Annotated in this window: 58 protein-coding genes and 1 tRNA gene (1 of these 59 only partly in view); 28 read left to right on the forward strand and 31 right to left on the reverse strand. The window is 42.0% G+C overall.

The window, feature by feature from the left end:
- Positions 1-508 carry the 5' portion of a zinc ABC transporter substrate-binding protein ZnuA gene (znuA, locus tag PROVRUST_RS02590; RefSeq protein ID WP_039854103.1) on the reverse strand. It extends 452 nt beyond the left edge of the window, so only the first 508 of its 960 coding nucleotides appear in the window; its start codon is at positions 506-508; its stop codon lies beyond the left edge, outside the window.
- Between the two features lie 74 nt (positions 509-582).
- Here znuA and znuC point away from each other — a divergent pair, with 74 nt between their 5' ends.
- The 3 genes from znuC (at position 583) to PROVRUST_RS02605 (ending at position 2,763) form a co-directional block, all read left to right on the forward strand.
- Entirely contained in the window at positions 583-1,350 is a 768-nt protein-coding gene (gene znuC / locus PROVRUST_RS02595; protein WP_006813132.1) for a zinc ABC transporter ATP-binding protein ZnuC, read from the forward strand.
- Positions 1,343-2,128, forward strand: coding sequence for a zinc ABC transporter permease subunit ZnuB (znuB, locus tag PROVRUST_RS02600; RefSeq protein WP_006813133.1), 786 nt, complete (start codon positions 1,343-1,345; stop codon positions 2,126-2,128). The genes znuC and znuB overlap by 8 nt, the downstream gene beginning before the upstream one ends.
- Positions 2,129-2,301: 173 nt before the next feature.
- Positions 2,302-2,763 (forward strand): hypothetical protein, encoded by a 462-nt coding sequence (locus PROVRUST_RS02605; RefSeq protein WP_006813134.1) that lies wholly within the window; start codon positions 2,302-2,304, stop codon positions 2,761-2,763.
- Between the two features lie 39 nt (positions 2,764-2,802).
- On the opposite strand, the gene ruvB is transcribed toward PROVRUST_RS02605, so the two are convergent.
- The 6 genes from ruvB to aspS form a co-directional block, all read right to left on the reverse strand.
- The gene (gene ruvB / locus PROVRUST_RS02610) at positions 2,803-3,813 is read right to left on the reverse strand and encodes a Holliday junction branch migration DNA helicase RuvB (RefSeq protein WP_006813135.1); all 1,011 of its coding nucleotides are present in this window, start codon (positions 3,811-3,813) and stop codon (positions 2,803-2,805) included.
- A 16-nt stretch (positions 3,814-3,829) separates the two neighbouring features.
- Entirely contained in the window at positions 3,830-4,447 is a 618-nt protein-coding gene (gene ruvA, locus PROVRUST_RS02615) for a Holliday junction branch migration protein RuvA (protein WP_006813136.1), read from the reverse strand.
- A 100-nt stretch (positions 4,448-4,547) separates the two neighbouring features.
- Positions 4,548-5,069: a crossover junction endodeoxyribonuclease RuvC gene (gene ruvC, locus PROVRUST_RS02620; RefSeq protein WP_036948281.1), complete on the reverse strand. Its 522-nt coding sequence runs from the start codon at positions 5,067-5,069 to the stop codon at positions 4,548-4,550.
- 236 nt (positions 5,070-5,305) lie between these two features.
- Entirely contained in the window at positions 5,306-6,049 is a 744-nt protein-coding gene (locus PROVRUST_RS02625) for a YebC/PmpR family DNA-binding transcriptional regulator (RefSeq protein ID WP_006813138.1), read from the reverse strand.
- Between the two features lie 29 nt (positions 6,050-6,078).
- Complete coding sequence (gene nudB, locus PROVRUST_RS02630) at positions 6,079-6,510, reverse strand: dihydroneopterin triphosphate diphosphatase (RefSeq protein WP_006813139.1); 432 nt, start codon at positions 6,508-6,510, stop codon at positions 6,079-6,081.
- Positions 6,510-8,279 carry an aspartate--tRNA ligase gene (gene aspS, locus PROVRUST_RS02635; RefSeq protein WP_006813140.1) on the reverse strand — a complete coding sequence of 590 codons (1,770 nt, stop codon included), beginning with the start codon at positions 8,277-8,279 and terminating at the stop codon, positions 6,510-6,512. The genes nudB and aspS overlap by 1 nt, the downstream gene beginning before the upstream one ends.
- A gap of 306 nt (positions 8,280-8,585) precedes the next feature.
- On the opposite strand from aspS, the gene PROVRUST_RS02640 reads away from it, so the two are divergent.
- The 5 genes from PROVRUST_RS02640 (at position 8,586) to cmoB (ending at position 11,736) form a co-directional block, all read left to right on the forward strand.
- Positions 8,586-8,921 (forward strand): DUF4377 domain-containing protein, encoded by a 336-nt coding sequence (locus PROVRUST_RS02640; protein ID WP_006813141.1) that lies wholly within the window; start codon positions 8,586-8,588, stop codon positions 8,919-8,921.
- Between the two features lie 55 nt (positions 8,922-8,976).
- Positions 8,977-9,372, forward strand: a complete 396-nt coding sequence (locus PROVRUST_RS02645) for an NUDIX hydrolase (protein WP_006813142.1) — start codon at positions 8,977-8,979, stop codon at positions 9,370-9,372.
- 150 nt (positions 9,373-9,522) lie between these two features.
- A complete protein-coding gene (locus tag PROVRUST_RS02650; protein WP_006813143.1) occupies positions 9,523-9,921 on the forward strand; it encodes an MAPEG family protein in 399 nt (132 codons plus the stop codon).
- 91 nt (positions 9,922-10,012) lie between these two features.
- Positions 10,013-10,768 (forward strand): carboxy-S-adenosyl-L-methionine synthase CmoA, encoded by a 756-nt coding sequence (gene cmoA, locus PROVRUST_RS02655; RefSeq protein ID WP_006813144.1) that lies wholly within the window; start codon positions 10,013-10,015, stop codon positions 10,766-10,768.
- Positions 10,765-11,736 carry a tRNA 5-methoxyuridine(34)/uridine 5-oxyacetic acid(34) synthase CmoB gene (gene cmoB, locus PROVRUST_RS02660; protein WP_006813145.1) on the forward strand — a complete coding sequence of 324 codons (972 nt, stop codon included), beginning with the start codon at positions 10,765-10,767 and terminating at the stop codon, positions 11,734-11,736. Before cmoA ends, cmoB begins: the two co-directional genes overlap by 4 nt.
- A gap of 89 nt (positions 11,737-11,825) precedes the next feature.
- Here the strand turns inward: cmoB and PROVRUST_RS02665 are convergent, their stop codons facing one another.
- The 3 genes from PROVRUST_RS02665 to PROVRUST_RS02675 form a co-directional block, all read right to left on the reverse strand.
- On the reverse strand, positions 11,826-12,143 hold the full coding sequence (locus tag PROVRUST_RS02665; protein WP_039854107.1) for a hypothetical protein: 318 nt from the start codon (positions 12,141-12,143) through the stop codon (positions 11,826-11,828).
- A gap of 194 nt (positions 12,144-12,337) precedes the next feature.
- The gene (gene cutC / locus PROVRUST_RS02670) at positions 12,338-13,099 is read right to left on the reverse strand and encodes a copper homeostasis protein CutC (RefSeq protein ID WP_006813147.1); all 762 of its coding nucleotides are present in this window, start codon (positions 13,097-13,099) and stop codon (positions 12,338-12,340) included.
- A gap of 182 nt (positions 13,100-13,281) precedes the next feature.
- The gene (locus PROVRUST_RS02675) at positions 13,282-13,836 is read right to left on the reverse strand and encodes a VOC family protein (protein ID WP_006813148.1); all 555 of its coding nucleotides are present in this window, start codon (positions 13,834-13,836) and stop codon (positions 13,282-13,284) included.
- Positions 13,837-14,035: 199 nt separating this feature from the next.
- On the opposite strand from PROVRUST_RS02675, the gene argS reads away from it, so the two are divergent.
- From argS to amtB, 3 genes are all read left to right on the forward strand, one after another.
- The gene (gene argS, locus PROVRUST_RS02680) at positions 14,036-15,766 is read left to right on the forward strand and encodes an arginine--tRNA ligase (protein ID WP_006813149.1); all 1,731 of its coding nucleotides are present in this window, start codon (positions 14,036-14,038) and stop codon (positions 15,764-15,766) included.
- A gap of 246 nt (positions 15,767-16,012) precedes the next feature.
- Positions 16,013-16,351: a P-II family nitrogen regulator gene (glnK, locus tag PROVRUST_RS02685; RefSeq protein WP_006813151.1), complete on the forward strand. Its 339-nt coding sequence runs from the start codon at positions 16,013-16,015 to the stop codon at positions 16,349-16,351.
- A 13-nt stretch (positions 16,352-16,364) separates the two neighbouring features.
- Positions 16,365-17,657, forward strand: coding sequence for an ammonium transporter AmtB (gene amtB, locus PROVRUST_RS02690; RefSeq protein WP_006813152.1), 1,293 nt, complete (start codon positions 16,365-16,367; stop codon positions 17,655-17,657).
- Between the two features lie 46 nt (positions 17,658-17,703).
- Here amtB and murJ read toward each other — a convergent pair whose 3' ends face one another.
- The 4 genes from murJ to PROVRUST_RS02710 all read right to left on the reverse strand — a co-directional run bounded on the left by murJ (position 17,704) and on the right by PROVRUST_RS02710 (position 23,432).
- Complete coding sequence (gene murJ / locus PROVRUST_RS02695) at positions 17,704-19,242, reverse strand: murein biosynthesis integral membrane protein MurJ (protein ID WP_039854108.1); 1,539 nt, start codon at positions 19,240-19,242, stop codon at positions 17,704-17,706.
- An 80-nt stretch (positions 19,243-19,322) separates the two neighbouring features.
- The gene (gene rimJ / locus PROVRUST_RS02700; protein ID WP_006813154.1) at positions 19,323-19,910 is read right to left on the reverse strand and encodes a ribosomal protein S5-alanine N-acetyltransferase; all 588 of its coding nucleotides are present in this window, start codon (positions 19,908-19,910) and stop codon (positions 19,323-19,325) included.
- Positions 19,911-20,437: 527 nt separating this feature from the next.
- Positions 20,438-21,214, reverse strand: coding sequence for a hypothetical protein (locus tag PROVRUST_RS02705; RefSeq protein ID WP_006813155.1), 777 nt, complete (start codon positions 21,212-21,214; stop codon positions 20,438-20,440).
- Entirely contained in the window at positions 21,195-23,432 is a 2,238-nt protein-coding gene (locus tag PROVRUST_RS02710) for a lipase family protein (RefSeq protein ID WP_006813156.1), read from the reverse strand. Before PROVRUST_RS02710 ends, PROVRUST_RS02705 begins: the two co-directional genes overlap by 20 nt.
- A gap of 455 nt (positions 23,433-23,887) precedes the next feature.
- Between PROVRUST_RS02710 and mdtH the strand changes: the two genes are divergently transcribed.
- The 5 genes from mdtH (at position 23,888) to PROVRUST_RS02735 (ending at position 27,505) form a co-directional block, all read left to right on the forward strand.
- Complete coding sequence (mdtH, locus tag PROVRUST_RS02715; protein WP_006813157.1) at positions 23,888-25,093, forward strand: multidrug efflux MFS transporter MdtH; 1,206 nt, start codon at positions 23,888-23,890, stop codon at positions 25,091-25,093.
- Between the two features lie 39 nt (positions 25,094-25,132).
- Complete coding sequence (locus PROVRUST_RS02720; RefSeq protein ID WP_006813158.1) at positions 25,133-25,693, forward strand: lipoprotein; 561 nt, start codon at positions 25,133-25,135, stop codon at positions 25,691-25,693.
- A 252-nt stretch (positions 25,694-25,945) separates the two neighbouring features.
- Positions 25,946-26,191 (forward strand): hypothetical protein, encoded by a 246-nt coding sequence (locus PROVRUST_RS02725; RefSeq protein WP_006813159.1) that lies wholly within the window; start codon positions 25,946-25,948, stop codon positions 26,189-26,191.
- Positions 26,176-26,490, forward strand: a complete 315-nt coding sequence (locus PROVRUST_RS02730) for a HipA N-terminal domain-containing protein (RefSeq protein WP_006813160.1) — start codon at positions 26,176-26,178, stop codon at positions 26,488-26,490. Before PROVRUST_RS02725 ends, PROVRUST_RS02730 begins: the two co-directional genes overlap by 16 nt.
- On the forward strand, positions 26,483-27,505 hold the full coding sequence (locus PROVRUST_RS02735; protein ID WP_006813161.1) for a type II toxin-antitoxin system HipA family toxin: 1,023 nt from the start codon (positions 26,483-26,485) through the stop codon (positions 27,503-27,505). The genes PROVRUST_RS02730 and PROVRUST_RS02735 overlap by 8 nt, the downstream gene beginning before the upstream one ends.
- A gap of 75 nt (positions 27,506-27,580) precedes the next feature.
- Here PROVRUST_RS02735 and PROVRUST_RS02740 read toward each other — a convergent pair whose 3' ends face one another.
- Positions 27,581-28,135 (reverse strand): TorD/DmsD family molecular chaperone, encoded by a 555-nt coding sequence (locus PROVRUST_RS02740; protein WP_006813162.1) that lies wholly within the window; start codon positions 28,133-28,135, stop codon positions 27,581-27,583.
- A 444-nt stretch (positions 28,136-28,579) separates the two neighbouring features.
- Positions 28,580-29,521 carry a glyoxylate/hydroxypyruvate reductase GhrA gene (gene ghrA, locus PROVRUST_RS02745; RefSeq protein ID WP_006813163.1) on the reverse strand — a complete coding sequence of 314 codons (942 nt, stop codon included), beginning with the start codon at positions 29,519-29,521 and terminating at the stop codon, positions 28,580-28,582.
- A 344-nt stretch (positions 29,522-29,865) separates the two neighbouring features.
- On the opposite strand from ghrA, the gene PROVRUST_RS02750 reads away from it, so the two are divergent.
- Positions 29,866-29,955, forward strand: a tRNA-Ser gene (locus tag PROVRUST_RS02750).
- 12 nt (positions 29,956-29,967) lie between these two features.
- Here the strand turns inward: PROVRUST_RS02750 and PROVRUST_RS02755 are convergent.
- The 5 genes from PROVRUST_RS02755 to PROVRUST_RS02775 form a co-directional block, all read right to left on the reverse strand.
- A complete protein-coding gene (locus PROVRUST_RS02755) occupies positions 29,968-31,479 on the reverse strand; it encodes an alanine/glycine:cation symporter family protein (protein WP_006813164.1) in 1,512 nt (503 codons plus the stop codon).
- An 85-nt stretch (positions 31,480-31,564) separates the two neighbouring features.
- Positions 31,565-33,049, reverse strand: coding sequence for an aldehyde dehydrogenase (locus PROVRUST_RS02760; RefSeq protein ID WP_006813165.1), 1,485 nt, complete (start codon positions 33,047-33,049; stop codon positions 31,565-31,567).
- Positions 33,050-33,063: 14 nt separating this feature from the next.
- Positions 33,064-33,930 carry a 4-hydroxy-tetrahydrodipicolinate synthase gene (dapA, locus tag PROVRUST_RS02765; RefSeq protein WP_006813166.1) on the reverse strand — a complete coding sequence of 289 codons (867 nt, stop codon included), beginning with the start codon at positions 33,928-33,930 and terminating at the stop codon, positions 33,064-33,066.
- A 16-nt stretch (positions 33,931-33,946) separates the two neighbouring features.
- The gene (locus tag PROVRUST_RS02770; protein ID WP_006813167.1) at positions 33,947-35,194 is read right to left on the reverse strand and encodes an NAD(P)/FAD-dependent oxidoreductase; all 1,248 of its coding nucleotides are present in this window, start codon (positions 35,192-35,194) and stop codon (positions 33,947-33,949) included.
- A 9-nt stretch (positions 35,195-35,203) separates the two neighbouring features.
- Positions 35,204-36,154, reverse strand: coding sequence for a 4-hydroxyproline epimerase (locus PROVRUST_RS02775; protein ID WP_006813168.1), 951 nt, complete (start codon positions 36,152-36,154; stop codon positions 35,204-35,206).
- Positions 36,155-36,306: 152 nt separating this feature from the next.
- Between PROVRUST_RS02775 and PROVRUST_RS02780 the strand changes: the two genes are divergently transcribed.
- The 6 genes from PROVRUST_RS02780 to dauA all read left to right on the forward strand — a co-directional run bounded on the left by PROVRUST_RS02780 (position 36,307) and on the right by dauA (position 43,617).
- Entirely contained in the window at positions 36,307-37,131 is an 825-nt protein-coding gene (locus PROVRUST_RS02780) for a helix-turn-helix domain-containing protein (RefSeq protein WP_006813169.1), read from the forward strand.
- 239 nt (positions 37,132-37,370) lie between these two features.
- The gene (locus tag PROVRUST_RS02785; protein WP_006813170.1) at positions 37,371-37,994 is read left to right on the forward strand and encodes a CDP-alcohol phosphatidyltransferase family protein; all 624 of its coding nucleotides are present in this window, start codon (positions 37,371-37,373) and stop codon (positions 37,992-37,994) included.
- Between the two features lie 9 nt (positions 37,995-38,003).
- Positions 38,004-39,770 carry a bifunctional alpha/beta hydrolase/class I SAM-dependent methyltransferase gene (locus PROVRUST_RS02790; protein ID WP_039854112.1) on the forward strand — a complete coding sequence of 589 codons (1,767 nt, stop codon included), beginning with the start codon at positions 38,004-38,006 and terminating at the stop codon, positions 39,768-39,770.
- A gap of 115 nt (positions 39,771-39,885) precedes the next feature.
- Positions 39,886-41,223 (forward strand): phosphatase PAP2/dual specificity phosphatase family protein, encoded by a 1,338-nt coding sequence (locus tag PROVRUST_RS02795; RefSeq protein WP_006813173.1) that lies wholly within the window; start codon positions 39,886-39,888, stop codon positions 41,221-41,223.
- Positions 41,223-41,624, forward strand: a complete 402-nt coding sequence (locus PROVRUST_RS02800) for a hypothetical protein (RefSeq protein WP_006813174.1) — start codon at positions 41,223-41,225, stop codon at positions 41,622-41,624. Before PROVRUST_RS02795 ends, PROVRUST_RS02800 begins: the two co-directional genes overlap by 1 nt.
- Positions 41,625-41,901: 277 nt before the next feature.
- Positions 41,902-43,617, forward strand: coding sequence for a C4-dicarboxylic acid transporter DauA (dauA, locus tag PROVRUST_RS02805; protein WP_006813175.1), 1,716 nt, complete (start codon positions 41,902-41,904; stop codon positions 43,615-43,617).
- A gap of 61 nt (positions 43,618-43,678) precedes the next feature.
- Here dauA and PROVRUST_RS02810 read toward each other — a convergent pair whose 3' ends face one another.
- The 7 genes from PROVRUST_RS02810 to hemA are packed head-to-tail and all read right to left on the reverse strand — an operon-like array spanning position 43,679 to position 50,337.
- On the reverse strand, positions 43,679-44,431 hold the full coding sequence (locus tag PROVRUST_RS02810) for a tetratricopeptide repeat protein (RefSeq protein ID WP_006813176.1): 753 nt from the start codon (positions 44,429-44,431) through the stop codon (positions 43,679-43,681).
- Between the two features lie 47 nt (positions 44,432-44,478).
- Positions 44,479-45,381, reverse strand: a complete 903-nt coding sequence (gene mnmL, locus PROVRUST_RS02815; protein ID WP_006813177.1) for a tRNA modification radical SAM protein MnmL/YtqA — start codon at positions 45,379-45,381, stop codon at positions 44,479-44,481.
- Positions 45,382-45,393: 12 nt separating this feature from the next.
- Positions 45,394-46,248: a 3-deoxy-8-phosphooctulonate synthase gene (gene kdsA, locus PROVRUST_RS02820; protein ID WP_006813178.1), complete on the reverse strand. Its 855-nt coding sequence runs from the start codon at positions 46,246-46,248 to the stop codon at positions 45,394-45,396.
- A 45-nt stretch (positions 46,249-46,293) separates the two neighbouring features.
- Positions 46,294-47,103 carry an invasion regulator SirB1 gene (gene sirB1, locus PROVRUST_RS02825; protein ID WP_006813179.1) on the reverse strand — a complete coding sequence of 270 codons (810 nt, stop codon included), beginning with the start codon at positions 47,101-47,103 and terminating at the stop codon, positions 46,294-46,296.
- Positions 47,104-47,127: 24 nt separating this feature from the next.
- Positions 47,128-47,961, reverse strand: a complete 834-nt coding sequence (prmC, locus tag PROVRUST_RS02830; protein WP_006813180.1) for a peptide chain release factor N(5)-glutamine methyltransferase — start codon at positions 47,959-47,961, stop codon at positions 47,128-47,130.
- Positions 47,961-49,043, reverse strand: a complete 1,083-nt coding sequence (gene prfA, locus PROVRUST_RS02835) for a peptide chain release factor 1 (protein ID WP_006813181.1) — start codon at positions 49,041-49,043, stop codon at positions 47,961-47,963. Before prfA ends, prmC begins: the two co-directional genes overlap by 1 nt.
- A gap of 31 nt (positions 49,044-49,074) precedes the next feature.
- Positions 49,075-50,337, reverse strand: coding sequence for a glutamyl-tRNA reductase (hemA, locus tag PROVRUST_RS02840; protein ID WP_006813182.1), 1,263 nt, complete (start codon positions 50,335-50,337; stop codon positions 49,075-49,077).
- A 494-nt stretch (positions 50,338-50,831) separates the two neighbouring features.
- On the opposite strand from hemA, the gene lolB reads away from it, so the two are divergent.
- The 3 genes from lolB to prs all read left to right on the forward strand — a co-directional run bounded on the left by lolB (position 50,832) and on the right by prs (position 53,391).
- A complete protein-coding gene (gene lolB, locus PROVRUST_RS02845) occupies positions 50,832-51,503 on the forward strand; it encodes a lipoprotein insertase outer membrane protein LolB (RefSeq protein ID WP_006813183.1) in 672 nt (223 codons plus the stop codon).
- Entirely contained in the window at positions 51,500-52,375 is an 876-nt protein-coding gene (gene ispE / locus PROVRUST_RS02850) for a 4-(cytidine 5'-diphospho)-2-C-methyl-D-erythritol kinase (protein WP_006813184.1), read from the forward strand. Before lolB ends, ispE begins: the two co-directional genes overlap by 4 nt.
- A 68-nt stretch (positions 52,376-52,443) precedes the next feature.
- Entirely contained in the window at positions 52,444-53,391 is a 948-nt protein-coding gene (gene prs / locus PROVRUST_RS02855; protein ID WP_039854115.1) for a ribose-phosphate diphosphokinase, read from the forward strand.
- A 215-nt stretch (positions 53,392-53,606) separates the two neighbouring features.
- On the opposite strand, the gene PROVRUST_RS02860 is transcribed toward prs, so the two are convergent.
- On the reverse strand, positions 53,607-53,879 hold the full coding sequence (locus PROVRUST_RS02860) for a DUF2583 family protein (protein ID WP_039854118.1): 273 nt from the start codon (positions 53,877-53,879) through the stop codon (positions 53,607-53,609).
- A gap of 297 nt (positions 53,880-54,176) precedes the next feature.
- On the opposite strand from PROVRUST_RS02860, the gene pth reads away from it, so the two are divergent.
- Positions 54,177-54,767, forward strand: coding sequence for an aminoacyl-tRNA hydrolase (gene pth / locus PROVRUST_RS02865; RefSeq protein WP_006813187.1), 591 nt, complete (start codon positions 54,177-54,179; stop codon positions 54,765-54,767).
- 104 nt (positions 54,768-54,871) lie between these two features.
- A complete protein-coding gene (gene ychF, locus PROVRUST_RS02870; protein WP_006813188.1) occupies positions 54,872-55,963 on the forward strand; it encodes a redox-regulated ATPase YchF in 1,092 nt (363 codons plus the stop codon).
- A 91-nt stretch (positions 55,964-56,054) separates the two neighbouring features.
- Here the strand turns inward: ychF and PROVRUST_RS02875 are convergent, their stop codons facing one another.
- Together PROVRUST_RS02875 and PROVRUST_RS02880 are read right to left on the reverse strand one after the other, a co-directional pair.
- Positions 56,055-57,050 (reverse strand): XdhC family protein, encoded by a 996-nt coding sequence (locus tag PROVRUST_RS02875; RefSeq protein WP_006813189.1) that lies wholly within the window; start codon positions 57,048-57,050, stop codon positions 56,055-56,057.
- Positions 57,051-57,059: 9 nt separating this feature from the next.
- Complete coding sequence (locus PROVRUST_RS02880; RefSeq protein ID WP_006813190.1) at positions 57,060-57,623, reverse strand: nucleotidyltransferase family protein; 564 nt, start codon at positions 57,621-57,623, stop codon at positions 57,060-57,062.
- Positions 57,624-57,671: the final 48 nt, after the last annotated feature.

Raw genomic sequence — 57,671 nt, forward strand, 5'->3', positions numbered from 1 at the left:
AAATATCTAATGCTGCCAAATTTGCAATTTCTGGTGATAACCAAATGTGCATATTATACTCACCATGGTGATGATGACCGTGATCCTCATCATGGTTAGCTTCGCTAGCATGTTCGTGGCTTTCTTCCTCCTCGTGAGCTTCTGACATTAATAATGAATGAATATTTTTCTGTTCAGCCAATGCCAGACGTTTATTCTGTGGTAACGTACTGATTGGCTTTTCTAAAAACATTTCTAGTTCCGGTCCTACCCAGACAAACAAATCTGCCTGTTTAATTTTTTTTAAATCTGATGGTTTCAGTGCATAATCATGTGGTGAAGCACCATCAGGTAATAAGACTTGCGTTCCAGTCACACCATCCGCAATGCCTGCTGCGATAAATGCTAAAGGACGGATAGATGCCACTACATCAGCATTTGCCATCGGTAATAAAGTTGTTGTTAATACAGTGGCTACAGCAGCTTTGCAGAGGAATTTACGGGCAATAAATTTCGTTTTGTGTATCATGAACATTTTTCCGTGATCTTAATTTCAAAATGTTATAATATAACATAACTTGATTTCTGCAAGATATTTCCTATATGCAACCATTATTATCTTTAAATAAAATATCTGTCTCTTTTGGCGATAAAGTCGTTTTAAACGATGTCTCCTTTACTCTCAATAAAGGCGAAATCTTAACGCTTTTAGGTCCCAATGGCGCTGGAAAATCCACAATTGTGCGCGTCGTTTTGGGGCTATTAGCACCTACGTCAGGCGTCGTAGATAGAGCGTCATCTTTGTCTATCGGTTATGTACCGCAAAAACTCCACTTGGATACCACTCTACCTTTAACCGTAAAACGGTTTATGATGCTTAAACAAGGTGTCCGCTCAGAACATTTATTACCTGCACTTGAACGCGTTAAAGCCACTCATTTAATTGGTCAGCCAATGCAAAAATTATCCGGAGGCGAAACTCAACGCGTTCTTCTTGCTCGTGCCCTTCTCAATAAACCTGACTTACTTGTTCTCGATGAACCCGCTCAAGGGGTGGATATCAACGGGCAAGTTGCTCTGTATGATTTAATCAACCAACTTAGAACCGAACTTGGTTGCGCGGTTCTTATGGTTTCCCACGACCTTCACCTAGTCATGGCAAAAACTGATCAAGTCTTGTGCATTAATGGGCATATTTGCTGCTCTGGAGCACCCGATGTCGTCTCCAATCACCCAGAATTTGTCGCTATGTTCGGCTATCGTGGAGCCCAACAGCTTGGGGTATACCGCCACCAGCACAATCATCAACATGATTTAGAAGGTAACGTGATTTTATCCCATCAACATAGCAAGGATTGCCGCCATGATTGAGTTATTGTTACCTGGATGGATTGCAGGTATGTTACTCGCCATCGCTGCGGGCCCACTTGGCTCATTTGTTGTTTGGCGTCGAATGTCCTATTTTGGTGACACTCTCGCTCATGCCTCTCTATTAGGCGTTGCATTCGGTTTGTTACTGAACATTAATCCATTCTATGCCGTTATCGCCGTCACATTACTGTTAGCATTGATTTTAGTGTGGTTAGAAAAACGTCCACAACTGGCGGTCGATACCCTACTCGGCATTATGGCTCACAGCTCACTCTCATTAGGCCTAGTTGTTGTTAGCTTAATGGCGAATGTCCGTGTTGACCTTATGGCATATTTATTTGGTGACTTACTATCAGTAACTTACGAAGATATTATAACGATTTTGATTGGCGTTGTTGTCGTTTGTGGGTTGCTTTTTTATCGTTGGCGGGCACTTTTATCAATGACGGTCAGTGCTGAACTGGCTTTTGTAGACGGAATAAACCTACAACGCTCTCGCCTATTATTAATGATGGTGACCGCATTAACGATCGGTATTGCCATGAAATTTGTTGGCGCCTTGATTATTACGTCTCTATTAATCATTCCCGCCGCGACTGCAAGACGTTTTGCTAGAACACCGGAACAAATGGCGTTAATTGCAGTATTGATTGGAATGGTATCAGTAACCGGTGGCTTAACCTTATCTGCATTTTACGATACACCAGCCGGTCCCTCTGTTGTATTAACATCAGCAATCTTATTCGTATTAAGTCTTTGCGTGAAAACTAAAAATTAATATTTACAGACGCCTACAACACCCAGCCCTAATTGTTTTAAATTAGGGCTTTTTTGTCCATGTTACATTAATGAAAAATCATATTGCCATCACTATTTTCGTACTATTCTGTCGCATTTCCCGCCATACATCGCCATACTTATAGCCTAATATGGATTGATTGGATTATTGATATGTATAAGAAAATTGCCGTTTGTTTAGCACTAGGATTATTTACTGCATCTGCTAGTGCAGTTGAATATACTTGCCAGCTAGAAAATAACAAAACGGTCAGCGTCGTCGTTGAGACAGGAAAAGTGCCTGTTTATCGCTATGGGACTTTAGGTAAAACTGAAATAACACTTCCAATCAATGCGAAAGGGCAAGAATCTATTTATGTAGGGCAAGGAACATTCAGCGCTGGTGGCTCGATATATATCCGTTTCCAAAATGGACCATTTAGCTATTTGCTTTATGATGGGGAAGGTAGGGGCTGGTATTTTCAGGGGATTGCTGTTTATAAAAACGGTAAGCTGGTTAATAAGAAATCGTGCAAACCTGACTCTAATTTAAATCTGTATAGCCTGCTAGACTACGGTATTCCAACTGATCCTGATGAAGATGGACCTTATACTTTCGATCCAAATTCAAATTAATATTTAATTAATCCCCCTTCCCAATAAGGGGGAATAAACTTAAATCTCTTTGGGTTTTAAACCAAAATGGGAATATGCATGAGCTGTTGCCATACGCCCCCTAGGTGTCCGTTGAATAAACCCTTGTTGGATCAAATAAGGCTCAAGAACATCTTCAATGGTTTCTCGCTCCTCACCAATCGCTGCGGCAAGGTTATCTACCCCCACAGGCCCACCCATAAATTTATCAATGATTGCTACCAATAATTTGCGGTCAAGATAATCAAAACCTGCGGCATCCACATTGAGCATATCCAGCGCTTTATTTGCCATGGCTTCATCAATGGTTCCATCACCCTTAACTTGAGCAAAATCGCGTACACGGCGCAGTAATCGGTTAGTGATCCTCGGCGTGCCTCGAGAGCGCATCGCAACTTGTAATGCCCCCTCTTCCGTAATTTCCAGCCCCATATATTGGGCGCTACGTTTCACAATATGCTGCAAATCGTCAACTTGATAAAACTCTAAGCGTTGGACAATACCAAATCGGTCACGTAATGGAGATGTTAAGGAACCCGCTCGGGTAGTTGCACCGATCAACGTAAATGGCGGCAAGTCAATCTTGATGGAACGAGCTGCGGGGCCCTCACCAATCATGATATCCAATTGATAATCTTCCATCGCAGGATATAAAATCTCTTCTACGACCGGAGAGAGACGATGAATTTCATCAATAAATAGCACATCATGAGGCTCTAGGTTAGTCAGCATCGCAGCTAGATCCCCTGCTTTTTCCAAAACAGGCCCCGATGTTGTACGAAGATTTACCCCAAGTTCATTAGCAACAATGCCTGCTAGGGTTGTTTTCCCTAATCCTGGAGGGCCAAAAATTAACAGGTGGTCAAGCGCATCGCCACGCATTTTGGCAGCCTGAATGAATATTTCCATCTGATCTTTGACTTGCGGCTGCCCAATATACTCAGCAAGTAGTTTCGGGCGGATCGCGCGATCGATAGCTTCTTCTTCAGAATGCAGCACTTCTGCGGTAATTAGGCGATCGGCTTCAATCATCGTAATAGTCTCTTAATCAAAGTGCCGCACGTAAGGCGTCACGGATCAGGGTTTCGGAATCACTATCTGGTTTGGCAACTTTACTCACCATTCGGCTAGCCTCTTGCGGTTTATAACCCAGAGCAATTAATGCTGCTGCGGCTTCCGCTTCAATATCAGCTTGGCTTGGACCTTTGCTCTTCACGCTTGGCAAATCAATGTCACTTATAGGGTTGAACAAGTCACCATTTAATCCTTTGAAACGATCTTTCATTTCAACAACTAAACGTTCAGCCGTTTTCTTACCAATACCCGGTAATTTAACTAATGAGGAAATAGCTTCCTGCTCAATCGCCGATACAAATTGCTGAGCAGACATACCGGATAAAATGGCTAATGCCAGTTTGGGGCCAACGCCATTGACCTTAATTAATTCTTTAAATAGTGCGCGCTCTTGTTTGTCATTAAAGCCATACAGAAGCTGGGCATCTTCTCTCACGACAAAATGCGTAAAAACAATCGCTTCTTGACCAATGTCGGGTAATTCATAGAAACAGGTCATTGGCATATGAACTTCATAACCAACACCTTGAAGTTCTAATAAAACAATGGGAGGTTGCTTTTCTAATACGATGCCACGTAGACGACCAATCACGTTGATACCCTCAAATTAAATGACTGAACCGAGATGAATAAATCTCGTTTTTTCATAACGCTGTTTATACCACAAAAAAAGCTGGATGCATATCCAGTCTTCATCTTAATCTTCCGCGGGTCAATACGAGGCGAGGATCCCCAACCTTCAATAAGTTTTGATTAAAATGGCAATGAGTGATGGCAATCGCTAATGCGTCTGCCGCATCAGCTTGTGGACTCGCTGATAATTTTAGAATCGATTTAACCATGTGCTGAACTTGGCTTTTCTCCGCAGCTCCCGTTCCCACTACTGTCTGCTTTACTTGACGTGCAGCATATTCAAACACCGGGATATTTTGATTGGCCGCAGCAACAATGGCAACCCCACGAGCTTGCCCCAGTTTCAATGCAGAATCCGCATTTTTTGCCATAAAAACTTGTTCAATGGATAAAACATCGGGTTGATACTGGGTGATAATTTCCGAGACTCCCGCATAGATACGTTGCAGACGGCTTGGTAAATCATCAACTTGAGTACGAATACACCCACTTCCCAAATACAGTAGCTGCCTACCTTGCTGGCGAATAACACCGTACCCTGTGATCCGTGAACCAGGGTCAATACCCAGAATGATCGCCATATAAAACCTATAATTGTTCTTCATTAATATTCATATCATCTTATCCCCATCTAATTTTCACCACAATCCAATCTTGAGAGATAGCAGAGGCTAACCACACTGCGAGAGGAAAAATGAACAAATAGAGACCATTGCTACCAATAACTATAGCAAATAAAAGAGAAAATGAGGATTGAGAGGCGTTAGAGAAAACAGGCTGGGGTCAGCCTGCTTTCTCTACGCAGACATCGTCTTAATTACAGTTGCTCAGCAACTTCATCAGAGATATCACCGTTATGATAAACTTCTTGGACGTCGTCTGAATCTTCTAACATGTCGATCAGGCGCATTAATTTTGGTGCCGTTTCAACATCAAGTTCTGCCGTAATCGATGGGATCATAGAAACTTCAGCGGCTTCGCTAGTGAAACCAGCAGCATCTAATGCATCTTTAACAGCACCGAACGTTTCAAAAGTGGTGTAAACATCAATTGCACCATCATCATACGTTTCAACGTCGTCAGCACCAGCTTCAAGTGCTGCTTCCATCAGCGCATCTTCATCAACACCCGGTGCGTAAGTGATAACACCACGCTTGGTGAACAGATAAGAAACGGAACCATCAGTCCCCAAGTTACCACCTGTTTTGGTGAAGGCATGACGCACTTCAGATACAGTACGGTTACGGTTGTCACTTAAACATTCAACCATCACGGCGGTGCCGCCTGGACCGTAACCCTCATAAATGATGGTTTCCATATTATCGTTGTCATCATTACCCACACCACGCGCGATAGCACGGTTTAAAGTGTCGCGAGTCATGTTGTTAGATAATGCTTTATCGATAGCAGCACGCAAACGAGGGTTAGTTGCAGGGTCTCCGCCGCCTAAACGCGCAGCAGTAACCAGCTCACGAATAATTTTAGTGAAAATTTTACCGCGTTTAGCATCTTGTGCCGCTTTACGGTGTTTGGTGTTGGCCCATTTACTATGACCTGCCATGAAATATCTCCAAAAACGTCAATAAATAATTAAACAGCAAATTCTAGAATAGCCTGGCTGTTGCTCCACGACTTCGTCAAATCAGCCGCTTGCTGCGGCGATAACCAACGAAATTCAGTGTGTTCAGTCAGCAATGGCGTTTGTTCATCAGTGAGCACCAATTTAAACCAGTGCTCTGTACAATGAGTCACATCGGGTGCATAACGATGCCTGAAATGCGGGAAAATTTCAAAAATGATACTTTTCGTCAAATCATGTAACTGATTCGGTTGCGGGTCAAAACCCGTCTCTTCTTTAATTTCGCGAAGCGCTGTATCAAAAGTATTTTCATTAACTTCCTGACTTCCGGTAACTGATTGCCAAAAGTCAGGGTCGTCTTTACGCCGCATCATAAGCACCCGCCCACTATTTTCAGCCACAATAATGACTAACACAGATTCTGGGCGCTTATAATTTTTCATTACTCTTCTTCTTTCGCCACAACAGCGATAGCCAGTTCAGTTAATGAATCAGGATTTGCATGACTTGGTGCATTGGTCATTAAACATGCCGCAGCGGTTGTTTTAGGGAATGCAATAACATCACGGATGTTATCTGTTCCTGTTAACAACATAACTAAGCGGTCAAGACCGAATGCTAAACCAGCATGTGGCGGTGTACCATATTTCAGAGCATCTAACAGGAAGCCGAACTTCTCACGTTGTTCTTCTTCAGTAATACCTAAAATCCCAAAGACAGTTTGCTGCATTTCACCACGGTGAATACGTACAGATCCCCCACCGACTTCATAACCATTGATTACCATATCATAGGCATTTGCCACTGCATCTTCTGGATTTTTTGCCAGATCTTCAGGTGATAAATCTTTTGGTGAAGTGAATGGGTGGTGCATTGCGGTTAAGCCGCCTTCACCGTTTTCTTCAAACATTGGGAAATCGATAACCCACAGAGGCTGCCAGCTATTCAAGTTGGTCAGTTCGAAATCACGACCAACTTTCAAGCGGAGTGCACCCATTGAGTCAGTCACCACATTTTTCGCACCGGCACCAAACAGAATGATATCGCCATCAACGGCACCTGTACGCTCCAGCAATTGCTCAATAACGTCTAAGCTAAGGAACTTAGCAACTGGGCTTTGAATACCTTCTAAACCTTTCGCACGCTCGTTAACTTTCATCCACGCTAAGCCTTTCGCGCCGTAGATGCCAACAAAGCTACCGTATTCATCAATTTGTTTACGGGTCATTGCAGCACCGCCCGGCACTTTCAGGGCAGCAACACGACCTTTAGGATCATTAGCTGGACCAGAGAACACGGCGAACTCGACATTTTTCACGATATCCGCAACATCAACCAGTTCCATTGGGTTACGCAGGTCAGGTTTATCTGAACCGTAACGGCGCATTGCTTCAGCAAAGGTCATGATTGGGAAGTTGCCTAGATCTACACCTTTCACTTCAAGCCACAAATTGCGGATCATGCGCTCCATCACTTCGCGAACTTGTTCCGCGCTCATGAATGAAGTTTCCACATCGATCTGGGTGAATTCAGGTTGGCGGTCAGCACGTAAATCTTCATCTCGGAAGCATTTTACGATTTGATAATAACGGTCAACACCCGACATCATCAGCAACTGTTTGAACAGCTGTGGTGATTGTGGCAGCGCATAAAATTTACCTTTATGCACACGGCTTGGTACTAAGTAGTCACGAGCACCTTCTGGTGTCGCTTTAGTCAGCATTGGCGTTTCAACATCCAGGAAACCTTCGTTGTCCATAAAGTTACGAACAAAACTGGTGATTTTCGCACGAGTACGCAGCCGTTCAGACATGTCAGGACGACGTAAATCTAAATAGCGATATTTTAAACGACGCTCTTCCGTATTGGTTTGGTTGCTATCTAACGGCAGAGGTTCGGATTTGTTAAAGACAAACAGATCTTCAGCAAAGACTTCAATTTCACCCGTCGCCATATCTTTATTTTTCTGGCTATCTGGGCGAGCGCGTACAGTACCTGTGATTTGGATACAGAACTCATTACGCAGTTCTGAAGCTTTTTCAAATATGTCTTTACGCTCTGGATCGAAGAAAACCTGAACGATACCTTCACGGTCACGCATATCGATAAAAATCAAACCACCCAAGTCACGACGGCGGTTTACCCATCCACAAAGAGTGACCTTCTGGCCTTCATGAGCAATGTTTAACTGCCCACAATAATTAGTACGCATACAATATCCTTTTTACTCAGCTTGTTGTGCTTTTGCTTGCTGCGGGAATTTGGCATTTTGCTGAACATTTAGCTGAAAATTCAGAATGTCAAAAAAGGCAGGCATTATACAGGAAATTCTGCTAGACAAACAGTTGGCTATGTAGCTTAACCGCGAAAATGATCCAATAAAATAGGCCACATCAATTTTTATTATCAAATTTTAATGATTATTAAATTATTATCCTCTTTCGGAGTTATTACCCTGTCCTCTTTGCTATAATTATTCCGATTCAGACATTTATCGCCTGAAACCAAAGGAAATTATATGAAAAAACTGCTACTCGCGTCATCGGTCATCTTTCTGCTTGCAGGATGCCAAACTGGAGCCTCAACCAACACAATGAAGCCTACTACCAACAATAAAACATTTTATGTGGACTCATCTCTTGCTGATTGTGTCGGCGTTGCACCAATGAAATGCATGAAAGTGAAAGAAAAACCTGCTGATGATTGGCAATATTTTTATGGTTCTATTCAAGGTTTCACTTATGAACCAGGCTATAATTACGTCCTAGAAGTTCAACAGTTTGATGTACCAAACCCTCCCGCAGATGCCCCTAGCGTTCGCTATGAATTGGTCAAAATCATCGAGAAAAAATAGTCTATAAGCAGGTGTTCAGCACCTGCTCTTTTACGACCATCGCAAGGTATTGATTATGAGCGCTAAAATTATTGATAAATTAGGATTGATTACGCTATCTGGCGGTAAAGTTGCTATGGTGCGGTCTCACAATAAAACCCTGTTTTATATTCCGGGCGGTAAACGTGAGCAAAATGAAACCGACCAACAGGCACTTTGTCGTGAAATTGATGAAGAATTGACGCTGGCATTACTCCCTGAAACATTACGTTTTTATGGCGAATTCACTGGGCTAGCCGATGGTAAGCAAGATGGCACTCAAGTGCGTATTCGTTGCTATTTTGCCGACTATCAAGGTGCTCCTCAGCCCGCGGCTGAATTGGCTTGGTTAGGAACTCAAGATTTTTCACGCTGTTCATCAACAGCGGTAACCATTTTAACGCAGTTAAAGAACGATGGTTTGATTGAATAATTCGCTGATAAACAATAAGCAAATACATATTTTCATTTGTAGATTTACCTATTAGGTTTTAGAATTTAAGAAATGTCATTTATATCCATTACGATAACCGACATGTTCAGTCATTTTCACTTTTTGAAATGTTTGAGGATGGTGTAAAAAATGGTCAGCTCCTTATACGCTGTACTAGGTGCCTTACTGCTATTAAGATTATCTTTAAATGTAGTAAAGCTACGGACACAGTACCGTGTGGCTTATGGTGATGGTGGTTTTTACGAATTGCAGACAGCCATCCGGGTACATGGCAATGCCATTGAATACATCCCAATCTCACTTATTTTATTGCTACTGATGGAGATGAATGGCGCGCAAGTCTGGATGATCCATGTGTGTGGCATTATTCTGATTGCTGGTCGTTTACTGCACTCTTATGGCCTTAAAAACCACGATGTTAGCTATCGTCGAATGGGCATGATTGGAACTTATCTTTCAATGGCATTAATGATTATTGCCAATGCTTACTATCTTCCTTGGGTCCAAATGATCTCTTTTACCCTTTAATTTTCCCCTCAGTGCGGATTGGTTTTCAGGTCATGATGATTTCTGCTACAATCCGCCACTACTTTTGTTTTACTTATTTAATACAAATCATATGTCAAGTCAGGATCCAAACCATAAAGATAGCCTTTTCTCTGCACCAATTGCCAATTTAGGTGATTGGAGTTTTGATGAAAAAGTGGCTGAAGTCTTCCCCGATATGATCCAGCGTTCTGTACCGGGTTACTCCAATATCATCACCATGATTGGGATGCTTGCGGATCGTTTTGTCACACCCAATAGTCACGTTTATGATCTCGGGTGTTCCCTCGGTGCCGCAACCTTATCGGTACGCCGCAATATTTCTGTAGATAACTGTAAGATTATCTCTGTCGATAACTCCCCCGCTATGGTCGAGCGCTGCCGCCGCCATATTGATGCTTACAAAGCACAAACTCCCGTGGATGTAATCGAAGGTGATATTCGCGATATTCATATTGAAAATGCGTCAATGGTTATCCTTAACTTCACATTACAGTTTTTGAATCCTGATGATCGCGAGCAGTTGCTGGCTAAAATTTATCAAGGTTTATTACCGGGTGGGATTTTAGTTCTCTCGGAGAAATTTAATTTTGAAGACCAACAAATTGGCGAGTTACTGTTCAATATGCACCATGATTTTAAACGGGCAAATGGCTACAGCGAATTAGAAATTAGCCAAAAACGCAGTATGTTGGAAAATGTGATGCTGACAGACTCTGTCGAAGCCCACAAAGCCCGTCTGAAGCGCGCTGGTTTTGCCCATTGTGAAGTTTGGTTCCAATGTTTTAATTTTGGTTCGTTATTAGCGTTAAAAGAGAGTCAATCATGATAGATTTCGGTCGTTTCTATCAACAAATTGCTATCGGTCCTTTAAGTCACTGGCTAGAAACCTTGCCTTCACAACTCGCTGAATGGAAAAAACAAGGCCTGCACGGTGGGTTCTCTTCATGGGAAAAAATGCTCGATAACCTTCCAGCAATGACCCCGACCCATTTAGATTTAAAAAACAGTGTTACCGCAACCCGTGATCCTGAGCTAACCTCCGGCGAAACTCGCTGCCTAAATAATATTTTGGGTCAGCTAAAACCATGGCGTAAAGGCCCATTTTCCCTGTATGGCGTGAATATCGATACTGAATGGCGATCAGATTGGAAATGGGATCGTGTTCTGCCACATATTTCGCCACTTAAAGGCCGCTATGTATTAGATGTGGGCTGTGGAAGTGGTTACCATATGTGGCGCATGCTCGGTGAACAGGCTGAATTTGTGGTGGGGATTGACCCGACAGAACTGTTTTTATGCCAATTTGAAGCCGTAAGAAAACTGTTAGGCGATAATCAACGCGCCCATTTGTTACCTTTAGGAATTGAGCAATTACCTGCATTAAAAGCCTTTGATACGGTCTTTTCGATGGGAGTTCTGTACCATCGCCGTTCGCCACTCGACCATTTATATCAATTAAAAGATCAGTTAGTGAGTGAAGGCGAATTAGTGTTAGAGAGCTTGGTCGTTGAAGGTGATGAATTTCAATGTTTGATCCCCGGTGACCGCTATGCCCAGATGCGCAATGTTTACTTTATTCCATCCGCTAAAATGCTAAAAGTTTGGCTAGAGAAATGTGGTTTTGTGGATGTACGTATCGTTGACCAAGCGGTGACCTCATTAGAAGAACAACGCCGTACTGACTGGATGCAAACAGAGTCTTTAGCTGAGTTTTTAGATCCTAATGACAAAACAAAAACCATTGAAGGTTATCCTGCACCATTAAGAGCAATATTAATTGCGAAAAAACCTTAAGATTTATATCGTGACAGTTTTTGTAAACCGTGATGCCATAAAGCGGCCAAGTAATGATAGTCAATGCTTAGCCGCTTTGATAAATAAACTTAGAAATTAACTTCTATATCAATCCTGTCGACACAAGTTTGAGTTTGGCTATGATTAGCCGCGGTATGCCATTCACCATCTCTCAATGTAACTTCTGATAATCCATCAATTTGAATACAGCGCCAATTACTTGATGACCCTGGAATTATAACTCCTGAACTGCTATACCCACCGAACTGGTAAAAAAGAGCTTGTTCTCGACCATTTTTACTACCTAAAACGTGCGGGCACATTTCCCTTAGATGGCCTTTATACATAGCAATAATTTGCTTTTTATTTTTAATTGCCTCTGCTATTAAATCATAGTTACTAGACATCATTACCTCATTATATGGTTAATCAAACTATGACTATGAAGTCTGACCATTTAAATACAACTATATCGCCTTGTAATCGTGACCTAACTCTCATATAGAACACCCACCTTCATATGAAGCAAGTAAAAACCTACTATTAAATAGAATATTTTAATCCATCGTAAATTCATCCAATTTTATTCTGAATTTACCCTTTAAGCTGATATTTTTTCTGTAATTGAAATAAAGCCTTTCATCGCTTCAACCGTCAACCCATCCACACAATAATGCGTAAACTCATCACTTTCACTATTTGATGCCATTGTGACACCTACTTTGCGGTAGTTCATACTCGATGGTACGGTTTTTCCTGCCGAGCTATGTACTTCGGTTAAACCAATCTCCATAAACTTGGTCAAATTCGCTAAGCGAACCCCTGCTCCAGCCATAATAATGGGACCATTAATTTCACGGCTTTTTTCATGCAACTCTTTCAATAGTGGTAAACCCAATTCAGCGCTTTGCTGCTGACCTGACGTTAAAATACGTGCAACGCCCAAGTTTTTCAGTTGCTCTAATGCGAGTAACGGATTAATGCACATATCAAATGCACGATGGAACGTGATTTCCATGCCCTCAGCAATTTCCATGAGGATCTGCATCCTTCCGATATCAATACGCCCTTCAGGGTCTAGCAATCCGATCACCGCACCGGGAAACCCCATCTGCTTGATCATCAGCAAATCTTCGCGAATTGCATCGAACTCGCTCATGTTATAGCAAAAATCCCCGCCACGAGGACGGATGATCGGGTGAACTGGAATATGCAATTTTTCTCTAGCCAGTTTTAAATATCCATAACTCGGCGTGAGCCCGCCATCTGCGGCTCCAGAGCAAAGTTCAATACGGTCAGCACCATATTCTTGAGCCACTTGTGCGCACTCTATTCCAAAACAGCAAATTTCCAGTTTTGCCATGAAGACCTCCAAAATGTGGTAAGGATCACTTCCTTAAAAATACCCAATAATGTCACTACAAAAAATAACTCTACGATTAACGATTCAGCTAATATGCCACTTTTTGTTAAATGTTATCTGCGCAACATCACACCGTAGGTGAGTTAACGAAAAGTAATTATCAATAACGTTAATTCCATCACTTATTTTTCGCTTTCAACGATGTTTCTAAGGGAAAATGGGTGATATTTGATAGTAATTAGGTTATTTGTCACTGCTAATGTAGGATTAGGTAGTCTTTCTTGCTGACCTTTAGGCTGGCTGACTTTACAATAATAGCCTTCTGGCAAAGGTTCCGGCAGTAGAGATCGCGCTGTTTTTTCTAACACTTCCGGCTCAACCTCAATCACCATTTCGATATGCTCCCAACTCTCTTGGGGATAGATTTTATCCTTTGGAAATGGTAACTCGATAATAAAAACATCCTGCCCCACCACTTGAATTGGCTTTTTCAAATCATATAAACGGATTGGGCGCCCATTGATAAGATTATCCGAAAGTAACTCTGCGCATTGCAAGAGCCCTTCATGCCAACGTTCTGCGGTTGCAATGTGGTGACAACGTACGGAAATATGATCGATGCAATAATCGGCTAAAGAGAGATTTAACGCTTGAGCCATACTGGTTAGCTTGCGTTCAAAATGTGGAAGGTCCTGCTGAAGATCTTGCAACTGGGGAATTTTATCGAAATCTAACATTAAAAATTACTCTGCCAAAATCATTTGTCTCATTAAGAACAAGTGAAATGATAATAATAAAAGAAAACAAACTCCCCCGACTGTAGCACGACTCCCCCAAAATATGGTATAAAACCAGCCGATTTTTCTCTTCCACCTTTTAGTTCAGCGCATGTGATGGCACAATGTGGTAACTATGTTCGTTATTTAAGGTAATCCGGTGAATATTCAGGCTATTCTTTCAGATAAAGTGAGTGCTGCAATGCTAGCAGCGGGAGCTCCAGAAGGCTGTGATGCCCTTGTGCGTCAATCAGCTAAAGCGCAATTCGGTGACTATCAGGCCAATGGTGTGATGGGCGCAGCGAAAAAAATGGGTATGCCTCCCCGACAACTGGCCGAGCAAATTGTTAGCCATTTAGATCTTGAAGGTATTGCAACGAAAGTTGAAATCGCCGGTCCCGGTTTCATCAATATTTTTATCGACCCGACTTGGGTTGCTACTTATGCAGAACAAGCGTTGACCAGTGATCGTCTAGGTATCGCGCCAGTTAAGCCAGAAACTATCGTCATTGATTACTCTGCACCGAACGTTGCAAAACAGATGCATGTCGGCCACCTACGCTCGACCATTATTGGTGATGCTGCCGCACGTACCCAAGAGTTTTTAGGCCATAAAGTTATCCGTGCTAACCACGTTGGTGACTGGGGTACGCAGTTCGGTATGCTGATTGCTTACCTAGAGAAAGTCCAGAATGAAGATGCTAGCGATATGGCACTGGCTGATCTCGAAGCGTTCTACCGTGAAGCAAAAAAACATTATGATGAAGATGAAGATTTCGCCGTCCGCGCTCGCGGCTATGTAGTGAAATTACAATCTGGTGATGAATACTGCCGTAAAATGTGGCGTAAATTGGTCGACATCACCATGCAACAAAACCAAGAAACTTATCACCGCTTAAATGTCACATTAACTGAAGATGATGTGATGGGTGAAAGCCTGTATAACAGCATGCTACCGGGAATTGTTGCTGATCTTAAAGCGAAAGGTTTAGCCGTTGAAAGTGAAGGTGCTACCGTTGTTTTCCTTGATGAATTTAAAAACAAGGAAGGCGAACCGATGGGAGTTATCGTCCAGAAAAAAGATGGCGGTTACCTTTATACCACAACGGATATTGCCTGCGCTAAATACCGTTATGAAACGCTGCATGCGGATCGTTCCCTGTATTATATCGACTCCCGCCAGCATCAACATTTAATGCAAGCTTGGACCATCGTCCGTAAAGCCGGTTACATCCCAGAATCAATGGCGCTTGAGCACCATATGTTTGGCATGATGTTAGGTAAAGATGGCAAACCATTCAAAACGCGTTCTGGTGGTACTGTTCGTCTGTCTGATTTGTTGGATGAAGCAGTTGAACGAGCGCAAACACTGATCCGCGAAAAGAATCCTGACATGCCAGAAGATGAATTATTGAATCTGGCGAATGTCGTTGGGATTGGTGCAGTGAAGTATGCGGATCTGTCTAAAAACCGGACGACAGACTATATTTTCGATTGGGATAATATGCTCGCCTTTGAAGGTAACACTGCACCGTATATGCAATATGCCTATACCCGCGTTGCCTCCATCTTCAAAAAAGCGAATATTACTGAAGCAGATTTAACCCTGCCAATCGTTCTTGAAGCACCACACGAAATCGTGCTAGCAACCCGTTTAATGCAGTTTGAAGAAACTATTCTAACCGTAGCCCGTGATGGTACCCCACATGTAATGTGTGCTTACCTATATGACTTAGCTGGTCTATTCTCTAGCTTCTATGAACATTGCCCTATTCTGTCCGCAGATAATGATGCTCAGCGCCAAAGCCGCCTGAAACTAGCATTACTGACACAGAAAACTTTAAAAGTAGGTTTGGATACGTTAGGTATCGAAACAGTCGAAAGAATGTAATTTTTTGCTCTTCCCATCCTACTTATTAGCCCACTTTTTTAGTGGGCTTTTTACATCTGAACCCCATCCTCATGCTGCACTGTTTTGCACCATCAAGAAAAACCACGCTGTTTATTGCACTAATTTGGTGAGATACATCACATAATTGACCACTTATCGCCGCTATTTCGTGCCATAACAAGACATTAACATTTGGCACGCCTTTTGCTTTGATCTCTTTGCCTTTACAAAAAGACAGGGGGATTTATGAAGTACATTATCGCAATCATTAAGCCATTTAAGTTAGAAGATGTTCGAGAATCACTCTCTGAGCTCGGTATTCAGGGAATGACTATCTGTGAAGTCAAAGGCTATGGTAGGCAAAAAGGTCATGCTGAACTTTATCGAGGTGCAGAGTATGAAGTGAATTTTCTGCCTAAAGTCAAAATAGAGCTAGCCATTAGCGACGACCAACTTGAGCCCGTACTAGAGGCAATTACCAATACAGCCGAAACAGGCAAAGTCGGCGATGGAAAATTGTTTGTGTTCGAATTATTACAAGCAGTCCGTATTCGCACTGGCGAATCTGGCGAAGACGCTCTATAAGGGAGAAAATAACATGAAACGACGATTGTTAAGTTTTGTACTCTTAGCTATTAGCAGCTTCGCGTTACCCGCATATGCCTCTGAGCTAGTCATCGCGGATAAAGCCGATAACGCCTTTATGCTAATCTGTACCGTTTTGGTTTTCTTTATGACCATCCCCGGAATTGCCCTATTTTATGGCGGGCTATTACGTAGCAAAAACGTATTGTCATTGATTACCCAAGTGATGCTTATTTTCAGTATCGTGATCATTCTATGGCTGCTATTTGGTTATAGTTTAGCGTTCACCGCTGGCAATAAATTTTTTGGCGGTGGTTCACTGACTTTACTAAATTCGATGTCGTTAGAGGACTTATCTGGCTCGATCAGCCAATATATTCATGTCGCCTTCCAAGGTTCATTTGCGGTGATCACCGTAGCACTGATCGTGGGTGCGCTAGGTGAACGTATTCGCTTCTCTGCCTTGCTGATCTTTACGGTAATTTGGTTTACCTTTTCCTACGTGCCTATCGCACATATGGTATGGGGCGAAGGTGGCTGGTTAGCTAATGACGGCGCTATCGACTTCGCAGGAGGAACCGTTGTCCACATCAATGCAGCCGTCGCGGCTTTGGTGGGTGCTTATCTGCTAGGCAAACGAAGCGATTATAGCCAAATAGTCTTAAAACCCCATAACTTACCGATGGTCTTTATGGGCACTGCGGTGCTGTATGTGGGCTGGTTTGGTTTCAACGCAGGCTCAGCAGGTAGTGCCAATAATATTGCTGCACTAGCCTTGATCAATACCGTAATTGCTACCGCGGGTGCAATATTGTCGTGGACATTCACTGAATGGGTTGTTCGTGGGAAGCCTTCTATGTTAGGTAGTTGCTCAGGCTGTATATCCGGTCTCGTCGCTATCACACCAGCAGCAGGTACGGTAGGTCCGATAGGTGCGCTTGTTATTGGCGTCGTGGGTGGAGTGGTAGGTCTGTGGGGAGTGGTAACATTAAAACGTTGGTTAAAAGCAGATGACGTTTGTGATGTTTTTGGTATTCACGGAACTTGCGGCATCATTGGCTGCCTACTAACTGGAGTCTTTACTTCTGCTTTACTCGGCGGTCTCGGGTATAAAGAAGGCGTTACTTTACTCCATCAAGTCTCTATTCAGTTATTTAGCGTCGTGGTTACCATTATCTGGTCGGGTGTTGTGGCCTATATTGCCTTCAAATTGGCGGATAAATTGGTGGGATTACGTGTTTCCCCTGAAGAGGAATGCGATGGCTTGGATTTAACGTCCCATGGTGAAAGTGCTTATCACCAGTAGTTGTCTACTCCCCCTCTATTGAGGGGGGAGTTTGATTGTTTATCAATTACGCGATGCTACGTTTCATAAAATCACGGGGACGGAAACCTAATAAATATAAGGCAATAAAATAACTACCAGCCCCAACGATGACAACGCCCATTAAACGCAACATACGCATCAGCATATTGCCTTGTTGCCAATCAGGCATAAAGTGCAAGACACCGAATAACACCGCTGCCATAACAACAACCGCAATCAGTAATTTAAAAATAAAACCTTTCCATCCCGCTAAAGGTTGGAAAATATCTTGTTTGCGTAGCTGCCAATAAAGCACTCCCGCATTGAAACAGGCTGCCACACCAATTGATAAGGCCAAACCGGCATGTTGCAGAGGTCCAATAAACGCTAAGTTCATTAGCTGAGTCAGTATTAAGGTCACAATAGCAATTTTTACTGGGGTTCGAATATTTTGGCGAGAATAAAAACCAGGTGCCAAAATTTTCACTAAAATCATTCCCGTCAAGCCTACGCAATACGCCATTAAAGCATATTGCGTCATTAATGAATCGTGAGCGGTAAAATTACCGTATTGGAACAGAGATACCGTCAAGGCTTCAGATAAAATCGCCAATCCTACCGCACATGGTAAAGCCAGCAATAAGCACAAACGCAATCCCCAATCCATTAAATGACGATACTCTTGGTGATTACCGCTAGTAAAACTTTTGGCAAGGGATGGCAATAAAATCGTCCCGAGAGCAACCCCTAAAACCCCTGATGGGAGCTCCATCAAGCGGTCAGCATAATACATCCACGAAACTGAGCCCGATTGAAGAAAAGAGGCGAAAATCGTATTAATAATCAAAGAAATTTGTGCGACAGATACCCCAATAATGGCCGGCCCCATCATTCTCATCACACGCCATACGCCACTGTCACGGAAAGATAGGCGCGGTAAAACCAGCATGCCAATTTTTTTTAAATGAGGAAGTTGATAAACCAACTGTAAAAGTCCGCCAACTAATACCGCCCAAGCCAAGGACATAATCGGAGGATCGAAATATGGAGCAGCAAATGCAGCAAATAAAATCATGCTGACATTTAATAGCGTTGGTGCAAATGCGGGAACAGAGAAACGGTTCCATGTATTCAGAATCGCACCAGCAAGAGAAGCTAATGATATCAAGAAAATATAAGGGAAAGTGACACGCAATAAATTGGTGGTTAACGCAAATTTATCAGCATCATCAGTAAAGCCTGGTGCAGTGACATAAATCACCCATGGTGCTGCCAGCATCCCAGCGATAGTCACTATCGCGAGTGCAAGCGTCAGCATCCCTGAAATATAGGCAATAAACGTGCGAGTCGCCTCTTCACCTTGCTGATTTTTATATTCCGCTAAAATGGGAACAAAGGCTTGAGAAAAAGCCCCCTCAGCAAAAATCCGACGCAATAAATTAGGGAGTTTAAACGCCACAAAGAAGGCATCAGCAGAAGCGCCAGCCCCAAATACTCGGGCAATAATAGCATCGCGGATAAAGCCCAGCACCCGAGACATCATAGTCATGGAGCTTATCGCGGCTAAGGATTTCAATAAATTCATGATAATTAGACTAGAAGAAAACAATCGTAGCAGTTTAGCAGCGGATAGCCTGACTGACTACGATTGATAGGTAAATGTTTTTAGGCTTTGGTCGGCTTCCAAGTATCGTCCGTCAACGCGGTTAAGACATGATCCCGCCATTCCCCGTTAATTTGCAAAAACTGTTTTGCATACCCTTCTCGTTCAAAACCAAGGCGAGTGAGTAGGTTTCCACTGCGTAAATTATGAGGCATATAATTCGCCATAATACGGTGCATTCCTTGATGCTTTTGCATATAACGAATGGTTTGGGTTAATCCCTCATACATCAGTCCTTGCCCCTGCCATTTTTCACCCAATGAATAACCTAGATAGCAGGCATGGAATGACCCTCGCAAGATATTACTGAAATTAGCGACGCCAATAACTTCATTCTCATCTTTATCGAGTAGTAGAAAATGAAATGCACTACCTTGGCGATGCATTTCGCTCATCGCATGCAGTCGATTGTTCCATCCTGAGGGGTTAAAGTGGGAATTGTCGCGGGTTGGCTCCCATGGCGTCAAAAAGTCTTTATTTAATATGTAATAATCTGCGAGTCGATAATTATCACGCTCATAGGCTAAGCGGATAATCATTCGGTCAGTAATTAGACGCACTTTGGGTTCATTTGAACGATAACCAAACATCGTAGCCCTTAATCTATATTTAATAATATCGCCACTTTCGAAGCCTAAAGTATAACTCAAATTTATCGCTTAACTAATTCAATTCTCAGCGTAATTGAGTTATTTTTTGGACGATTAATATAAATAAGTATCTAGGAGCATACATCAGCATGTGACTAGGATTCAGGAATGTAGCCAACAACGCTGGGGTTTGACTGATTGATGCGTGATTCGTGCTCAGAAACTGTATACGACAAATTTTAAAACGATACATGACAGAAATGGGCAAGGCTTCCAATGCAGTTGGAATGACGGCGCTGATTTAAGACGCGGAAATTTCACTGATACTCTCCCTATAACGCAACAGTGCGTGTTTCGATTGGAATTCAGTTTGTAAGCATTCTCATGATGAATTAGCTCACCCAATCCCTATATTTGTCTCAGATATGACTATTTTTAATTGTAATATACGGGCTATTTTCAATATAACTAGCCCGTTTAACATAGTAAATGACGCTTATCGACGTAAAAATAGCGAGAGTAATATATTATTTCATATTGTTTGATTCTGATATTTCGAGCAGTTTTTTGTAGTCTGGAAAAATTTCTCTGGTGTACTCTTTTTTGCCATTAGGATAGATAAGCGTTGCCATTTTATCATTCTCTTTCTTTTTCACACCAATAAAATAACTGGTCATACTAGATTTATAATCTACAAATATATTAATATTTTTCGCATTTTTTACTTTATAAGTTATGGTTTCATTTTTTGCTATTAATCTAAATTGTTTAACATATCCATTTAAAAAAAATTCGCTAATTAAAGGAAATAAAATTAATGTTTCATTAATATTTCCTGATTTCTTCTCATACCCACCATCAAAAACTTGAGGTGCATTATTATCAAATACGAATGTAGCTTCCACACCAAAATTTTCAGTAATTAAAGGGTCTATTTTAGAGGGGTCTTTGAGTTTCACTTCAAACTTTATATTACTCAGTTTCCAATCACATTGACCTCCACCCAATTCAGGAATACTGACTTTTACTTGATTTGGCTGCCCTATTGATAGCGGATACATAGCTCGATGAACTCCAGGGATAGTGTACGATCCTCCATTAGCGTTTCTTCGCTCCTTACGACAAATTTTAGAGCGATAAGTTGCTGAAATGGGCAAAACCTCTAATGCATTGGGAACGGTGGCAGCAAAATGAACACTCTCTCCATGTAATGGCGGTGAAAATGAGCGGCTTTTCGCGCATCCCTGTAAAATCAACAGACTAAATAATGAAACTAACGCCGTTTTAAGATAAAGAAATTTCATGGGTACTCTCCTTGTATCGCAGCAATGCCTGTATTACTGCTTCATTTTGATTGACATTTTTTGCCAAGCTATTATGTAAAACATTCTCGAGTTCAATAAATGTCATATTTCGTTGAGCATTCAGTTTGTAAGCATCCTCATGATGGATTAACTGACTAAATCGTTGTCTGGATGTGACCAATATTGGTGTTTTTAAAGGTGCTAATGCACTGAGCAATTGGTTATTAATGATTGCTTGATACTTAATACCCATAAAATGGTCTGTCGCCATGGTGACAATCGTATCTAATGTTGGGTTGTTCCACTGCGGAAAAATTTCATTGATGATATCCGTATCCCCTTTGATTGATTGCACATAAGATTGTTGTTCTTTTTCCAGTCCCTTATCTAAGGTATTAGCTAGGCTAGGCACCAAATAAAACTTATAACTCCCATTCATACGCCAGCGTTTATGACCTAGTGTTGCGCCAGTATGGCTACGCAATTGTTCGTCACCAATTTGTCTGGCCTCAAAAAAACTCACCGTATTACCATGGTGATAGTAAACTTCACCAATATCGGGAAGCGTTTTTTGCAATGGAATTGTGGGCAATGTTGCTAATGTCCAGCTAAACCCAAAAATCGTGCCGAGTAGTCCATAAGCGTCAAATAACCAATTGTCCATATTGGTATCAAATGGGACACTGGTGACCGTATCGGCATCATTAACATGGCGGAAATGATTGAGTGATGATAACGCTTTAACGCCGCTGCCGGTAAAAACACGCGGGCTACCATACGTATAAAGGAGAGGATTATTATTTCTTAGCTCTGAGGCATGTAATAAGGCTAAAGCCCCTCCTAAACTGTGTCCGGTAATAAATAATTGTTTATTTGCAGACTTATTTTTAACATCAGTAATCTTAGTTGGAAAGTATTTTTCAATACACTGATATCCTTCTAAAAACCCTTTATGCACTTTCGCTTTTCCGGCGGAAATAATATTTTCTGGGCAAGGAATAGGTCGATAGGTTCCATCGGTAAGTGCATCTCTCGCACTAGCAGTACCTCGCCATGCGGCAATAATTTGGGTATTGTTTTCCACAAAAAACATTTGCGTGTCATGCTCGAATTTATCAACCCCATCGGCTTGTTGAACGTCTAAAAAAATAGCCGGGCGATAACGGGCGCCAAACGGTACGTCGGTAACAATCGCAGGATAAACTGAAGCATCATTAATTTCGGGGGCTTGGGATAAATCAAAACACTGCTGATAGAAAAATGACGTCGTCGTATCCTGTGTCTGGATAAATTCACGCATATCCTCGACTTCATCGGGGTCAACCATGACCTCATTTTTATACACTAGCAATGACATTAACCCTAAATTATACGCATTGACCATATCATAATCTGGCGTATGGTTAAGCACTAAAGACCACGCCCTAAAAGGACAAACTTCAATCACATTACATTGATTAAAATGCACATTATTAAATGCTAATCCATTAAATTCATCTTCCTTTGGAAAGTGGTAATATGGCAGCCCAAATTTCGCTTGCTCCCATCGTACAATATCCGGCGCTTTGTCACATAACTCACCAATCACAGCGTAACGATAGTGATAACCATTAGCTTCTGCCTGCAGTTTGACGAGGGAATGCGCTTCCCCCCTCAACGTTCGTAATAGGCGATTTTCCATTTCATCGGTGAGCGTTTGGGCGGAAGCGGTTAGTGTTGCGCGAGTGCGAGGCAATTTTTCTTGCCGAAAATAGCCATTAGCACTTGTTACACCGTGTCTAACGATATCATTGCCCACTTTCAACGTGTAAGGCATTTCCACTAAAGGCTTCCCCTGTTCATCAACAAGGAGACATTCAATCCAATGCGTCAGTTCATCACTATCGTCATTGTCTTTAGTGTTATTTTGATATTCAGAATAGGCTGACGATTCATTACCATTAGATGGCACATAATTATCAGGAATAGATGGTATAAAGCGAGCTTTGCAGGGGCAAGAGCTAAAACTTTCTAATGACCCAGCATGTTTTCTATCCTCCAGCCACATATTATTAACGCCACCGAGAATTCGATATGACCCGGAGTGCTTACCACAGCTGACTAAATCACCTTCTCGAGCCCCTGCAACCCCATACCATTGCATGGACTGGTCACCCGTTAAAATTTGTCCACCGCACGTTGTTTTATCGCCTACACGTAAAAAAAATCCTTGTGCCATATCTTATCCTTTACCAACTCGATTAAATCGCCATTCTTGATCCCCTAAGCGATATTGACAAGGAAATGTTTCCATTATTGAGAATGCTGAAGAATTAATTATCAATTGAATTTAATAGTTCATATCACAGCTAGGCGGCAAAATGAGTGAATTCCTAGGAGCATACATAAGTATGTGACTAGGATTCAGGAATGTAGCCAACAACGCTGTGGTTTGAAATATGGAGAAGTTTTATCTTCAAAATAGTTCAATATCACAGCTAGGCGGCAAAATGAGTGAATTCCTAGGAGCATACATAAGTATGTGACTAGGATTCAGGAATGTAGCCAACAACGCTGTGGTTTGAAATATGAAGAAGATATCGATAAAAAAATATCATCATACACACCACCTAATTCCCTGATACTATTAATAAAGAATCATTCCTTCCGTTACTACTTTTTTGATGGTGTCGCATGGCGCAGGTGTCACGGGCTAGAAGCCTCGGCAAATACTTTCTTTTACTAGACAATATGTTGGTTGTTCTAGGCTTTTTCGTCGTTTTTCCACTGATCTCTATTCGCTTTGTCGACCAACTTGGTTGGGCTGCGGTCGTCGTTGGCTTTGCGCTTGGCCTTAGACAATTAGTCCAACAAGGTTTAGGCATCTTTGGCGGAGCAATCGCTGACCGTTTCGGCGCTAAGCCCATGATAGTCATTGGTATGTTATTGCGTGCTGCTGGTTTCGTTTTGATGGCATTAGCCTATGATCCTTGGGTGTTATGGCTATCCTGTGTACTTTCAGCATTAGGTGGAACCTTATTTGACCCACCACGAACCGCATTAGTCATTAAGCTTACTCGCCCTTATGAGCGGGGCCGTTTTTATTCCCTGCTATTGATGCAAGATAGCGCTGGCGCAGTTATTGGCGCACTTATTGGTAGCTGGTTACTACAATATGATTTCCATTACGTGTGTTGGGCTGGTGCATGTGTTTTCATTATTACGGCTATTTGTAATGCTTGGTTGCTTCCTGCATACCGAATTTCTACGGTAAGAACGCCAATTCGTGAAGGAATGAGCCGCGTATTAAAAGATAAGCGCTTCGTTACCTACGTGATCACCCTTTCCGGCTATTTTATGTTGTCGGTACAAGTGATGTTAATGTTCCCTATTGTGGTCAATGAACTAGCAGGCAGCCCCGCAGCCGTGAAGTGGATGTATGCCATAGAAGCCGCTATTTCTTTGACTTTGCTCTACCCTATTGCCCGCTGGAGTGAAAAACATTTCCGCTTAGAACAACGTCTTATGGCGGGGTTATTTCTGATGAGCCTCAGCATGTTCCCGATTGGCATGACAACCTCAGTGAATATGTTATTTGCTTTAATCTGCCTATTTTATTTAGGCACGGTTACCGCCGATCCAGCCCGAGAAACCTTGAGTGCATCACTGGCTGACCCGAGAGCCCGAGGCAGCTATATGGGCTTTAGCCGTCTAGGATTAGCCCTCGGTGGTGCAGTTGGTTACACGGGTGGTGGCTGGATGTATGACATCGGGCACCAGTGGAATATGCCGCAATTACCTTGGTTCCTTCTTGGCATCATCGGATTCATCACTTTATGGGCCCTTCATAAGCAGTTTAATCGTAAAAAAATTGAAACAGTCATGTTGAGCGGACAGTAATACGCTACACTTGCACCATTACTGTATGAAGGAGTGGTTATGAAAAATATTTTATTGGCATCTCTATTTGGATTTTTATTTATTCTTACGGGTTGTGACAAATTAACCGAGTTTACGATTAGCGAATCGCAAATTAATAGCTATTTAGCTAGCAAAGTAAAATATGAAAACAATATTGGTGTCTCCGGCGTTGCTGATGCGGATATCACATTAAGTAACTTAACCACTGAGATTGGACGTAGTGAGCCAGGAATTATCACCCTAAATGGCGAGTCTAATGTGAAACTGAATTCATTCATTGGCGCTGCTGATGCAAAGATTGCGTTGACGTTAACAGCACGTCCTGTTTTTGATGTAAGTTCTGGCTCTATCTATCTGAAAGAGCTTAAAATTACCAAATATACGATTACACCTCAAAATATGGATACAGCTATCTCTGCCGTCATTCCTTATTTAAATAGCTCTCTAGAAACCTTCTTCGAGCATCAACCCGTCTATGTTTTGAATCCTGAAAACAGTGCGGCTGAAGCTACGGCTAAAAAGCTAGCCAAAGGATTAGAAATTAAGCCCGGAAAGCTGGTTATCCCAATGGTCGATTAGTGACCATAAATATTTTTGATTGATAAATCTAAAAATGAAAAAGCAACCTTCGCTACAGGTTGCTTTTTTCTCCAAACTAAAAAGTGTCATTTTTGATACTTTAATCACCTCTATAGCCTCTAAATATAACAGTGCGTATAAATAACAAACAAAAGTATCAACTATGATACTTTTGATCTACACTCAGACTATTATGCATGAAAAAAATGCGTTATCCCTAAAAAAGTATCAAAAGTGAACCTTGATAACATTATGAAACCACACTCTAACAACGATAAGCAAACTATCTACCTAACTCAAATTCAACAAAGTGAATTTAGCCAATTGATTAGTCAAGAGCTAAAAAAACAGAGAATTACCTATGAAGAGATGGCGCTACAGATTGGGGTATCTATTGCAACATTTAAACGCATTGTAGCAAATCCATTATCAACCAAAGCAATAAACTTACATTTATTACTTAAAGAATTAGGTTTTGAATTATGTCTCGAAAGGTAGAAGTTTGGCTTTACAATATTCCTGTTGGTATCTTAGCTGAAGTTACTAATGGCTACTCATTTCAATACTATCAACATTATGATGGTCAAAGTGTATCTTTAAGCATGGGCGTCAGGAGTGAACCTTATTTATGTGATGAATTACATCCATTTTTTAAGGGGCTAGCACCTGAAGGGTGGTTAAAAAAACGTTATTCCGAATTGCAAAAAATCGATCCCAACGATTTATTTGGTATGCTCATACAAAATGGCAATGATTTATTAGGTGCTATCACATTTAAAGAGATCGCTCATGAATGAAAAACACTGCCTAATTAATCTTAAAAAGCTTAATAACGAAGAACTTGAATTCGGCTATTCTCAAGTAGGGATTAACGAACTTTTTGGCAAAAATAGCCTCACTCTTGAGCTCCCTTTCACTCGTAGCCAGTTTATTCAAGATCAACCAGCAAACCAAACTGGAATGAGTATTTCAGGCTTTCAGCCCAAACTATCCTTACGTCTAGAAAATGGCTCATTATATGTTGCTAATAACAAAGGGACATTCATCCTAAAACCTTCCCCCGAAGCTTACCCATTTCTCGCTGAAAACGAGCATGCCACAATGACCGTAATGAAGCGACTAAAGTTTCCTACACCTCCCTTTGGTTTAATTCCTTTCCAAAGCTCCCTTGATAAGCCTAAAGAATTTGCGTTTATCATTCAACGTTATGACCGCTTGGGTAATGATGTCCAAAAGCTACATCAAGAACAGCTAGATGGTGCAATGGGAATCAATGACAAATATGGTAATGTTGATGGAACTAAATCGGTGAGTTATGAAAAAGCCGCTAAGTTTATTATTGAAAATGTGGATGACTCGTTGGCAAGTAAGCGAGATTTATTCCTTCGAATTATTTATGCTTATGTACTAGGCAACAATGATTATCATCTTCGAAATATCAGCATTTTACTTCCACAAAATAAAAAACCTTCTTTAGCACCAATCTATGATTTTGTGAGCATCGTCCCTTACCCATCTGTATTTACTGAATATTTAGCATTGCCACTACTTGAACTAGAAGAGAATGACTCTGATATTGCTCCTGGCCTTAATTCACAGTATGGAGAATATACTGGGGCTGATTTTATTCTACTTGCTCAAGGTATAGGGATTCGTAACGAATTGGCTAAAAAATTACTATTGAGAGTGATTAAAAGTCACCAATTAATCACCGATACTTATACTGAAAGCCATTTACCTGACGTTGATAAACTAGCAATTATAAAATACATCTCACGAAGAATGACATTACTGGGCATTATGCGTTTTTAAACTCTAAAAAACAGATATAAAGCAACCCATATTATTAAGCTATTTTATGGGACAGTAATTAAGTGACACTGTCACTTATTCACTATCGCCCTCAGACTCTAACTCATCACGTAATGCTATCACTGCATCTCGCGTAATTTGCGCTAAAATACGATAAAACGGCGTTGTGGCATGAGCTTCAACTTTACCAAGGAATGAACCGTACCAAGGTAAAATATAGCTATCGAGTAGTTCAGTTTGTGCGGCTGTTTCATCCTCTGCGGCTTGGTCTTCTAACCAAGAAGTCGCTAATAATAATGCCCCAAAAGTATCCGTTGGTGAATCTGTTAAGGGCATGCCTCTTGAGGTGAGAAATTCACGAATTTCCGCTTCGGAGATCTCTTCATCATAACGATGAGCGAATGGAGGAACCGTTAGTTCACTACCAAACATGCTTTGGTAATCCGCCGTAATAGCTTTGATATCGACCGCCTTTGCCATTTTCTCCCACTGATCATCCTGTTCGAGAGGCCAAGACGCCTTCAGCTTGTCTTGCGCAATGATATCAAGCAATGGTTTCACAAGAGCATCGTCTGGAGAACGCTGGAATAACGTACCTAAAATGCGACAGACGATTGAGAATTCGTTCATGGGTTTCTTCCTGTTTGCGATTTTCCTGCAATCACTTTTTCGTGATCATTATGGGATGCAGTATACCTGAAAAAACAGAAAACCACTCACTGAAGCCTGATTAGCACTAGATGGGATAGTAGGAATACGCTGCCAACAACCTGACAATGACAGATAAAATTAGAAAAGTATAACCTCGGATTTCCCTAACGACTTTTTGTTGTCACTAGGCGGCAAGGAAACACATCCCTAGGAGCATACACAAGTATGTGACTAGGGTGTGTGGACACCGCCAACAACCTGACAATGACAGATAAAATTAGAAAAGTATAACCTCGGATTTCCCTAACGACTTTTTGTTGTCACTAGGCGGCAAGGAAACACATCCCTAGGAGCATACACAAGTATGTGACTAGGGTGTGTGGACGCCGCCAACAACGTGACGGCGAAAAGTAGGACGGGAAATCAGTAGCCGCGGGACGTATCGACAATCCCCTCTGGACTATCTCCTGCTTCAATCCGCTGAATATTGCTCGCAATCATATCCATGGCTTCATTCGGTAATGTAAATGCTGCCACATGTGGTGTAATCGCTATTCGTGGATGCGTCCAGAATGGATGCATTTGCGGCAATGGTTCAGTCGCGAAGACATCGAGCGATGCCCCTGCCACTTGCCCTTTATCTAATGCACTGAGCAAGTCTTGCTCAATTAAATGTGCGCCACGAGCGAGGTTGATAATATAAGCATTGGGTTGTAATTGACTAAAGAGTTGTTGATTAAGGATCCCAATAGTTTCTGGTGTACTTGGTAGCAAATTCACGATTACACGAGTTCCCGATAAAAAATCGGCTAACTGTTCTTGTCCATAATAACTTTTCACTTTAGGAATTTGTTTTTCTGAACGGCTCCACGTTCGGACTTGAAGACCAAAACTTGCCAAACGTTTAGCAACAGCTTGCCCTAATGCCCCGGCGCCCATCACTCCAACCACAAATTCTTCATGCTTGTAGGCAGGAAGTTGTTTCCATTGACGTTGAGATTGCAGTTGACGATATTCGTCCATACGACGGAAGTAATACAACACTTTTGCAGTCGCATACTCTTCCATCTGAATTGCCATACCCGTATCTTCTAAACGCATCAATGGTACACCCGCGGGTAACGTTCCTGGATTGTCGTGCTCTTGTTTTAAAATCGCATCCACCCCAGCGCCTAATGCAAAAATACCTTTCAGCTCTTTACGTCCCGCTAAGCACTCATAAGGCGGTAGCCATACCATGGCATAATCTGCCTGCTGGTTATCTCCCGGCTTCCATTGACGAATATTGGCTTGTGGTAATCTAGCACGCATGCCCTCAATCCACTGATTGGCATCAAAGAATGGATGGTAAAATAAAATATTCATGGCAACTCCTTATAGGTTTCTACCAGAGTGTGCGTAATGGTGTTTATTTTCAAGTCACTGCGAGCAAATTACGCCGATAATATGGGGATTTTGTTAAGGAGTTAACGAAAGCTAGATTAATTGCTTGCAGTTTAAATAAACAATTAAGTGTGAATTTTTATCCAAGATAATTCACTAAAGATTAGATAGTAATCAAATTGCTTTTTATTTAACTCATCAACAGAAAAAAGGTGAAAATAACTTAATAGGGAGTTGACGGAAGGCGCTCTTTTCCCTATAGTAGCGCCCCGTTGTAGGACAAGTTTTGTATCGCAAATTCTACGACAGATTTAGATAGAAAAAACGGTGAGGTGTCCGAGAGGCTGAAGGAGCACGCCTGGAAAGTGTGTATACGTGCGAACGTATCGAGGGTTCGAACCCCTCTCTCACCGCCATTTCTACTTTAGTTATTCTTTTTCAGCTAATTTCTTAGCACCTTTTTCATTATCAATCTTATCGATACCAATACCTTTTGCATGGTACTCTCGGCTAATTTCTTCCCATAACTCTGCGTTTTCTATTCCCGCAACCTTCGGGTCAAACACCGGATCGACACCCAATTTAGTTTGTCTTTCATAATCTCGTAGCGCCCTAAATGCAGGTTTAGACAAGAATACGATCGCAATTAAGTTTAAGTAACTCATACTTCCAAAACCAATATCCCCTAATCCCCACATGATACTGACCGACTGTACGCTGCCCATAAAAACGATTCCGAGGAACACGAATTTCAATATGAGCTTAAGCACTGGATATTTAAGCTTGCGATCAAGGTAAACAATGGTGGTCTCCGCAATATAGTAGTAAGCCATTAGTGTCGTGAACGCGAATAAGAACACAGCGATGGAAACAAAACCTGATCCTGCAGATGTAAAGACCGTGGATACCGCCATTTGTGTCCAGGCAGTTCCTGCTGCAACCCCCGGAATATACTCCACTAATGCCGTTGCCGAGCCATCAGGGAAAACGTTGTACATGTTGGTGACAAGGATCATCAATCCCGAAGCCGTACAAACAACAACTGTATCAATATAGATAGAGAATGCTTGGATTAGACCTTGTTTAACAGGATGGCTTACTTCTGCCGCTGCGGAGCTAAATGTGGCTTCCCCAGCACCTGCAACGTTAGAGAATACCGCACGGCGAACACCCCATGAAACTGCCGTACCTACGATCCCCCCAAATACCGCATCCATTCCCAACGCACTACGGAATATTAGGCTAAACATACCTGGGACGCTTTCCCAATAGCTACTCAGGATGATGACCATCATTACCAGATATGCCAATGCCATAATAGGTACAATTTTATCTGCTGCACTCGCAATACGTTTTACACCACCAAAAATCAGCCATGCCATTAATACTGTCACCAACGCACCCGTCGCCATTGGTGGAATATTAAATGCCGTTTGGAAAGAGTCAGCGATGGTATTTGCTTGGATCCCAGGAACTAATACGCCATAAGAAAGACAAATTACGGCAGCAACGAAAATTGCAAACGGTTTTAATTTCAAACCTTTCTCGATGTAGTACGGAGAGCCACCTCGATATTGACCATCAGATCGCTGCTTGTAGATTTGTGCCAGTGTGGATTCAACAAAGGCGCTCGCTCCCCCTAATAAGCCCATCACCACCATCCAGAATATCGCCCCTGGGCCACCTGCGGCAATCGCCGTCGCCACCCCAGCAATATTACCGACCCCAACACGGCCAGAAAGGGCTAGACAGAAGGCTTGGAATGACGAGATCCCCTCTTTTGAGGCTTTGTTTTCTTTCAGTAAACAGACCATTTTAACGATGTAACGGAACTGAACACCACGGGTTGCTAATGTGAAATAGAGACCAACACCCAGAGATAAAAATACGAGAGCATTACCCCAGATGTAACCAACGAGCGTGTTTACGATGGCTTCCATATGTACTCCTCGACGATTGTAATTGTATTTGTGTGTATGCAAGGTGTGAAACCTGAGAGACGATAACTCTCAGGTTTATGTTGTTTTAATGATTAATAAGCCAAATAACTTTAGTTTGGGTGTATTGCTCAAAAGCTTCTAAGCCATTGTCTTTTCCACCAAAACCTGATTGACGGAAACCACCAAATGGCGTCGTGATATTGCCTTCGCTAAATCCGTTCACAGAAACTGTTCCCGCATTAATACGACGAGCAATATTCATGACACGATGGATGTTTTGACTGTAAAACGAGGCAGCCAATCCATAGTGGGTATCATTCGCTAAAGTCACCGCTTCATCATCTGTTTTAAATGAAGTGACAGCTAAAATGGGACCAAAAACTTCATGTCGAAATAGAGACATTTCTGGCGTAACAGCATCAAAGATAGTGGGTTCGATATACCATCCTGAGCCAAGGTCACTGCGTACTTTTCCTCCTACAACCAGTTTTCCGCCCTCTTTAATTGTGGAATCTAAAAACGATTTCACTTTTTCAAAATGAGCCTGTTCAATCATCGGGCCGATAGACACCGCAGCATCCATCGGATTACCGACTTGCCATGAAGCAACCGCCTTGGTCAGTTTTTCTAACAACGGTTTCTTAATATTTTCATGAACAATTAAGCGAGAGCCGCAACTACAGTTTTCGCTCATGTTCCAGAACGCTGCGGCCATAATATGAGGAATGGCCGCATCAATATCCGCATCCTCAAAAACCACTTGAGGGCTTTTTCCTCCACATTCCAAAACAATCTCTTTTAAATTACTTTCCGCAGAGTATTTCAAAAATAGGCGCCCAACCTCGGTTGAACCGGTAAATGACACCATGTCTACGTCAGGATGACGACCAAGGGCTTCTCCCACTTTTTCCCCTAATCCACAAACCAAGCTAAGTGCCCCTTTGGGAATTCCGGCTTCATATGCCAACTCAACCAAGCGATAAGCACTCAGTGACGTTAATTCAGCAGGTTTAACAATGACCGAGTTACCCACCGCTAATGCAGGTGCCACTTTCCATGCAAACATTTGGGCAGGAAAATTCCATGGTAATACTGCGCCCACAACGCCAATCGGCTCATGGACAATCAATCCCATTTCTTGGTTACCTGTTGGGGCGATTTTACCGAACAGTTTGTCGATGGCTTCCGCATACCAATAAAAGGTTTCTATCGTGGCGGGTAAATCGGTATTGAGGCATTCTGTGATCGGTTTTCCTGCATCAACACAATCTAGCGCAGCCAACTCTTCACTATGTTTTTCAATTAACTGTGCCCAACGTAACATGACTTGCTTGCGTTCTTGGGGAGATAACCCACTCCAGCTTCCCTCTTGAAAGGTTGAGCGAGCTACATTGACAGCTGCATGCACATCTTGAGCACTACCATCTGCAATGTAGCCAATCAAACTATTATCAATCGGCGTATAATTCTTTAGTTTTGCAGTGTGATTTTGGTAACCTGCGATTAAGTTTCCTGCCCACAATTGGCTCTGTTTGGCACGTTCAAAAATTTGTTCTTTGGTGATTAGCATGGGAAATTCCTCTTCTATGGCTTAATCAGCGCAAGAAACTCATCACGCTCTTGCTGGCTGATATTTGACAGTGGAAGACGAACCGGTCCCACTTTGAAGGTTCCTTTTAGGCAACCTGCTTTGGCTTTTTGGTTGTAGTTTCCTGACTCCATTGAGTAAATTGCCGGATAAATTTCTTGCATAATTTGTTTGGCTTTTGCCCAATCACCTTTTTGAGAAGCATTGAAGATAGCAACTTGCTCCGCAGGAAAGACGTTCCCAGCGCCAGCGATCCAACTTTTGGAACCCCAGAAGAAGAAATCCACCGGTTGATCATCACAACCACAAATCACCTCAAAGTTTTTAAATGGCATTTGCAGTAGATGCAGCGCTCGGCTAAAACTGCCGCTACTCTCTTTAATGGCCACAATATTGTCGATTTCTGCCAGTTTTATCACGGTGTCAATTTCAATTTCGATACCTATGCGCGCAGGGAAGTTATACATAATGATGGGCAAAGAGGTTGATTTAGCGACTTTTTCATAGTGCGCATAAACCCCTTGCTGGTCAGGTAAGCTGTATGGAGGTGGGGATAACATCAATCCTTCATAGCCCAGCTCTTTCGCCTGAGCTGCACGTTTGATTGCTCCGTCGGTAGACAGGTCGTTGATCCCTGCAATGAGTGTTACACGCCCTTTGGCAATCTTACTTACCGTGGTTAACACAGTTTTACGCTCATCTTCATTCAGTGCGTAATATTCTCCCGTTGTGCCACACACCACTAATCCGGTCACACCACTGTCAATGAGCTTTTCGGTCAGTTCAGCTAACGCAGTCATATTTAATGATAAATCATCATGAAATGGGGTAACTAACGGAACGAGGATGCCATGAAAATTCATTGTAATTCTCCTAAAATTAAAGAAAGCGCTTAATCGAAAAAGGTGAGCAATCGATCGGGGTCGGTTGCCCATGGATCATGTTATTAACGATGTCTGCGGTGATCGCCGCGTGTGTGAGTCCTAAATGTTGATGCCCAAAAGCAAACACATAAGGACCCTTTTGGTCGATGACGGGTAAAGAATCAGAAATTGTAGGGCGAAAGCCCATCCACTCACTATTATGCTGGCTATCTAAAGACCGCTTCAGCATCGGGTTCGCAAGAGGTAAAAAATGTTGTGCTCGTTGCATATTTGGAGGACGCTTAAGCCCTGCATATTCAACTGTTCCTGCAAGACGTAATCCCCCATTCATTGGGGTCATAATAAACCGACGATCCATGCTTGAAACTGGAACAGATAAGCGCCCTTTTTCTTTCGGGAGCATTAAGTGATAACCACGTTCAGTCTCCAATGGCACATTGATGCGGCTGACCATTTTCACTAAAGATTTTGAGAATGCTCCCCCTGCAATCACCACTTTATCTGCAACGAATATTCCTTGTGAGGTAGTGACATACGCTTGGCTTGCTGATGAGGAATTAATCGCAGTAACTTCACACTCCGTTAATACTTTACCGCCGAGCTGAACAAATGTTCGCTCTAAGCGTTGATGAAGTTCAGCTAACTCAACAACATGTCCGGTATCGGGATAAAACAATCCTCCAAGTTGGTTTTCTGCCAGCTCTGGCTCTCGGGATAATAATTGAGATTGGTCAAGTAACTGGTTTTTCACGCCAAGGCGGTTTAGGTAATCACCATGCTGACGCAATTTTTCTAACGTTTTCGGTTTTTCTGCCACCAGCAAAGAGCCTTGAATCTTGATTAAATCCTGCAATTGCCACTGTTGGGAAAATTCTTGCCATGCCCCTAAAGATGCACCATTTAGCATGCTGAGTGCGCGATGAATATGCATAAACGGCTTATGCCGCATGTTCCCCAATAATTTCAGTAGCCATGGTGTTAATGGCAATATGTAGCGCCAATCAATGCGTAATGCGCCTAAAGGGTCAAGTAACATGCTGGGGATTGATTTTAAAACTGAAGGGTCTGCCACAGGAAAAACCTGTTCCGTCGCAATATGCCCCGCATTACCAAATGAAGCTCCCGAGCCAATTTGGTTTTTATCAAGCAATAAAACGTCGGTGCCACGCTGTTGTATGGATAACGCGATGGTTAATCCAACAATGCCACCGCCAACGACAATCACTGAATATTGGTTATTCATGTGCTCACCTCACTTCACAGTGATCCCAAAACGGAAAGGATCTTTATCGTCGATAAGTAAGGTATTTTCACCGCTGATATACGCGTTACCTCGGATAGTCGGAATGATGCCATTAGCATCTGCGACTTGGTAACTGGCTTGGAATTGGCTACCAATCACACTTGCTTGATGCCAGATTTTGCCTTCGGCTAATTTATTGTCAGCCGCCAGACACGCCAGTTTTGCACTGGTTCCCGTTCCACAAGGAGAGCGGTCGTAAGCCCCACCAGGGCATAAGACAAAACTTTGGCTATCCGCATCATCACACTGACCAAACAGCTCAATATGGTCAATTTCCTGATTTTCTTTACCAAAAATAGCTTGGTCAACAAGGGCTTGTTTGATTTTCAAACAGATCTCAGTCAACGCCTTGGCATTGCCATAATTAATAGCTAGCGGTGATTTTTCGATTAAGAAAAACCAGTTACCTCCCCAAGCAATATCTCCCGTCACTGTGCCCACATCAGGAACGTTAACTTGTACTGATTTTCGGTAGCGGTAAGAATAAACGTTCTGAATACTCACGCTGCCATCTTCATGTAACTTCGCGGTCACATCACCAACGGGAGTTTCAATTAGATGCTCTCCGTAGCTAATGCGTCCCATATGGTGTAAAGAGGCAACTAAGCCAATCGTGCCATGACCACACATTCCCAAATAACCTTCGTTATTGAAAAAAATAACGCCTGCCGCCGCTTTAGGATTCACCGGTTGACAGAGCAATGCGCCCACTAAAATATCGTTTCCTCTCGGTTCCAAAATGGTGGTGCAGCGCCATTGATCATACTTTGAGCGCAATACTTCAAGGCGTGAAGCCATGTCGGTATTTCCTAAATCTGGAAAACCAGCGGTCACTAAACGCGTGGGTTCACCCGCGGTATGAGAGTCTATTACATCGATTTTTTTATATTTACTCTGCATGGCGTCATCCTTATTAATATTATTTGTTAATAGAATGCTTGATTAATGTAAACAACTCTTGATATCTTTCGAATCAATCCATGCGTATTTCTGCACAATTTAAAAATATTTAAGATAACTATTAAAATTAGTTGAATGCACTGGAGCGCAACATGATTGATTTAAATAAACTGTTGTCGATTAGTCAGGAAAACATGCTTTTCCCTGTTGATAATATTAACAACTTGTTAAATTATCTTGGATTGGTTATGCCTTTAATTAATACGCTTCCAAATGTGACGTTCTTTGTTAAAGACCGAAACGCAAAATATCTTCTCGCCAATGAAAATTTGGCAAAACGTTGCAAGATAGCCACGGTAAATGGGGTCATTGGAAAAAGTGCAGAAGATATCTTTCATACCGATTTAGGACAGAGTTATAGTTCTCAAGACTATTTGGTCATGCAAAAAAAAATCAGTGTCATTAATAAATTAGAATTACATCTATATAAGGCTGGATTGCTAGGTTGGTGTCTGACCACTAAAGTACCTATCTTTAATACTCATAACCAAGTGATCGGTGTGGCTGGAATTTCGGTTGATTTGCAAGATGAAAAATCCGTTAGCCCAAAATTAAATAGCCAATTAAGTCGCGTTGAGCACTATATTAGTCAACATTTTGACACGGCTATAAAAATAACAACTCTGGCAGAGATTGCGGGGCTTTCTTTATCACAATTAAATCGTCAATTTAAAACAGTATTTCATATTACACCTCAGCAATATATTCAGAAAAAGCGTCTCGAACATGCCATCGAATTATTAGAAGAGGATTATTCCATTACGGATATTTCTATCAAATGTGCTTATGCAGATCACAGTGCGTTCTGCCGTAAATTTAAAGAACTGACCACGATGACCCCGAGCCAATTTAAACGAATGCGCTCAAATATAGATAAAAAAACGACCGAAATATTTGATACTGTCGACTGTATTTAAAGCCAAAAAACACTTTTCATTCTAAGCCACGAAAAGTGTTTCTTAGTTCTTATCGATGCGTTATTTTCATTGATACGAACTTTTAGTCTCCTCATCGCTCTAATAATCATTCTATTTCCTAAGTTACTCAATATGATCATTGAGTAACTTAGGACAGGTCTTATTGTGGCAATATCACAATCGCGTATTGATATAGCATTAAACTGCACATTAATTGCAGTACATTTAAGGATGAGTTAATGACCATTTATGATCTGAAACCGAAATTTCAGGATCTGCTGCGCCCGATAGTTCGTAAGCTGTTTGATGCCGGAATCACTGCAAACCAAGTCACGTTAGCCGCATTAGGGCTCTCCATCATTGTGGGTGGGCTATTAACCCTCTTCCCTAATCCCTATCTGTTTATTTTATTACCGTTTGTGTTGTTTATTCGCATGGCGCTTAATGCCATTGATGGGATGCTTGCTCGTGAACACAATCAAAAAAGCCATCTCGGCGCAATGCTCAACGAACTTGGGGATGTTATCTCGGATGTCGCACTGTATTTACCCTTTGTGCTGATTTTCCCTCACGCATTCTGGTGGATTTTACTGATCCTCTTTTTATCTGTCCTGACCGAGTTTATTGGTGTTATTGCACAAGCTATCGGCGCTTCTCGCCGCTACGATGGTCCTATCGGTAAAAGTGACCGCGCTTTCATATTTGGTGCACTCGGATTATTTGTTACGATTTTCCCTCAGTTAATGGCTGCTAATTGGGTAAATTATCTTTTTGCCACTATTTCCCTCTTGTTGCTATATACCTGTTATAACCGTATTCGCCGTGCGCTTGCTGAGCTCAGCCCTGCATTGAAAAATAATTAAGGAACAATGATGAACGCTCAAACAGATTATTTGACACAACGTCCCGTCGTCGAATCGCAATTTACCACCAGTGACCATACTCCTCTGTTTTACCGTTACTGGCCTACAGAGCACACCACAGATAAAGCTGTGATCTTATTTCACCGTGGTCACGAACATTCAGGGCGAGTGGCACATTTAGTGGATGAGTTAAATCTTCCTGATTTTGCTATGTTTGCATGGGATGCCAGAGGTCATGGGCGAAATGAAGGGGCTCGAGGTTATAGTCCATCGATAGGCACATCAGTTCGTGATGTCGATGAATTTGTTCGTTATGTTTCCGATCAATATCACATCCCACTCGAAAATATTATTGTGATCGGACAAAGTGTAGGGGCGGTTTTAGTTTCTACTTGGGTTCATGATTACGCGCCTAAAATTCGCGGCATGGTACTTGCTTCTCCTGCTTTTAAAGTGAAACTGTATGTCCCATTTGCCCGTACTGGTCTGGGATTAATGCAAAAAATTCGCGGGCTGTTTTATGTCAACTCCTATGTAAAAGCCAAATTTTTGACTCACGATGAAAAGCGCATCGCCTCTTTCGATAATGACCCGCTAATCACGCGTCCAATTGCCGTTAATATCTTGCTTGAATTGTATACTACAGCGGAACGCGTGGTTGCTGATGCCGCTGCGATTACAGTCCCGACCCAGCTATTTATTTCAGGTAGTGACCATGTGGTGCATCACAAACCACAGCACCAATTCTATGAGCGGTTGAATACTCCTATTAAAGAAAAGCATATTTTACCGGGCTTTTATCACGATACTTTAGGGGAAAAAGATCGCCATATTCCCATTGAAAAAATTCACCAATTTATTGAAAAATTATTCGAGTTACCGCTCTACCAGCACGATTATCAATTTGAAGATACTTGGAGCACCAGTGCGGATGTTTTCCGGACACTCAATACACCGCTACCTGAATATTGCCCAAAAAATATCGTCTATAAAATTATGAGTAAATCAATGAGTACCCTTGGTAAAGCATCTGAAGGGGTACGAATTGGCTATGATAAAGGCTTCGATTCAGGCTCAACTCTCGATTATGTTTATCGCAATCAAGCTCAAGGTACCGGGCTATTTGGGCGAATTATTGATCGTCAATATCTCAACAGTATTGGCTGGCAAGGTATCCGCCAGCGCAAAGTGAATATTGAGAATATTATTCGCCAAGCTATCCGTGATTTGACGAATGATGGCAAACCCGTAAGGATCATGGACATTGCCGCAGGGCAAGGTCGCTATGTATTTGATGCTATCAATGACTATGGCAAAGTAGACTCTGTTCTATTACGCGACTATAGCCCGGTCAACGTGGAACAAGGTCGTTTGCATATCAAAGAACGTTATTTAGAAAATAAAATACGCTTTGAAGAAGGTAATGCTTTTGATGCTGATGATTTAGCTGCTGTTTCCCCTGCGCCAACATTAGGTATTGTCAGTGGGCTGTATGAACTGTTTCCAAGTAACGAGCTAATTCGCGCATCGTTAAACGGTCTATCTCGTGCAATTCCATCCGGTGGATTACTGATCTATACCTGCCAGCCATGGCACCCTCAAGTCGAGATGATCGCTCGTGTATTACCAAGCCATCAAGGTGGACAAGCTTGGGTAATGCGTTGTCGTAGCCAAGGTGAAATGGATGCCTTAGTTGAAGAAGCTGGATTCGAAAAGCTTAACCAATCTATCGATAACTGGGGTATTTTTAGTGTTTCTATAGCCAGACGACGCTAATCAATTTTTATTAATTAACTAGCAGGTTATGGGAATAACAACCAATAACCTGCGGTTTTTATTATCCCCATAGTCGATAATGCCATAACAATATTCCAAGGAAATAATCAAGATTATGACCGCCGTCTCCTCAAATATCGCCACGACTTCACGACGCCAAATCTGGATTTATGGACTGCTATGGCTAGTATTTTTAGCCCCTTTTTTCTTTTTAACTTACGGACAAGTTAATCACTACACAGCGACGTTACCAAACGTCCCCTCCTATGTTTTTAGCTGGGAGCAGCATATTCCCTTTATACCTTGGACGATCATCCCCTATTGGAGCATCGACCTATTCTATGGTATTTCTCTATTTATCTGTGTCACCCGCCAAGAACAGGGTATTCATGGACTACGGTTAGTTATGGCATCAGTCATTGCCTGTGTCGGTTTTTTACTGTTCCCATTAAAATTTAGCTTTCCTCGACCAGATACACACAGTGCATTTGGTTGGATGTTCGACAGTTTAGAATTATTCGATTTACCCTATAACCAAGCACCGTCTCTGCATATTATTTTGCTGTGGTTATTGTGGCTACGTTTTCGTGCTCATACCCCAAACCAATGGCGCTGGCTTTTAAATGCTTGGTCTATCTTGATTTTAATCTCAGTGCTAACTACGTGGCAGCATCACTTTATTGATGTCGTCACTGGGTTTGCTGCTGGTGTGATGATCAGCTACCTGCTGCCAATCAATACCCGTTGGCAATGGCATTACACCGGAAGTCCTCGTAGCCTGAAAATTGCCAAAAACTATGGGTTAGGCGCTCTATTCTGTTTCGTGATTTCATTCTCTGTTCAGGGTTTCGCTTGGTGGCTATTGTGGCCAGCGGTCGCGTTAACCTTAGTGACATTGGGTTACTTAGGTGCTGGCGCTTCTGTCTTCCAAAAAACACCATCAGGTCATGTATCTCTTTCTGCTGCATGGGTATTACTGCCTTACCGGCTGATTGCTTGGGGAACCTATCATTACTATTCCAAGCATTGTCGACAACCCAGTACCATAAATGAGAAAGTCGTTCTGGGAGGACGCCCGCTGTATCCTTTGCAAACTCAAGCAGTTCTCGATATGACTTGCGAGTGGCCTCGCAACGTTTACAGTCAAAGGCAAGAATATGCTAGCCAGCCACAGATTGATTTGTTACCTCTAAGCCCCGAGGATATTGAACGCGCTGTACACACTATGGATAGGCTGGCACAACATGGTGCAGTTTATGTTCACTGTAAACTCGGCTATTCTCGTAGTGCGACGGTGGTTGTGGCATGGCTAGTTCATCAAAAAATGGCAAAGACCCTTAATGAGGCAATTAGGCAAGTGGAGCAAGCAAGACCACATGTTATTTTAAATTGTGCGACAATTGAGCAGTTAAATAACTGGTACCAGCAATTTCATATTCAAAGAGAACAATAATGAGCCATTTAATGGATAAAAATCGCGGTGAAGTGATTATTATTTTTACAGAAAGTTGGCGCTATCTAGTTATTGGCAGCTTACTGGCACTAATTGGACAATTTAGTTTATTTTTTGGCTTTAACGCCCAACGCTGGAGTTTATTTATTGGTACTGGGCTATTTACCATTAGTCAGTATTATATTTATCGTTTATGGCTTGATAACCATTTTTTTAAGCTTATTTATAGACAAGGTAATACAGATGCCTTTGATGATGCTTCTAAGGTTCTTTTCCCTAAAAAATCAAACCATAAAAGCATGGATGAACGCTGGATTGGCACTAGAAATTTATTTAATCGAGCCTGTTATTTAGTATTAACACTTTGGATCTGGTTGTTATTATCTATCGTTTTTAGTTAGTCTTATGATGATATTTAATCAGCCAGTAAACTCATTATTAATTATATATTATTATGTTTAACGTGATGTTTAAAATAGAAAGTTGACCGTTAATGATTTTTTAAAATACGTTTAATCAAATTAACCGTATAAAATAACGCCTTTTTACTTTTCCAACTGAAAACGTTATGATAATTGTGCTTTCATTGATAAATAACACATTTTTTTATTACGGTAGGCGTATCCTCATAGCCTCTATTTCGTTTATTTTTCACCCTGTTATTCTGGTAGGGTTTTAATGAGTACAAAACATATTAATAAATTGCGCCCTTTTAGCGCACTAATCGATTCCTGTTGGAAAGAAAAATACACATTTGCTCGCTTTATGAAGGATTTAATCGCGGGCATCACCGTAGGTATTATTGCTATACCATTAGCTATGGCACTGGCTATTGCTAGTGGTGTTCCACCTCAGTATGGCCTTTATACCGCAGCGATTGCGGGCATTGTCATTGCTATCTCCGGAGGCTCTCGTTATAGCGTTTCCGGTCCTACCGCTGCCTTTGTGGTGATCCTCTATCCCGTTTCACAACAGTTCGGGTTAAGTGGTTTATTAGTGGCAACCTTGATGTCAGGGATCATCCTACTTGCCATGGGATTTGCCCGCTTCGGAAAGTTCATTGAATATATTCCAGTTTCGGTCACTCTCGGTTTTACCTCGGGAATTGCAATCACTATTGCAACGATGCAGATCAAGGATTTCTTTGGGCTACAAATGCTCCATGTCCCTGAAAATTATGTTGATAAAGTGGTTGCTCTCGCAAATGCATTTCCTACGTTGAAATACAGCGATACCATTATTGGTTCAGCCACCTTATTAGTGTTGATTTTTTGGCCCAAATTAAAAGTACGTCTTCCAGGGCATCTACCCGCTATCATTGTGGGAACTTTAATCATGTGGGTCTTTACCCTATTTGATATCCATGTTGAAACAATTGGCTCTAAATTTAGCTATTTGTTGCCAGATGGAACTGAAGGCAGCGGTATTCCACCTATCCTCCCACAATTCGTTTTACCTTGGGAACTACCGGGAAGTGCGCCAATCAGTTGGGCAATGATCACGGCATTAATGCCAGCCGCACTGTCTATGGCCGTACTCGGTGCAATCGAGTCTCTACTGTGTGCCGTCGTTCTCGATAATATGACGGGTAAAAAGCATCATTCAAACAGCGAATTAATCGGGCAAGGTCTGGGGAATATTGCAGCACCATTTTTTGGCGGCATTACGGCAACCGCAGCAATTGCACGTTCCGCCGCAAACGTACGTGCAGGTGCAACCTCACCAATATCAGCCATCGTTCACTCCGTTCTAGTGCTGTTAACGCTGCTTATTCTAGCGCCATTGCTCTCTTATTTGCCTCTTGCCGCAATGTCTTCCTTACTGTTGATTGTGGCTTGGAACATGAGTGCAGCCGGAAAAGTATTTAGTTTGATCCGCAGAGCACCTAAAGATGACATTATTGTCTTGCTGTTATGTATGTCATTAACGGTTCTTTTTGATATGGTCATCGCGATTACTGTCGGTATTGTAATTGCATCATTACTGTTTATGCGTCGTATTGCTAACATGACGCGAGTGACACAGCTCTCTGAAACCAAGGAAGATAAAAGTCTGTTGGTCGTACGTGTGAATGGCCCCCTATTCTTTGCAGCTGCCGAGCGTATTTTTGATGAGCTACGCGTTAAGAGCCACGGCTATGACATTATCATTATGCAGTGGGATGCGGTGCCCGTATTCGATGCGGGGGGATTAGATGCATTCCAGAAATTTATCGATGCCGTACGCAAAGACACACATATTATCGTCTGTGACATTCCATTCCAGCCCTTGAAAACCTTAGCTAGGGCCAATGTCACTCCAATCGAAGGAGTACTTAGTTTCCAAAACTCACTAAAAAGTGCACTGGAAGAAGTGCAACAAATCGAAGACGCTAAAAGAGTCGCTCATCAATAACAAAAATGCCGCCACTGTTTACCAATGGCGGCACTCTTTAAATGATTATTCAGACAAAAAATTAATAACAGTACATCTCGTTGCCTTCTTTGTTACCCAACTCACAAGCCATAGCACGGAGTTTTGTTGCTTTTTGCTCATCATCTCTTACAGTGCCATTGTTTCCGTCATTGAACTGAAATGACGCTTGTCCTTCAGCAAAGCCGGCAAACGTCAGCGCATCCGCTTTAGCGAACCACTCTAACGCTTTTTTTTCATTCATTGGTACGCCATTTCCATCATAATAAATAATTCCTAACCATAATGGCGCCATAAACTGATCTTGACTATTCAAAGCACTCACTTCCTCAAGCAAAGCAATCGCTTTAGGGTAATCCACTGAACCTGACTCTGGTGTAATTAAGGCTTCAGCCAAACTCACTTTTCCTCTAACGCTTCCACCTTCAACTGCTTTAGTTGCATACTCTCGCGCTTTCACAAACTCTTCGGTAAACGCTCTATCACCACCAATAAAAATAATATCAGCGAGTAACGAATATGCATCTGCATTGCCTGCTTTCGCTGACTTCTCTGCCCATAATTGCGCATTTTTTTGGTTCTGTAAGACCCCAATTCCCGATAAATACATTCCTGCTAGCTCATACTGAGCTTTAGTATCGTTATTTTGAGCTGCGACTTTGGTTTGTTCGAATAATTTTTTATCTTCAGGAGTAATATCATATTGCGCGACAGCCTGTAGAGAAAAAATTAACCCTACCGCCCCTAAACAGAATTGGCGGCTAGCTTGCTTGATGAAAGATAAAGTTGGGTACATAAAGTGCCTTATTATTATTTATGAAATGACTTATTTTTGTTAGAAAATTAAAGTGCGGAGCCTTGCTTACCATGGTTCAGTAGATATTGATATAAACTGTTCATTCCTACCCAACGATTCTCACACCATTCTGGTGCCAATAATGTTGGTTTTCTTGCACTAGCGCTGATCCGGTGATAGACAATATCATCGGGAGTATGACGGATCATCTCCCCTGCGATGTGGGTATATTCATCCAAAGAGATTGTTTGTAATCGTCCCGCTCGCCAACTTTTTGCCATGACACTCCCCTCTACAATATGCAGAGGGTGAAGTTTGATACCATCTGTACCACATTCTAAAACCCGTTCTAAAGTCTGCATATTCATTGCCGCATCTTCTCCGGGGAGTCCACAAATTAAATGCGTACACACTTTCAGCCCCAAGGCTCGTGCTTTTTGTGTTGTCTGCTGGTACGCCTCAAAACCATGTCCGCGATTAATGCGATGCAGCGTTTTATCATGCGCTGTTTGTAATCCCAGTTCCAACCAGATTTCATAGCCTTGTTGGCGATAATGAGATAGCAATGAAAGAACAGATTCAGGAACACAGTCAGGACGAGTACCGACACATAAGCCAATAATATCTGCCTGTTGAAGAGCTTCCTCATATAACTGTTTGAGGAGATGAACTTCGGCATAAGTACTGGTATAAGCTTGAAAGTAAGCGAGATAGCGTTTGGCTCGCGAGATCCGAGTTACTTGCTGTTGAATTTGTTGACTAATAGTTTGAGTAGCTTGATTTTCATCGCTAAAGGACGCCACATTGCAGAATGTACAGCCACCTCGCCCTAAGGTGCCATCGCGATTTGGGCAGCTAAAACCCCCATGCAGGGTAACTTTATGAATTTTTTCTCCATATCGGTGCTGAAGGTCAGCACCGAACATGGAAACAACTTCGTTTAGTTGCATCAGAAACCTGAATTAACAGCTAGTATCCAGCTCAGGGAAGCTTTTTACTAATTCATCAATCGCTTGAACTTGTTTCAAGAATGGCTCAAGTTTGTCCAATGGTAATGCTGAAGGGCCATCACAGCGCGCATTGTCAGGGTCTGGATGAGATTCTAAGAATAGGCCAGCTAAGCCAACTGCCATGCCCGCTCTTGCTAATTCAGCGACTTGGCCACGGCGACCGCCTGATGCTGCGCCAAATGGGTCGCGGCATTGCAGTGAATGGGTCACGTCAAAAATCACAGGGCAACCTTTTGACGCTTGCATCATCACATTAAAGCCCAGCATATCGACGACTAAATTGTCGTAACCGAAGTTCGCTCCACGGTCACACAGGATAATTTGGTCGTTACCGCCTTCAATGAATTTCTCAACGATATTGCCAATTTGTCCTGGGCTGATGAATTGCGGTTTTTTGATGTTAATGACGGCATCTGTCTTTGCCATCGCTGCAACTAAGTCGGTTTGACGCGCTAAAAATGCAGGCAATTGAATCACATCGACAACTTCTGCGGCAGGTTGAGCTTGCTCAGGAGTGTGCACATCCGTAATAATTTTCACACCAAACGTCTGTTTGATTTCTTGGAAAATTTTCAGACCTTCTTCTAGGCCGGGTCCACGGTAAGAGTGAATCGATGATCGGTTAGCTTTATCAAAAGACGCTTTAAAGACATACGGGATGCCTAATTTTTGTGTCACAGTGACATAGTGTTCACACACTTTCATCGCCATGTCACGAGATTCGAGAACGTTCATGCCACCAAACAGAACAAATGGCAGATCGTTTGCGACCTTAATATCACCGATACTGACTACTTTCTGTTGCATACTCTTACCTTTAATCTAAAGACAGATTCACTGTCTATACGTTAATTAATGCAATACGACCGGAAAATTATCCAGCGAATAAATTTGGATTTTAATCATTTCAGACACAGGGTCTTCAGGGCAATGTTCAACAAAGTAGTTGAGATCGCTTAATGCGACATGATTACAATCAAGATGCGCTAAAATTAGCCCACGGTCACGAATTTCGTAAGGATCTTCTGGATCGAGGATCAATAAAGTCTCGCAAACTTTCAATGCGAGCTCCATTTTCTTTTCTTCCATCAATGCGGCTTTTAACGTGTCGAAAATTTTTCGAATAATGATGCTATGCTCAGCAACATCAAGGTCACTATCAGTAAATTCAGCTGATGGGTCAATCGTTCCTTTTAACCACATATTCAAAGTATGCTGGGATAAGGTTTCACCACTGATTGGGTTAATAAACCATGATGAGCCATCTGATTTATGAGTGACCAACAATAATTGTGTTGGAAAAATAGCCGCGTTAATTTCAATATCTAATTGCTCAGCAATAAATAGGAATATCGCACCTAAAGAAACGGGCGTTCCCTGCTTAGAGCTTAATACTTTATCTAACCACAACATATCGGATAAGGCATAAATGCCACTTGCGGGACTAAAGCCCCACTCTCCGTAGAACAATTTAATCAGCTGTTCGATTTTTAATTGATTATCTTCATCCAAATCAATTAAAGCTCTCGCTTTTTCAACATAGTTATCTAACTGCTCTTGCAGCTGCTTTAGCGGAAAATCACTACGGATGATTTGAGAAACCATCATAATGCCTTCGCTTAACGGTAACTGATTAAATTCAATATCTGCTATTGTTTTCATGACAATTCCACTGCAATCGCCCGCTTAACCATTCCATTGACCAAGAGAAACTCTATCTTTCCCACCATAATCAAGACAGGTCTCAATGTTGGTGTACCCATTCTCACTAAACAGCTCACGAACTGCTAGACCTTGCTGCCAGCCATGTTCTAAAAGTAACCACCCTTGCTGTTTTAGATATCTTTTTGATTCAGCAATAATATGCGCCAAATCCGATAACCCATGCTCCTCCGCAATTAGCGCAGTTGCAGGCTCGAATCGCACATCACCTTGATTCAGATGAATATCACCCTCATCAATATAAGGCGGATTACTGACAATCATATCAAATAGTTCATTTGATAGTGAAGTAAACCAATCACTTTGTGAGAAGCGCACATTGAATATCGATAAACGTTGTTGATTTCGTTCAGCTAATACCACTGCTTCGGGATTAAAATCGACCCCAATAACCGTGCTATTAGGTCGTTCAGAAGCGAGTGCTAACGCAATCGCCCCCGTCCCAGTTCCCAAATCAAGGATACGGCAATCCGTAGATGGAAGACGTATTAATGCCTGTTCTACTAAACACTCAGTATCAGGACGCGGGATCAAGGTTGCAGGGGAAACATACAGCGGTAGCGACCAAAACTCACGTTCACCAACAATATAAGCAATTGGCTCGCCAAATTCTCTGCGTTGCAGTAATTCTTCTAATTGCTGAAGCTCATGAGCCGAAAGCTCAGTTTCATCGAAAGCAAGAATGTAAGTACGGCTACGCCCTGTGGCATGCTGTAACAGAATTTGTGCATCCCGCTTAGCACTTTCGCTGGCAGACAGTCGTTTGACCGCCTGCTGTAGCCACTCGCTATAACGCATTAGTCCTGCTCAGAAAGTGCTGAAAGTTGGTCTGCTTGGTATTCGTTAATGATCGGCTGAATCAATGTATCTAATTTACCTTCCATTACTTCATCCAAACGGTATAACGTTAAGTTAATACGATGATCCGTTACACGACCTTGAGGGAAATTATAAGTACGAATACGGTCAGAACGGTCGCCTGAACCTAATAAATTTCGACGTTCCGACGCTTCAGCTTCATGGCGCTTAGCCATTTCAGCTTGACGAATACGCGCGCCTAATACAGACATCGCCTTCGCTTTGTTTTTATGCTGTGAACGTTCGTCTTGGCACTCAACCACGATCCCCGTAGGAAGGTGGGTAATACGAATTGCAGAATCTGTGGTGTTAACGTGCTGACCACCAGCTCCCGATGAACGGAAAGTATCAATACGCAAATCCGCAGGACTAATTTCCGGTAATTCAGCTTCAGGTAATTCAGGTAAAACGGCTATCGTACACGCAGATGTGTGAATACGACCTTGAGATTCCGTTTCTGGGACACGTTGAACACGATGACCACCAGATTCGAATTTCAAACGTCCATAAACACTGTCACCTGAAATTTTAGCGATAACTTCTTTATAGCCACCATGTTCACCATCACTGGTGCTCATTAATTCAACACGCCAACGGTTACTTTCCGCATAGCGGCTATACATACGGAATAAATCACCCGCAAAGATTGCCGCTTCGTCTCCACCCGCACCTGCGCGAATTTCCACAAAACAGTTATATTCATCATCAGGATCTTTAGGAAGTAACAGCAACTGTAATTGCTGTTCCAGCTCTTCATTGCGCTCTTTAGCATCTTTTAGCTCTTCTTGAGCCATTTCTTTCATTTCAGGATCGTCTAGCAGCATTTGAGCTGTTTCAATATCTTCCTGAACGGCTTGCCAAGCAGTAAAGCAGTTAGCAACATCTGTTAACTGAGCATATTCCTTTGATAAAGCACGAAAACGGTCTTGATCAGCAATCACACCTGCATCAGCAAGGTGCGCCTGAATTTCTTCGTAGCGTTCTTGTAATGCTTCTAGTTTTGCGACAATAGAAGGCTTCATTCGTTATATCAGACCTATGATTAAAAAGTGGTTATTGATGGTCCAGCCCTAAGCTGTCCCTAAGTAGATTTAATCGCTCAACATCACCATTACCCGCAGCTTGCTGCAAAGACTTGGTTGGAGCGTGGATCAGGCGGTTGGTTAACTGCTGTGATAGCTGCATAATCACTTGCTCAGGATCTGCACCTTGGCTAATTGCTGCTAACGCTTTTTCGGTCATACTTGCCCGAATCGCCTCCGCCTGTTCTCTATATTCACGAATTGTAGAGACTGCGGCTTGTGAGCGCAACCAATCCATAAAATGCCGACTTTCTTGCTCAACAATAAATTCCGCTTCAACTGCGGCCGCTTTACGCTGTGCAAGGTTCTGGGCAATGATAGATTCAAGATCATCAACAGTATAGAGATAAACATCTCTGAGTTTTTCTACATCCTGCTCGATATCACGGGGAACTGCAATATCAATCAATAACATAGGTTTACTACGACGTGCTTTCATCGCACGCTCAACCATTCCCTTACCAATTATCGGTAACGGACTGGCTGTCGAGCTAATGACAATATCGGCTTCCGATAAACGGCTGTCAATATCGGCTAATGAGATAACTTGCGCATTGACTTCCTTGGCAAGTAGCTCAGCTCGCTCAATGGTACGGTTTGCAATCATCATTTTTTGCACGCCATGCTCACGCAAATGGCGCGCGACTAATTCAATAGTCTCTCCTGCACCAACCAATAAAATATTCAAATGATTGAGTGATTCAAAAATCTGTCTAGCCAGGGTACATGCTGCAAATGCCACGGAAACTGCATTTGCACCAATATCCGTTTCAGTTCGAACGCGCTTAGCCACTGAAAATGACTTTTGAAACAAGCGTTCTAATTCGCTAGATAAGGCATGGGTATCTTGTGAAAGTGCGAATGCCTTTTTCACTTGCCCTAAGATTTGCGGTTCACCAAGTACCAATGAATCCAGCCCGCTCGCGACTCGCATCAAATGGCTGACGGCGCTAGCATCTTGATGCCAATACAAACTTGGCTGAAGGTCTTTGGCGGTGATCCCATGGAAATCACATAACCATTTGACTAATTGTTCTTGCGCCTTTTCTTGAGATTCAAGGCTCAAATACAATTCAGTTCGGTTACAGGTAGACAGCACAACGCCACCATTCACTTGAGGTTGTTTAAGAAGTTCCTCAAGTGCATGGTCTATTTTTTCAGGACCGAATGCGACCTGCTCACGCAAAGCCACCGGTGCTGTTTTATGGTTAATGCCTAAAGCTAATAAGGTCATTGTGCTTACGACTTGCTCACATTGCTCACATTGCTAATTTATTTGTCAGCATTATGCTAATTTAATAGCTCATTGCTGCAGTTTATATTCGTATATTGTAGATGATTAACGCTTCTGTTTCTACGGGTACTCAATGACGAACGCCCAGAAAGATGATTAACCCCAAAATTTGAACTAATTATCGGACGGTCTGTCTTAAATATCAATAAGATGCTTTAGAGATACACTTATTAAGCACAGAAAGCAAATCCATATTTTTCATGACATTATCATTGATAACTAAACCAGATTAGCGCAATATTCCTGAAATTTAGCTCATTCTAACGTTGTTATATGATGAAATCATATGGGTGTTTTCGATAGCTTCAATAGGCTGAGATGCCAAAAATAAGACTGATTCACTATTGGTAAAATCAAAAAATGGTTAAAATCACAAACATGTTCATGATTTCATCTGCGATACAATCAACATTCACAACCTTTTGAGAATCGATATGCAATTTTCTTCTGCTCTGTCGTTTATTCGCCCAGCTAAAGGCTTTTTACGGTTAATTCCCTTCTCGGCCTTATTGCTGACCGCTTGCGTGACAACGTCACAAGATACCACAAAAGGCACGTCGTCATCTTTAGATGAACAGTGGCAAAAACATCAAGCTCAAGTTGCTGAATTACGGGATTATCAAACCCGTGGCTCCTTCGTCTATATTGGAGGACAAGGTACGGGAACTGAAACTAAGACATATGCAAAGTTTTTTTGGCAACAATATACCCCAGAAAAATATCGTTTACTGCTCACTAACCCTCTTGGTAGCCGTGAACTTGAGCTCAATGTGGAGCCAGATTTAGCAAAATTAGTGACCAAAGAAGGTCAAACTCACATGAGCGATGTGCCCAGTGAGCTAATTTACCAACTGACTGGAATGGATATTCCTATTGATGATTTGACCGCATGGTTAGTTGGCTCTCCAGGTCGGGCAACCGAGTATACCCTTGATAGTAATCACCTGTTAAAATCAGTGACATTTAGCGTGAATGGCGAGACATGGAATTTGGATTATCTGTCTTACGATACTAAAACCTCGCCAATGTTACCAAGCCAGATGGAATTGCACCAAAAAGATAAAATTATCAAATTGAAAATGGACAGTTGGACCCTGAAAAAATGACGTTAACTTGGCCTTCACCCGCAAAATTGAATCTTTTTTTATACATTACTGGTCAACGTGCCGATGGTTATCATGAGCTACAAACGTTATTTCAGTTTTTAGATTATGGGGATCAAATTACATTCACACCCCGTCAAGATGACCAGATTAATCTGCTTACAACAATGGCAGGAGTGGATGTAGACAAAAATTTGATTGTCCGTGCGGCAAAAAGCCTACAAGCTCATTGCCGTATGGTGCTCAATCATCCAGGTCCACTTGGCGCAGATATTTGTATCGATAAAGTCTTGCCTATGGGGGGGGGAATTGGCGGCGGGTCGTCGAATGCAGCCACTACGCTAATTGCATTGAATGAGCATTGGGGAACTCAACTCTCTGATGACACTCTTGCTGAACTCGGTAAACATCTTGGAGCAGATGTCCCTGTGTTTGTTCGGGGTCATGCTGCGTTTGCAGAAGGGATTGGTGAAATATTAACCCCAGCGGAACCAAAAGAACGTTGGTACTTAGTCGCTCACCCCGGAATTGAAATCTCAACACCGATGATCTTCACAGATCCAGAATTAAATAGAAATTCTCCAAAACGCTCCTTAGCCGCATTATTACTGGCTCCGTACGCTAATGACTGTGAACCAATCGCAAGAAAACGTTTTCGTGAGGTTGAACAGCTAGTTTCTTGGCTGTTAGAATATGCTCCGTCTCGCCTGACAGGAACAGGTGCTTGTGTTTTTTCTGAGTTTGAAACACAAGCAGATGCCTTGAAGGTGTTAAATAAAGCCCCATCGTGGGTGCAAGGGTTCGTCGCTCAAGGAGCGAATGTTTCTCCGCTGCACAAGTTCCGCGCTGGGATAACCCGTGTATTGCACCAATAAGCGGTGGTTTATCCATCATTGCTGTTGGTCAACAATATCTCTCTGGACGCAAGCCTGAGGTTTTTCTCGTGCCCGATATGAAGCTTTTTGCTGGTAACGCTACACCGGAACTAGCACAACGTGTTGCTAACCGCCTTTACACTAATCTTGGAGACGCGGCTGTTGGTCGTTTTAGCGACGGCGAAGTCAGTGTTCAAATTAATGAAAATGTTCGCGGTGGTGATATTTTTATCATCCAGTCAACTTGCGCACCTACCAATGATAACCTGATGGAATTGGTTGTTATGGTCGATGCCTTACGCCGTGCATCTGCTGGTCGTATTACCGCTGTTATCCCTTACTTCGGTTATGCTAGACAGGATCGTCGCGTACGTTCTGCCCGTGTACCAATCACCGCTAAAGTTGTTGCCGATTTTCTGTCCAGTGTGGGCGTTGACCGTGTTCTTACTGTTGACTTACACGCAGAGCAGATCCAGGGCTTCTTTGATGTTCCTGTTGATAACGTATTTGGTAGCCCAATCCTTCTGGAAGATATGTTGCAGAAGAATTTAGAAAACCCAATCGTTGTATCTCCAGACATCGGCGGCGTGGTACGTGCTAGAGCAATCGCTAAACTGCTGAATGACACTGATATGGCAATTATTGATAAGCGTCGCCCTCGCGCAAACGTTTCTCAAGTTATGCACATCATTGGTGATGTTTCTGGTCGCGACTGCATCTTAGTTGACGATATGATTGATACGGGTGGCACACTGTGTAAAGCAGCTGAAGCGCTGAAAGAGCGTGGTGCTAAACGCGTATTTGCATACGCAACTCACCCAATCTTCTCAGGCAATGCTGTAGACAACATCAAAAATTCAGTCATTGATGAAGTTATTGTTTGTGACACAATTCCTCTTTCTCCTGAAATCAAGGCGCTGAACAAAGTTCGCACCCTGACCCTTTCAGGCATGCTGGCCGAAGCTATTCGCCGTATCAGCAATGAAGAGTCTATTTCAGCGATGTTCGAACACTAATTTGCTAAGCGGGGTCTGATGACCCCGTTTTAACATTTTCAGGTGTTGTTCCCGCGTCACATAGCAAGATAGTAGTATATAGCGCCCCTACCGTTGTTCATCAACCGTAGGGGCTTTATTTTGTGCAGGCAAAAAATAAGAGTGAAATTCATCAATGACCAATTTCACTCTTATTTAGATTCGATAAGCTTAACTGACTATTTCTTCAGCTACCGTTATGGGTAACGATGATTATCATTACGTGGATGATGTAGTCGTTTCAGTAGACAGTAACGGTCTTCTACTTTTTCTCGACCACTCATTCTTGCACCCACCAACCAAACTAAAGCGCCAATGAAAATACCAAATAATGTGCCATTGACGATGATATCGGGTAGTCCTAATTCAACAACATGAGAAAATAGGTTTAAACCTATGCTGCCTATCATCCCTACCATACCCAAAACCATTAACCCATTACCGACCAAGTTAACCATTTTCCGTTTCATATCTACCTCCATTATCAGTACACTGATAAGCAAGCATTAAAAAAATTTCGGTAAAACTTTGTATTTATGTAAAGAGTATAGCTCATTAAGTAAATTTATTTGCGATAAGCCTCACATGTACAAAAGAACTTCATAAAATCTACTCATAATGTGCTCTTTATCAATTAATAATATTTCTGAATAGTTCACTTGTTAATAATTTCCATAGAAACCTTATTGATGACAACTTTGTACATCCACCGCCTCACGAGGTAAACTATTCAATAATTTCTATAAATTGACAGTGAAAAAGTCGCCGTGAGTAAAATAAAATTAATCGTTGGACTAGCCAATCCGGGTGCTGAATATGCACAAACTCGCCACAATGCTGGTGCATGGTATGTGGACTTACTGGCTAGACGTCATAATCAGTCGTTAAAAGAAGAATCTAAATTTTTTGGATATACCGCGCGTATTAATATTGGCGGTGATGATATTCGCCTGTTAGTACCAACCACATTTATGAACCTCAGTGGGAAATCTGTGGCGGCGGTAGCTAATTTTTACCGTATCAACCTTGATGAGATATTAGTTGCCCACGATGAGCTCGATTTACCTCCGGGGGTAGCAAAAATGAAACTCGGTGGCAGTAATGGCGGACATAACGGTCTGAAAGATATTCAAAGTAAATTTGCAAATAATCCAAACTTCTACCGTTTACGCATTGGTATTGGTCATCCGGGTGACAAAAATAAGGTTGTCGGCTTTGTTTTGGGTAAACCGCCGATGTCTGAACAAAAACTCATTGATGATGCCATCGATGAGGCATTACGCTGCACTGAGATTCTGTTATCCGATGGAATGGATAAGGCAATTAACCGCTTACATGGCTTTAAAGCCACAGCCTAAGAGTTGATTTCATCTAACACGAGTTTTTGTGTATAATCAGCGCCAATTTTCTAAACATCAGGGGCAGCACTCGCCTGCTCCTTGCTATTTAAGGTGAGAAACATATGGGTTTTAAATGCGGTATCGTTGGTCTGCCTAACGTGGGTAAATCCACTCTATTTAATGCATTGACCAAAGCCGGCATCGAAGCAGCCAACTTCCCTTTCTGTACGATTGAACCAAACACGGGTGTTGTGCCAATGCCAGACCCACGTCTTGATCAATTAGCTGAAATTGTGAAGCCTCAACGCATTCTACCAACCACGATGGAATTTGTTGACATCGCGGGTCTAGTTAAGGGCGCATCTAAAGGTGAAGGTCTTGGTAACCAATTCCTAACTAACATTCGTGAAACTGAAGCGATTGGTCATGTTGTTCGTTGTTTTGAAGATGACAATATCATTCACGTTGCAGGTCAAGTTGACCCTGCTTCAGATATCGAAGTTATTAATACTGAACTGGCATTGTCAGACTTAGATACTTGTGAGCGCGCTATTCACCGTGTACAAAAACGTGCCAAAGGCGGTGATAAAGATGCGAAAGCAGAATTAGAAGCGCTGGAAAAATGCTTACCGCACTTAGAACAAGCTGGTATGTTACGTTCATTAGATTTAACTGCGGAAGATAAAGCTGCTATCCGTTATTTAAGCTTCTTAACCCTGAAGCCAACAATGTACATTGCTAACGTCAGTGAAGATGGCTTCGAAAATAACCCTTACTTAGATAAAGTTCATGAAATTGCGAAAGCGGAAGGTTCAGTAGTTGTTCCTGTTTGCGCTGCAATTGAATCCGATATCGCAGAGTTAGATGACGAAGAACGCGATGAGTTTATGGCTGATTTAGGTATTGAAGAGCCAGGTCTGAACCGTGTGATCCGCGCAGGCTACGAATTATTAAACCTGCAAACTTACTTCACCGCTGGCGTGAAAGAAGTCCGTGCATGGACCATCCCTGTTGGTGCAACTGCTCCACAAGCCGCGGGTAAAATCCACACTGACTTCGAAAAAGGCTTTATCCGTGCGCAAACTATCGCATTTGAAGATTTTATCAAATACCGTGGTGAGCAAGGCGCAAAAGAAGCCGGTAAGATGCGGGCAGAAGGTAAAGAGTATATTGTTAAAGACGGTGATGTGCTGAACTTCTTGTTTAACGTTTAATTAATAATTTATTCCATTTTTATCAATTGAAAAACCTAAAGTACTTCATGCTTTAGGTTTTTTTCATCGTTCAATCACATGAACCGCAGTCCTAGAAAGCCTCATCCAGACTTAAACACCTATCACCTACTCCATTCTTATGTGCCACAATATCCGCCATAATCGCTAACGCAATTTCTGGTGGGGTTTTACTGCCAATAGGAATACCAATCGGGGCATGTATCTGCTCTAACATCTCAATCGTTAAACCACCTGAATTTAATAAACGCTCTCTGCGCTTGGCGCTTGTTCGAGTTGAGCCCATGGCACCAATATAAAATGCTGAAGTATTAACCGCTTCCATCAGCGTTAAGTCATCTATACGGGGATCATGAGTTAACGACACAATTGCTGTATTCGATGTGCTTGGATTTTCTTCTAAGAAACGCGCAGGAAATATCTTTTTAATCTCAATTTGTTCTGCAATTTGCCCGGCAAAACGAGATAGCTCATCCTCTCTATGCTCACAAATAATCACTTCAAAACCAAGGGCTAAGGCAAAATTTGCACAATAAACACCCACGTTAGAGATGCCTGCAATAATTAATTTAGGCGGAGCAGTAATATAAAACTGAATATCATTTCCATTGCGTTCAATATGAGTTGGGTGCTGAGAATCTTGAACTGTAATAATTTCGCTCACATTAGGTAAGGTTAGCTTTTTAATAATAGCGGAGTAACCAAGAAGTGCAGTTTGAATTTGAATTAGGTATTGATAAGAAAATTTATTTTGTGGTAAATACTCAATAAGTACATCTAAGCTACCATCACACGGTAAATTGACTTTGGCTTCTACACCACCTTGCCCATAACGAACAACTTGACTATTTTTTAAATACTGACCTTGTTGAATTCGTTGAATAAAATCTTCTTCAATACATCCACCAGAGAGGGAGCCTACATATATTCCATCTCCCTTAGCAACCAATAATGAACCTGGACTTCGCGGAGATGAACCATAGGTGCTCAACACCGTACATAACCAAACAGGTTCTTCCCTTACCCATTGAATTGCTTGAGCAATAACGGAAACATCTTCACGCAGCATATTGAATTCCTATTGATTTTTATTCGGGAGATAATCAATATCTTTAATGACATTTTCATCATTTATCTGCATTTCATAAACAAATTGATGTTGTAATATTGATTTTGCACCATCATCCCCCGATAAGTGCATTAAATTCTGTCTATATTTTGCCGATATTCCTACCGGATGTCCTGGAATCCCGTTATATACTGGGCGTACCAATGAATATTTGTTTAATTTACGCTCAACCTGAATAAATATTTCACGGTCAATATATGGCATATCCGCTAAGTGAATTAACCATCCATCCCAATTTGGTGTATTTTTAACACCTAACGCTATGGATTTTCCTAATCCATCACTATTTAGCAAGGAATGTGGGATATTAAATTGTAAACAATTATTAATAACACCCTCATTATCAGAACGCGTTATTACGTGGATAGGAAATCCACTACCCATTGAATTTAAAAGTGTTTTTTTAAAAACTGTTTGTTGCTCAAGGATATAATTTAATTTACTTCCACAACCACCAGTATTTTGAAAACGTTCACTTTTTCCAGCCGCTAATATTAATATGCCTATATTCATGATTTACATTATACATAATTGTACTTATTGTTTATATTATAAATAATA

This window comes from Providencia rustigianii DSM 4541, assembly GCF_000156395.1.
Lineage (GTDB): Bacteria > Pseudomonadota > Gammaproteobacteria > Enterobacterales > Enterobacteriaceae > Providencia > Providencia rustigianii.

Bases quoted from the DNA above. Each gene is read 5' to 3' on its own strand.
- PROVRUST_RS02785 (WP_006813170.1), top strand. From the start codon at position 37,371: ATGACCATTTATGATCTGAAACCGAAATTTCAGGATCTGCTGCGCCCG.
- PROVRUST_RS02795 (WP_006813173.1), top strand. From the start codon at position 39,886: ATGACCGCCGTCTCCTCAAATATCGCCACGACTTCACGACGCCAAATC.
- PROVRUST_RS02755 (WP_006813164.1), bottom strand. From the start codon at position 31,479: ATGGAAGCCATCGTAAACACGCTCGTTGGTTACATCTGGGGTAATGCT.
- cutC (WP_006813147.1), bottom strand. From the start codon at position 13,099: ATGGCAAAACTGGAAATTTGCTGTTTTGGAATAGAGTGCGCACAAGTG.
- PROVRUST_RS02665 (WP_039854107.1), bottom strand. From the start codon at position 12,143: ATGTCTAGTAACTATGATTTAATAGCAGAGGCAATTAAAAATAAAAAG.
- PROVRUST_RS02875 (WP_006813189.1), bottom strand. From the start codon at position 57,050: ATGCTGCGTGAAGATGTTTCCGTTATTGCTCAAGCAATTCAATGGGTA.
- PROVRUST_RS02675 (WP_006813148.1), bottom strand. From the start codon at position 13,836: ATGTTAGATTTCGATAAAATTCCCCAGTTGCAAGATCTTCAGCAGGAC.
- PROVRUST_RS02790 (WP_039854112.1), top strand. From the start codon at position 38,004: ATGAACGCTCAAACAGATTATTTGACACAACGTCCCGTCGTCGAATCG.
- hemA (WP_006813182.1), bottom strand. From the start codon at position 50,337: ATGACCTTATTAGCTTTAGGCATTAACCATAAAACAGCACCGGTGGCT.
- aspS (WP_006813140.1), bottom strand. From the start codon at position 8,279: ATGCGTACTAATTATTGTGGGCAGTTAAACATTGCTCATGAAGGCCAG.
- PROVRUST_RS02650 (WP_006813143.1), top strand. From the start codon at position 9,523: ATGGTCAGCTCCTTATACGCTGTACTAGGTGCCTTACTGCTATTAAGA.
- PROVRUST_RS02770 (WP_006813167.1), bottom strand. From the start codon at position 35,194: ATGAATAACCAATATTCAGTGATTGTCGTTGGCGGTGGCATTGTTGGA.
- PROVRUST_RS02720 (WP_006813158.1), top strand. From the start codon at position 25,133: ATGAAAAATATTTTATTGGCATCTCTATTTGGATTTTTATTTATTCTT.
- mnmL (WP_006813177.1), bottom strand. From the start codon at position 45,381: ATGCAACTAAACGAAGTTGTTTCCATGTTCGGTGCTGACCTTCAGCAC.
- PROVRUST_RS02780 (WP_006813169.1), top strand. From the start codon at position 36,307: ATGATTGATTTAAATAAACTGTTGTCGATTAGTCAGGAAAACATGCTT.
- PROVRUST_RS02625 (WP_006813138.1), bottom strand. From the start codon at position 6,049: ATGGCAGGTCATAGTAAATGGGCCAACACCAAACACCGTAAAGCGGCA.
- znuB (WP_006813133.1), top strand. From the start codon at position 1,343: ATGATTGAGTTATTGTTACCTGGATGGATTGCAGGTATGTTACTCGCC.
- PROVRUST_RS02775 (WP_006813168.1), bottom strand. From the start codon at position 36,154: ATGCAGAGTAAATATAAAAAAATCGATGTAATAGACTCTCATACCGCG.
- amtB (WP_006813152.1), top strand. From the start codon at position 16,365: ATGAAACGACGATTGTTAAGTTTTGTACTCTTAGCTATTAGCAGCTTC.
- PROVRUST_RS02640 (WP_006813141.1), top strand. From the start codon at position 8,586: ATGAAAAAACTGCTACTCGCGTCATCGGTCATCTTTCTGCTTGCAGGA.
- PROVRUST_RS02760 (WP_006813165.1), bottom strand. From the start codon at position 33,049: ATGCTAATCACCAAAGAACAAATTTTTGAACGTGCCAAACAGAGCCAA.
- ruvB (WP_006813135.1), bottom strand. From the start codon at position 3,813: ATGATTGAAGCCGATCGCCTAATTACCGCAGAAGTGCTGCATTCTGAA.
- ruvC (WP_036948281.1), bottom strand. From the start codon at position 5,069: ATGGCGATCATTCTGGGTATTGACCCTGGTTCACGGATCACAGGGTAC.
- rimJ (WP_006813154.1), bottom strand. From the start codon at position 19,910: ATGTTTGGTTATCGTTCAAATGAACCCAAAGTGCGTCTAATTACTGAC.
- ispE (WP_006813184.1), top strand. From the start codon at position 51,500: ATGACGTTAACTTGGCCTTCACCCGCAAAATTGAATCTTTTTTTATAC.
- PROVRUST_RS02705 (WP_006813155.1), bottom strand. From the start codon at position 21,214: ATGAAATTTCTTTATCTTAAAACGGCGTTAGTTTCATTATTTAGTCTG.
- lolB (WP_006813183.1), top strand. From the start codon at position 50,832: ATGCAATTTTCTTCTGCTCTGTCGTTTATTCGCCCAGCTAAAGGCTTT.
- PROVRUST_RS02645 (WP_006813142.1), top strand. From the start codon at position 8,977: ATGAGCGCTAAAATTATTGATAAATTAGGATTGATTACGCTATCTGGC.
- znuC (WP_006813132.1), top strand. From the start codon at position 583: ATGCAACCATTATTATCTTTAAATAAAATATCTGTCTCTTTTGGCGAT.
- PROVRUST_RS02880 (WP_006813190.1), bottom strand. From the start codon at position 57,623: ATGAATATAGGCATATTAATATTAGCGGCTGGAAAAAGTGAACGTTTT.
- murJ (WP_039854108.1), bottom strand. From the start codon at position 19,242: ATGAATTTATTGAAATCCTTAGCCGCGATAAGCTCCATGACTATGATG.
- kdsA (WP_006813178.1), bottom strand. From the start codon at position 46,248: ATGCAACAGAAAGTAGTCAGTATCGGTGATATTAAGGTCGCAAACGAT.
- PROVRUST_RS02725 (WP_006813159.1), top strand. From the start codon at position 25,946: ATGAAACCACACTCTAACAACGATAAGCAAACTATCTACCTAACTCAA.
- prfA (WP_006813181.1), bottom strand. From the start codon at position 49,043: ATGAAGCCTTCTATTGTCGCAAAACTAGAAGCATTACAAGAACGCTAC.
- PROVRUST_RS02860 (WP_039854118.1), bottom strand. From the start codon at position 53,879: ATGAAACGGAAAATGGTTAACTTGGTCGGTAATGGGTTAATGGTTTTG.
- PROVRUST_RS02740 (WP_006813162.1), bottom strand. From the start codon at position 28,135: ATGAACGAATTCTCAATCGTCTGTCGCATTTTAGGTACGTTATTCCAG.
- dapA (WP_006813166.1), bottom strand. From the start codon at position 33,930: ATGAATTTTCATGGCATCCTCGTTCCGTTAGTTACCCCATTTCATGAT.
- PROVRUST_RS02810 (WP_006813176.1), bottom strand. From the start codon at position 44,431: ATGTACCCAACTTTATCTTTCATCAAGCAAGCTAGCCGCCAATTCTGT.
- nudB (WP_006813139.1), bottom strand. From the start codon at position 6,510: ATGAAAAATTATAAGCGCCCAGAATCTGTGTTAGTCATTATTGTGGCT.
- PROVRUST_RS02800 (WP_006813174.1), top strand. From the start codon at position 41,223: ATGAGCCATTTAATGGATAAAAATCGCGGTGAAGTGATTATTATTTTT.
- PROVRUST_RS02710 (WP_006813156.1), bottom strand. From the start codon at position 23,432: ATGGCACAAGGATTTTTTTTACGTGTAGGCGATAAAACAACGTGCGGT.
- PROVRUST_RS02735 (WP_006813161.1), top strand. From the start codon at position 26,483: ATGAATGAAAAACACTGCCTAATTAATCTTAAAAAGCTTAATAACGAA.
- sirB1 (WP_006813179.1), bottom strand. From the start codon at position 47,103: ATGAAAACAATAGCAGATATTGAATTTAATCAGTTACCGTTAAGCGAA.
- PROVRUST_RS02605 (WP_006813134.1), top strand. From the start codon at position 2,302: ATGTATAAGAAAATTGCCGTTTGTTTAGCACTAGGATTATTTACTGCA.
- PROVRUST_RS02730 (WP_006813160.1), top strand. From the start codon at position 26,176: ATGTCTCGAAAGGTAGAAGTTTGGCTTTACAATATTCCTGTTGGTATC.
- ychF (WP_006813188.1), top strand. From the start codon at position 54,872: ATGGGTTTTAAATGCGGTATCGTTGGTCTGCCTAACGTGGGTAAATCC.
- ghrA (WP_006813163.1), bottom strand. From the start codon at position 29,521: ATGAATATTTTATTTTACCATCCATTCTTTGATGCCAATCAGTGGATT.
- prmC (WP_006813180.1), bottom strand. From the start codon at position 47,961: ATGCGTTATAGCGAGTGGCTACAGCAGGCGGTCAAACGACTGTCTGCC.
- cmoA (WP_006813144.1), top strand. From the start codon at position 10,013: ATGTCAAGTCAGGATCCAAACCATAAAGATAGCCTTTTCTCTGCACCA.
- glnK (WP_006813151.1), top strand. From the start codon at position 16,013: ATGAAGTACATTATCGCAATCATTAAGCCATTTAAGTTAGAAGATGTT.
- mdtH (WP_006813157.1), top strand. From the start codon at position 23,888: ATGGCGCAGGTGTCACGGGCTAGAAGCCTCGGCAAATACTTTCTTTTA.
- cmoB (WP_006813145.1), top strand. From the start codon at position 10,765: ATGATAGATTTCGGTCGTTTCTATCAACAAATTGCTATCGGTCCTTTA.
- dauA (WP_006813175.1), top strand. From the start codon at position 41,902: ATGAGTACAAAACATATTAATAAATTGCGCCCTTTTAGCGCACTAATC.